Below are 57,671 nucleotides of genomic sequence, written 5' to 3'. Positions count from 1 at the left end.
ACTCCAACCCCCAGCCCTGGGGGCACCCGACGAGCGCTCACACGGCGGAGTACCAGGCGCAACCCCAGCAGAAGCAGGACGAACTCGGCGCCCGATGGGACAAGGTCTTCGGCGAAGCCGACGCCAACGGCGAGATCGTCTACGGGTGCGCGCTCGGCGATCCGGCAGCTTCCGCGATCTTCGCGTATGACGGCAAGCCCGTCGTCGCCGACGGCCCCTACTCCGAGAGCAAGGAACACCTTGCCGGGTTCTTCCTCATCGACGTCGCTTCGGAGGCGCGGGCCCGGCAGATCGCCGAGGTGTTCTCCTGCCCCGGTGACACGGTCGAGCTGCGACCGACGATGCAGCCCGGTTGCGAGGCCTGAGCGCCGCTGACCATGGAAGGCAGTGTCGAGGGCGTATGGCGCCGCGAGGCGCCACACGTCCTTGCCGCCCTGCAGCGCCGCGGCGCCACGCTGGAGGACTGTGAGGACGCCGCGCAGGAAGCGCTAACGGCTGCCGCCATACAGTGGCCCGCCGATGGCCCGCCGGCAAATCCGCGCGGCTGGCTGATCCGGGTCGCGTCCCGGCGTCTCATCGACGCGCAGCGTTCGGCCGCGGCGCGCCCGCAGCGCGAGCTGCGGGCTGAGGAAGAACGCGCGACCTGGAGCCAGCACGTGAGCGATCACGACGACTCGCTCCAGATGCTGGTGCTGTGCTGCCACCCCACTCTGAGCACAACGTCGGCCGTTGCGCTCACGTTGCGCGCCGTTGCCGGCCTGACGACCGGACAGATCGCAGCCGGTCTGCTGGTCCCGGAAACGACTGCGGCACAACGGATCAGCCGTGCGAAGTCGAGCCTGCGGACGGCGAAGGCTCGGTTCGGGCCGGTTCCTGCCGCCGAGCTGCCAGCGCGGTTGCACGCGGTCCGGACCGTGCTGCACCTGATCTTCACCACCGGTTCGTCCCTTCCCGCTGGCCCGCGTGTCCTGGACACGGCGCTGACCCAGGACGCGATCCGGCTGACCGAGCGATTGCACCGCGCGCTGCCACGCGACCCCGAGACCACCGGACTCCTCGCGCTGATGCTGCTGGGCGACGCTCGCGCGACCACCCGAGTGATCGAGCACCGACTCGTCCCGCTCGCGGAGCAAGATCGCACACGGTGGGACCACGCCCAGATCGAGCGCGCAGTCGGCCTGGTCGAAGAAGCGCTCCCCCGCGGGCCGGTCGGGCCGTTCCAACTCCAGGCCGCCATCGCCGCCGTCCACGCCACGGCGCCCGACTTCGCCGACACCGACTGGCCGCAGATCCTCGAGCTCTACCGGATGCTGCTTGCGCTGGGCCCGAACCCGGCCGCCGAGCTCGGCGCCGCGATCGCGTTGAGCGAGGTGGACGGTGCCGAGGCAGGGCTGGCCGCGCTCGAGCCGCTCGCCGACGCTCGTCCGCGCGATCACCGGGTGATCGCCGCCCAAGCCCATCTGCTGGAACGCTTGCGCCGGCCGGGTGCCGCGGACGCGTTCCGCCGAGCGGCGGCGCTGACCGACTCCATCCCCGAGCAGAACTATCTCAACGCCAAAGCCGCCGGGTTGTCCTGAGCCGGACGGGTGGTCGCAGCCGCGGACGAGCTGTGCTGCCAGCCTGCTTCGTCGGCGATCGAGACGACCAACCCGCCGAGCATGAAGGCGATGAGCACGGAGACCAACGCACCCGTGGGAAGACTCGGCAGCCACCGCCGCCAGCCGGACTCCGCGGCCGCCATACCGTGGAATTCGTGCGTGAGCGCGTGTCCCTTGCCGCGGCTGAGTAGCCACCGATTCACCGGCACCGCAACGAGGAACGCGGCGGTCAGGGAGATCATCATGCCGACCCAGAAGACGACGTTGACCAGCCCGGCGTTCATCGCACCGGGCACCAGCACCATGACGAGGTTGTCGGTCACTTCCATCGCCGCGATCGACAACGTGTCCGCCGCGAGTACGACACTCAGCGCCGCCAGGGGTGCGACCCCGACCTTGACCAACGGGAGAGTGGACAGCGAGTAACCGAAGAGGAAGGACAGTCCGATCGAGATGACGACCGACCAGCCGTTGCCGAGCCCGGCTGCGGTGGCGATCATCAACCCGGCGATCTCACCGATCGCACACCCGGTGAGGCAGTGCAGCGTCGCGGCGACAGCCATCGACAGGCTTGAGCCCATCTGGTGTTCGTGGGTCGCGGGCATCTCGTGCTGATGTTCGTGCTCGTCGCTCATCGGCGTCTCCGTCATCCGTCGGTTGCCTGTCGGGTATGGCGAACGCATACCCCCCATGGGTATATTCCCGGGCCTTGCAGCGATCTCTGCAAGGCTGCATCCATGCCACGTTCCGTGATTGTCCTGACGGGCCATCGATACGGGAGACACTCTGCACTGCGACGGGGCATCGGCTCCGCTGACCAACATCTACCCGACCGAGAACCCGCCCGCTGCCTGGGAGGGCTGGGAGGGTGATGGCCCACTGGCTGATCCCGCGTCGATGTCGGCCGTCCTGATCGAGTCTCGATCAGCGCGATGGATCGCGGAAATCGGCGTCCTCATGGCGGCCGCCGCGGCGGCACCGGTCTGGATCGCCGACTCCGCCGATATCGTCTGGCGGGCCGCGCAGATCGATCCGGAGCAGATCGTGCTCGCCTGATCCACGCAACCACGCGGGTATGACGAAAGCGCCTCGGACTCCGAAGAATCCGAGGCGCTTTGCTGCTACTTCACAAGTAGCGGGGGCAGGATTTGAACCTGCGACCTCCGGGTTATGAGCCCGGCGAGCTACCGAGCTGCTCCACCCCGCGTCGGTGAATGCAACACTACGCGACAGTGGCCGGAGCGCCAAATCGGCCGCAGCGGATCACTTGGTCGACTTCGGCGCGGGCGACGAGGAGCTCGACGGGGCCGTGCCACCCTGCGCCTCGATGGCCCGCGTGATGGCCGCCTTGAGCTTCTTCTGGTCCTCGCCGTATGCCGCGAAGTCGCCCTTCTTCAGGTCCGTCTCGCCCTGCGAATACCACTTGTTCGCATCCGCGAGTGCGCTCTTCAGAGCGGCGTTGTCGGTCTTGGACGACTTGGACGGCGTCGAAGACGACGACCCCGACGGGGACGGCGCCGGCTTCGTCGGCGGAGCAGACTGCCCCGAATCACCAGCACTGGCACCGGAATTGCCACCGAACAGCTCGTTCAGCGCGCCGTCCAGAGTCGTATCCCACGCAAGCTTGTCGCCGAAACCGACCACGACGGCCTTCAACAGAGGGAACGACGTGTTGCCTGCTGCGCGCACGTAGATCGGCTCGACATACAGCAGCCCGCCTCCGACCGGCAGGGTGAGCAGGTTGCCCTCCTGCACCTCGGAACCGACCTGCTTGTTGTAGGTCAGGAACTGCGCCAGCGTCTGCTTGGTGGTCGGCGACACCGCCTGCGAGGAGTTGATGTCGTTCTGGAACTGTCCTGGTCCCTTGACCGTGACGTTGCGCGGCATCTCCAGGATGCGGAACGTGCCGTAGCCGGCGCTCTTCTTGCCCGGCGTCGACCCGGCGTCCGCGTCGACCGTCATGAACGCCGCGAGATTCTGCCGGTCGCCGGTCGGGATGAACGTCGAGGTCAGCGAGAAGGTCGGCTCCTTCTGGTCGGGCATCGCCACCGAGAGGTAATAGGGCGGCTGCTGCTCCCGGTTGCCACGTGCCGGGTCGGTCGGGATCTGCCATTGGTCATTGCCCTGGAAGAACTGCCCGGCGTCAGTCACGTGGTATTTGGTGAGCAACTCGCGCTGCACCTTGAAGAGATCCTCCGGGTAGCGCAGGTGCGACATCAGGCCGGACGGGATCTTAGACATCGGCTTCACCGTGCCGGGGAACGCGCTCATCCACGCCTTCAGCACCGGGTCCTTGTCGTCCCAGGAATACATCGTCACCTTGCCGGTGTAGGCGTCGACCGTCGCCTTGACCGAGTTGCGGATGTAGTTGACCTGGCCTCCTGCCAGCTGGCGCAGGTTGTTCGACGAGGAGGTCAGTGCATCCGACGTCGCAGTGCCGAGCGAGGTCAGCTCAGAGTTCGGGTAGTTCGCGGTGGTGGTGTAACCATCGACGACCCACTGCACGTGGCCGCCTTCGACCACCGGGTAGGGGTCGCCGTCGACTGTCAACCACGGGGCGACCTTCTTGACCCGGTCCACCGGGTTGCGGGTGTCCAACACGCGTGACTCGGCGTTGATCCCACCGGAGAAGAGGAAGTTCAGGTCGTGGAACTTCACGGCATACGCCAGCTTGCGGTTCCAGGAGCCAACGCCGACGCCGCCGCCCCCCGTGTATGTCGTGCGCTGCTCACCACCGGAGGAGGTGCGCGGGTAGTCCAGCTCGCGCTTCGGGCCGTTCGCCGGACCGCCGACGATCGAGAAGCGCGGCGAGGACTCGCCGAAATAGATGCGCGGCTCGAAACTTCCCAGCTTGCCAACGGGTGGGATGTCGGACTCCATGAAGACCGGCTGGCCGTCGTCGGTGCGCTCATTGCCGTATGCCGCAACGACACCGAAGCCGTGTGTAGACCGTGTGGTCGTTGACCCAGTTGCGCTGCGACCCGGGCACGCCGCCGAGGTCGAGCTCACGCACGCCGACGACGGTGTCGTCGACCTTCCCGTCGACCTTGTAGCGGTCGACGTCCAGCGTGTTGCCGAACTGGTAGTAGTTGCGCTGCCCCTGCAGTTGCCGGAACGTCGGCGACACGATCGAGGGGTCCACCAGGCGGATGCCCGGCACCGTCTCGGCGTCCTGTGCAAGCTGCCCCGCGCTGGTCGACTTGGTCGGGGTGTAGGACGTGACCTTCACCTTGTCGAGGCCGTATGCCGTCTTCGTCGCCTTGAGGTTCTGGGCGATGTATGGCGACTGCAGCGACTGCTCCGTCGGGCGCACCTTGAAGCGCTCCACCAGGGCCGGGTAGATGGCGCCCAACACGACGGCGCACACGACCAGCAGCACCAGTCCGACGACCGGCAGTCGCCAGGTCCGGGTCCAGATGGTCGCGACGAACAACGCCGCACAGATCACCGCTGCGCCGGCGAGCATCGCCTTGGCCGGGAGCGTGGCGTTCTGTGCGGTGTAGTCGATACCGGTGAACAAGGAGTTGTCCGACGCAGTCAGGCTGTAGCGGCCCAACCAGTAAGCCACGGCACGCACCAGCACCAGGACCGCCAGCAGCAGCGACAGATGAACCCGCGCTGCTCCAGTGGTGCGAACTCCTTGTCACGCAACGCGATCCCGCCATACAGGTAATGCATGACGACGGCCGAGATCAACGACAGAATCAGTGCCATCGTCAGGAAGCCGACGACGACCTGCAACCAGGGCAGCGTGAAGACGTAGAAGCCGATGTCCTTGTGGAACTCCGGATCCGTGGTGCCGAAGCTCTGCCGGTTCAGCCAGAGCAGCGCTGTCTTCCACTGGCCGATGGCAGCAGAACCGGCGAACAACGCGAAGACCAGCGGCACCACCCAGAACGCCGCGCGCCGGAAGGGCTCGATGGCCTCGCGGTAGCGGTCCATGCTGTCCAGCTCGGCAGTCACCGGTGCGTAGACCGGGCGGTGCCGGTAGGCAAGCCACATGCTGACCCAGATCAGCCCGCCGGTCAGCACTGCGCCGACGACGAACATCGTTCCCTTGGTGAGGTATTCGGTCCGGAAGACCGACGAGTAGCCGATGCTCTTGAACCACAACTGGGTGGTCCACACGTTGGCCCACACCTGCGCGAGCACCAGAACCGCGATGATCGCCACCACGAGAATGATCACCCGCCGGGCTCCGACGGGTCCGAAGCGGCGCACCATGGTGGCCGCGTGCTGGTCGTGCTCGCCGCTGTCGGCCGGCTCGTCCGAAGAAGTCAACGTGGGCCTCGTGTCCAAGGGTTCAGGGTTGAAGGACAACTTAACCCGCGGACTTATGAACGGAACTGTCCGCCGGGCAAATACGGCCCATCGTCACCGTGATGACACCATTAGCGATATGCCGTCCGAAGACTCCACACCCAAGCTCAAACAGGTCCTCAGCCCGCTGGGCGAATGCGCCATCGACACCGAACGGCACGTAGCGGCGGCGGGGTGGGACCAGCCCCCAGGCTCTTCGCCATCGCACGCAACGGTGACCTGCTGGCTCGCGAGCCCGGCCTGGCCGGTCAGCTGGGCGGCGCCGATCTGTCGGCATACAGCACGATCGAGCAGGAGGGCCTGCCGCAGACGTCGAACGTCGAGAGCCTGCTGCGGCAGCTCGCCTGGCCTGCGGAAGTGGACGGCGTCGCGCTGGCACTCGAGCGGATCGTCGTGCCGCCGGAGGCTGAGCAGGATCTGCCGGCCGGCGCCGAGGCGGCCGCCGAAGCCCTGGCCGCACACCCCGACCGTGCCGACGTGCGGCTACTGGTCGCGGTGCTGCGCGACGGAGAGTCGATCTGCCTGCTGCGGCAGCGTTCTCACGACGCCGACGACCAGGTCGCGGTCGGCAAGGACATTGCGCCCGGCCTCGTCCACGCGCTGCAGGTCACCCTCGACGACTGAGGACCCAGCACGTCCTATGCCGAAAGGACAGGCAATGACCGAGGGGACAGGGAAAACAGGCCGAATCGGGCCTGTTTTCCCTGTCCTGTCGGCAAACGGGTGTCCTCTCGGCGAGAAGCGTGGCTGGCTCAGCCGCAGCCGGTGAAGCCGGTGGTCTGGCCCGCGGCGACCTTCTTGAGGGCTGCGAGCGCATCCTTCAGGCTGTTGATCTTGATGACGGTCAGACCGCTCGGGACGTGGCCCTTGGCTTCGCTGCAGTCGCTGTTGGGGGCAAGGAAGAACTTCGCGCCGGCCCGCTTGGCGCCCAGCATCTTCTGCCGGATGCCGCCGATCGGACCGACCGTGCCGTCCTCGCTCATCGTCCCGGTGCCGGCGACCTGGTGGCCCCCGGTCAGTGCACCCGGCGTGAGCAGGTCGTAGATCGCCAGCGTGAACATCGTGCCGGCCGACGGCCCGCCGACATCGCCGGCGTTGACCTTCACCTCATAGGGAAACTTGTATGACGGTGAGATCGCGATGCCGAAGACCGCGTGACCGCCATCCCCCGCGCTCGTCGGGACCTGCAGGTGCAGGGTCTGCGAACCACGCTTGATGGTGACCGGCACGGTCGTGCCCGCCTTGACCTTCGCCATCACGGCCGAGACCGACTGGAGGCTGGTGACCTTCTGGCCGTTGAGCTCGGTCAGCACGTCATTGGCCTTCAGCTTGCCCTCGGCCGCGGCGCCGGGCTGCAACTGCACCACCTTGACCGACTCCGGCACGGTGACGCCCGCGGCACGCATGGCGACGACCTCCGCGGTCTGCTGCGAGTTGGTCATCTCCGCGGTGCTCTGTTGCTGCACCTGCTGGGAGGTCACGCCCTTGGGAAACCACACGTCCTCGGGATAGATCTCGGCATCGTTCTCGAGGTACTTGGCCCGCAACCACTCCATGACACTGACCGGGTACTGCGGCCCACCGGCCATCGACACGGTGGTGAAGTCGAGCGTGCCGGAGGTCGGGTAGGTCTTCGCGCCCTTGACCTCGATCACCGGCTTGTCGCCGGTCTTGCCGAGGGTATTGGTGACCGGACCGGGTCGCATGATGACCTTGGGCACGTGGATCAGGTTGAGCGCGGCGATCGCGATCACCAGCACCACTCCTGCGATCAGCAACCCGATGTTGCGGCCGCTCATGGAGTTCTTGGACTTGATCCGGTTACCGGTCTTCAGGTCGACGGCGGGGTTCGGCGCCTGCACGCCGCCCGTCGTGCCCTGCTCATTCGCATCTGTCATCGATCTACAGCCCGACCCATTCGTCGCTTCCGTCGCGGAACACCTGGTGCTTCCAGATCGGCACCCGCGCTTTGAGGGTGTCGATCATCTCCTTGCAAACTGTGAGAGCCGCACCGCGGTGCGGCGCACTCACCGCGACCACGACCGCGGTGTCGCCGATCGCCAGCCGACCGACGCGGTGGACCGCCGCCAGCGCGGTGATCTCGTCGGTCAGCACGGACTCGGCAACTTCGCGCAGCGTGTCGATCGCACTCGGGTGGGCCGAATAGTCCAGCAATTCAACGGCTTTGGCGTGGTCCTGCTGACGGACTGTGCCTACGAACAACGCGACCCCGCCGGCCGCCGGGTCACTGACCGCGGCGAGCGCCTCCTCCACCGTGAGCGCGGTGTCCCGCAGGTCGACAAGGCGAACCCGTGGGTCTGGCACCGTCATACGTCGTACTCCTGATTCTGCTGGCAGCGAACACGCGCCGGGCGCCGGAACCACACCGGCCGCTTCGTGGTTGGGTAGTGCAGAGCCTATTCACCGCTTCTGGCGCGCATACGCCGCGTGCCGCATCCGGGCATCAGCAATGACGCTTTGCTGGTTCAGAATGGACTTCAAGGACGGAGAAGAGATGTCGAACAACCCACCTGAACTCCCCGACGACCATTCCGGAGACGACGAGCCGCAGCAGCCGGACCTGTCCGCGCTGTTGCGGTCGATCCTCGGCGGTGACTCCGAGAACGACCAGCTCGCGGGCGCCCTGGAACAAATGGGCGTGCAGGGCATGGACCCACAGATGATGGAAGCCCTGCAGAACCAACTGCAGGCGATGATGTCCGCGCCCGTCGACGGCCCCGTCAACCTGGAGCTGGCGACCGACGTCGCCCGCAAGACCGTGTCCGCTGCAGGCGACTCCAGCGTCGGCGCGGCGACCGTGCGCGACGTGGAGCAGGTCGTCCAGGTCGCCAACCTGTGGCTGGACGAGGTCACCGAGTTCGCGGCGGTCGGCCCCGCCAAGGCGCTAAGCCGCGCCGAGTGGGTCGAGCAGACCATGCCGATGTGGCGCCAGCTGGTCGAGCCGGTCGCCGGTGGCGTCAACAGCGCGATCGAGCGGGCCATGGGCGAGCAGTTGCGCCGGCTCGACCCGCACGACGCCGAGGAGTTGGGCCTGCCGCCGGGCATCGACCCGGCAGCGATGATGGGCCAGATGCAGCCGATGATGGCGCGGATGAGCGCCGGCATGTTCGGCGCGCAGATTGGCCAGGCCGTCGGTGCGCTCGCCGGCGAGCTTGTCAGCGGCACCGAGGTCGGGCTCCCCCTCACCAGCGGCGTCGCGATGCTGCCGGCCAACGTCAAGGACTTCGCCGAAGGCCTCGAGGTCGACGGCGGAGAGGTGCACCTCTACCTCGCGGTGCGCGAGGCAGCACGTGCCCGGCTCTTCGCTTCCGTGCCGTGGCTCGGCCCGGCACTGATCGCCGCCGTGCAGTCGTATGCCGGGGACATCTCGATCGACAGCGAGGGCATCGAGCGCGCGGTGGCCGACGCCGACACCTCCGATCCGGCGGCGATGCAGGAGGCTCTGCAGGGGTCGCTCTTCAGCCCCGAACCGTCCGAGGCGCAACAACGTGCCCTGGCCCACTTGGAGACCCTCCTCGCCCTCGTCGAGGGCTGGGTCGAAGTGGTCACCAACGAAGCCGCGGGCAAGCACCTGCCGCACACCGTGCAGTTGTCGGAGGCCGTGCGCCGCCGCCGCGCGTCCGGTGGTCCGGCCGAGCGTGTCTTCGCTTCGCTCGTGGGACTGGAGTTGCGACCGCGCCGGTTGCGCGATGCGGCCACCGTCTTCACCGAGCTCGAGAAGGCGATGGGCGCGACAGAGCGGGACGCCGCATGGAAGCACCCCGACTTCGCACCGGCCACCGCGGACCTGGACGACCCCAGCGGCTATGTCCGACGCCGGCAGTCGCCGGACGACGCGGCACCGCAGCCCGACGACGTCGACACCGCGCTCGAGGCACTGCTGGCCCAGGGCACGGCGGAGCTGGACGCGGAACGCGGCGACACCAGAGACGACCGCAACGACAACGGCGACTCGAATGAAAACGATTCGGACGAGGGTAAGGAGTGACCCGAACCTCCCTGCGAGACAACGCCTTTGAGGTCTTGCGCGGCGCTACGCCGGGTCCGGTGCGTGACGCGTTCGAGGCGCACCTTGCGTCATACGACGACGGGATGTGGCGCGATGGCCCGCCCGAGCATTTCACCGCCAGCGCAGTGGTCTTCTCCGCCGACGGGAGCCACGTGCTGCTGGTGCTGCACAAGAAGGCGAAGCTGTGGCTGCAGCCCGGTGGGCACTTCGAGGCCGGCGACCGGACGGTGGCCGGTGCGGCGCTGCGCGAGGCGGCCGAGGAGTCCGGCATCAACGGGCTGACCCCGGTGCCCGGCGCACTCTTCCTGCATCGGCACGACCTGGCGGCGACGTTCGGTCGCTGCACGGCGCACTGGGACCTGCGCATCGCCGCCGTTGCCCCCGAGGGCGCGACGATCACGGTCTCGGACGAGTCCGACGACGTGCGCTGGTGGCCGGTGGCCGCGCTCCCTGAGCCGACCGACCCGGATCTGGCCGACTGCATCGACGAGCTGCGCGCGCACCTCGTGTCGGCCTGACTCGTCAACCGACGGCACGCGGCGGGATCACCGCTCGCGACCGAGACCCGCCTCCCTGGCGCGCACGATCGCCGCCGAGCGATCCGACACCTGCAGCTTGGCCAGGATCGCCGACAGGTGGTTGCGCACTGTCTTGTCGCTCAGCCCGAGTGCTGCCGCGATCGCGGAGTTGCGGTGTCCCGTGGCGAGTAGATCGAGTACCTCGCGCTCACGGGTGGTCAGCTCGGGGAAAGCTCCCTGCACGAAACGACTCGTGGACTCCAGGTAGAACCCGACGATCCGGCGAGCCACTGACGGCCCGAATGCCGTGCCACCGCCTGCCACGGTCAGGATCGTGGCGACCAGCTCGTCGGCGTCGGCCCCCTTGAGCAGATAACCGCGGGCCCCCGCGCGCATCGCGCCGAAGACGCTCTCGTCGTCGTCATGCATGGTCAGCACCAGCACCGGCAGGTCCGGCGAGGTCTGCTGCAGTGCGCGGGTGACGGCCACACCGTCCAGGTCCGGCATCCGCAGGTCGGTGACCACGACCTGCGGACCGGTGCGCTCGACGAGCGCGAGCAACTCGCGGCCGCTCGTCGCCTCCCCCACCAGCTCGACCCGTGGCTCGGACGCGAGCACCGCTGCGACGCCGTAGCGGTACATCGGATGGTCGTCCGCCAACACGACCCGGACCGGCTCGCCGCCGGTCATCCCGGCTCCGGGGGCTGGGAGTATGCCGATCGTGCGGAATAGCGCACTTTCGGCATACTGCCGGTCTGCACGGGGATCGCTGCGCGCACCCGGGTGCCGTGCGGACGCTCGTCCGTCGTGGTGAGCACGCCACCGACCGACTCGGCGCGCTCGTGCATGGACACTCTGCCGACCCCTGGCGTCGAGCACCCCATCCCGACACCGTCGTCACAGATCTCCAGCACGAGGGTCGACCCGTCGCAACGCAGCGCGAGAGTGGCCGAGGTGGCCGACGCGTGCCGCACCACGTTGGTGATCGCCTCGGTGGCGATCCGGTGCACCGCCACCTCTATCGGAAGGTCCACTTGCGGCAGCGGGTCGATGGCAACGGCCACCCTGACCGCCCCCAGGGCGTTGACCGCTTCGACGTGCGCGGCCAGTGCATCCGGCAAGTGCCCATGCTCCAGTCCGGCAGGACCGAGATCGTCTATCAGACAACGGATTTCGCGAACGAGTTGCTTGATCTCGCCATGGACGACGCCGAGAATCTCACGGGTGTGCTCGGGTCGGTCGCTGCGCAACGCGGCCTCGATGCCGAGCGCCGCTCCCGACAGCGACGGTCCCACTCCGTCATGCAGGTCCGCGCGCAACCGGCTGCGTTCGGCGGCCCGCACGTCGATCACGCGCGCTCGCGACTCCTCCACGTCACGGGCCAGGCGAGTGGCGTGCACCGCGACGGCGACCGGCACCGCGAGTACCTCGATCAGCGCACGGTCCGCCCCGGAAGGAGGATCGCTCGGCGTCCGCCAGCACACCCGCAGCGTGCCGACCCTCCCGGCGTCGCGGCTGAGCGCCACTTCTTGTGCGGCGTGGCCCTGTGGCCGGCCGGCGCTCGCCAGCACCCGCCCGTCGTCGCCGAGCACCTCGACGTATGGCGAACGAAGCGACTCCGCCACCGCCGCGACCACCGCGTCCAGATCAGGCCCGAGCGCACCCTCCAGCCCCGGGCCGAGCCGACCGAGCGCGCGTGCCGGGTCGGCGCGGTCGCCGTAGACGAAACGGCCTATCCAGCGGGAGAGCCCGAGGTAGGCCGGCCGCGCGAGGAGCGCGACTACGGCAGCGGCGAAGAACGTTGGGACAGCTGTGGATCGGGATACGACTCCTGCCGCGGCGACCGCTGCGAAGTAGGCGCCGGCAGCGAGCCCGATCAGGGCGCCGTAGAGCAGCCCACTGCGCAGGATCAGCTTGACGTCGAAGAGCTGATGGCGCACCACGCCAACCAGCAGGGTGACGGTCGTCAGCAGCGTCACCACGAAGAGGACGACCGGAGGCCCGACGATGACCGCGACGATCACCGGCAGCACGGACACCACCAGCCAGGCCAGTTGCTCACGCTCCGGGGACGACGCTCGTGCGAGGCGGCGGATCGTCCACCCGATGGTCACTGCGGACAACGCCACCGCGGTAACGACTGCGAGCACGGCGGCACCGAGGAACACGGGTTGGAAATGCCCATGTGTCAACGGATTCGGGCCCAACTGGTGCCCGGGTCCGACGCCGTCGTAAGCGTCGTCCAGACCGGACAGCGCGAGCCCGAACAGGACGCTTGCCGTCCAGCCCACGCGGACGATCCACCGACTCATCCGGGTCGTCGCCCGGCCGGTCGGGTAGATCGCCGGGAGGACCGTCGCACCGAGGAATAGCGCGGGCGCCCAGATCCAGGAGCCGAGCCACGCCATCGGTGTCCGGCCCGGCAACGACACGTTGTATGACGCGAGCACCCAACCCTCACCGAGGATGGCCACGGCGTTGACGGCTCCGACATACATCAGCAGCCACCCGACCCGGTTGGCCGGACGCAACCACATCAGCAGCGTCGCGACGACCCCGAACACCAGCCCGTTGACCACGTTGTTGAGCACGTTGTCGTGCATCATGCCGACCAGGCTGCGACCGCCCGGACCGTGCGCGAGCACGCCTCCCGCGACCGAGGCGATGACGACCGGGAGCCCGCACGCGATGCCGACCCAGCGTGCGCCGATGCGTGGCTCACGGAGCATCGCCGGCGCGGTCGGGGTGATGGCTGTTGTCATGCTTCCTCCAGGAACTAATCATCGTCCCGGAGCGGCCACCGTGTCTGCACCTTCGCCCGGGAGACCGTCCCGGGGTGGGCAGGACACCTGCCCCTGTGCGGCATGCGTCGCCGCGGCCACGCTCGGTATCGAGGCCGCCCACGAGGGGCACGCCCGACAACGATGGAGGCGACACGATGAATCAACTACGGGAACACCCGGGCAAGACGCTCGGCGGACTGCTGGCAGTAGCGTTCGTGCTTTTCATGTGCAGCGGCATCCCCGCTCTGAAGGACGCAACGCGCGGTGTCAACCTGGTGCTCGGCGACATATGCTGGTTCGGATTCCTTGTGACCGCACTGGCTTTCGTGATTGCCAGTGTCTACACCCTCGCCCGCAGGACTCGTCGAGCGCGGAGCGCGCTGTAAGGTCGCGCGCAGGCTGGCATCGGGCAGGATCTCTGGTTGTCGCCGTCCTGCACGAGACGCTGCACCTGACGACCGACGGACAGGGCCGGACCCGGGCGGAGTTCGACCACCTGGCCTGCAGCTGAGTGCTCGGGGTCAGGAACCGTCGCCGGCGGGCTCGTCGAGATCGGTGTCGCCCGGCTCCTCGAGGCCCGCCGCGAACGCCACCCCGTCCAGATAACCGCGTGCCCGCTCCAGTCGGGGGTATGCCTCCAGCAACGACCAGAAGCTCTTGCCGTGGTCCGGCTGCAGCAGATGGGCCAGCTCGTGCAGCAGGACGTAGTCACTGACGAACTCGGGCATCCCCTGCAACCGGTCCGAAAGCCGGATGGTGCCGTTGGCCGGGGTGCACGAGCCCCAGCGCGCCTGCTGATTGGTCACCCACCGCACCGAGACCGGATGCGCCAGGCCGCCCAGGTAACGGGTCGACAACTGCACCGCCCGCGTCATCAACTCGGAGTCAGTGCTCCGACCACGATCTGCGGCGGCCTGCACCTTGCGGACCATGTCTGCGACCAGACGCTGCTCGTCCTTCTTGGACAGCCGCGCAGGCACCAGCACAACGATGCGGTTGCCTTCGCGGTATGCCGACACAGTGCGTCGACGCCGCGCGGATCGCCGCACTTCCACTTCGGGTGTCGCCGACGTCATACGTCGAACCTAAGCGATGCCGGTGACATTCGCGACGACGTTGCCCGCGATCCCCCTGTTGGCATCACGTCCGGTGACGGAGTATTTTTTACAAGCTAGTGTTGTAATAATTACTCGACGCACCACCCACCCCGAGGACTGTGATGACTGAACTGCCGATCACCGAAGCCCACAGCTGCGGCTGTGGTTGCTCCGACAACTCCGGCCTGCCCGAGTTGGACACCCGCACCATCCCGCACGCGTTGCGTCACGGAGCCGTCTTCGGCGCCCTGGCCACCCTGCGCCCCGGGCAGGGGTTGGTGCTGATCGCCTCGCACGACCCGAAGCCGCTGCTTGCCCAGATCTCCGAGGGCACGGACGACGCCATCGAGGTCAGCTACCTGGTCGAAGGGCCGGAGGCCTGGCACCTGCGCATGACCCGCCGCTGAGGCACCCCACCTGAGGCACCCCACGGAGTTCTCCTCCGCTTCGCTCCCCCGATACTCCGCGGGGACCCCGCTGAGTGACCCCACCGATATTTTGCGGGAGGCCCATATGAGCAGCCTGGGCGCCGCCCGGACCCCTGGCCCGCACATGCCGTCTCGGGCGTGGCTCATGGTTCCTGCGGCGCTCAGTCTGCTGGCCGGGCTCGACGCGGCGCTGTTGCTCGCCGGCGTCGCCGCGCCCGTCCACAGCGGCACGCTCCCGGCCCGGCACGGGGTGCTGATGACGCTGGGCTTCCTCGGCACCCTGATCGCCCTGGAGCGAGCCGTCGCGTTGCGTGTCCCGTGGGGTTATGCGGCGCCGGGGCTGCTGGGCGCCGGCGGACTCGCGCTCACCCTGGGCCTTCCGGCACACGTCGGTGCCGTGCTGCTCGCCGACGGCAGCGCGGTGCTGCTTGCCGTCTACGCGATGCTCTACCGCCGGCAGCGGGACGAGTCGACCGCAGTGGAGGCGCTCGCCGCAGTCGCCGCCACCGGCGCCGCGATCCTCTGGCTGCGGCTCCCGGTGGCCGAATTGCTGCTCTGGCTGGTCGCTTTCGTCGTGCTGACCATCGCCGCAGAGAGAGTCGAGCTGGCCCGGCTGCATTTGCCGGCGGTCGCCGGACACCTGCTCCTTCTCACGGGCGTGCTCTTCCTGGCGGCAGCGGTGGCCTCGCTGGCCTGGCCCGATCTCGGCGACCGGGCCGCCGGTCTGGTGCTGCTGATCCTGACCGTCGCACTGGTCAGGTACGACGTCGCCCGCCATACGATCCGGTTGCCGGGGTTGCCCCGCTTGTCCGCAGCGGCACTGCTCTGCGGCTACTGCTGGCTGGCCGTCTCGGCGGTCGTCTGGCTGTATGCCGGAACCCCCACGACACCAGCGCAATACGACACCGCGGTGCATGGGGTCTTCCTCGGCTTCGGGATGTCGATGGTGATCGCACACGCGCCGGTCATCCTGCCTGCCGTCATACGCCGTCCGATGCCGTACCGGCGCATGCAGTGGGCGCCGCTCGTCGTTCTCCAGCTCAGTCTGGTGCTGCGGGTGGGAGGCGGCAATGCCCTTGGCCTTCAATGGTTTTGGACGACAGGCGCCGTGCTCGGTGTGATCGCACTCCTACTGCTACCCGTGGTCGTGCTCGCCAGCATGCTCACCGCGCGAAGGTCCACGACATGATCGGTTCACCGTCCACTCCGGGCACCTCTCGCCCCAGCACGACGCGCGGCAAGTGGGCGCTGCGCGACCAGCCTGCCATCGGCTGGATCACCGCGGGCGTCCTGGTGGCGTTGCTGCACCCCGTCGTGAACGACTCGCACTGGCTGATGGTGCACATGATCCTGCTGGGCGCGATGACCCACGCGGTGATCGTGTGGAGCACCTACTTCGCCCAAGCGCTGCTGAAGACGTCGGAAAATCTGGACCCGCGACGCCTGCAGTCCGCGCGAATCCTGTTGGTAATCCTCGGAGTCCTGTGTGTGCTGGTCGGCGTCCCGACCGCCCACTGGCGCCTGGTGATCGCCGGCGCCGCAGTGGTGTCGGGCGCAGTGGTCTGGCACGCGATCGCACTGACGATCCGGCTGCGCAAGAGCGTGGCCAGGCGGTTCCGCACGACCGTCTTCTATTACCTCGCGGCCGCAGTCTGTATGCCGGTCGGCGCCGGCTTCGGCGTCGCGCTCGCCAAGGGACCGGCGGCCGACTGGCATGGGCGGCTGATGCTGGCGCACTCGATGACGATGTTGCTCGGCTGGCTCGGTCTGACCGTGCTCGGGACACTACTGACGCTGTGGCCGACGATCTTGCGTACCAGGATGGACCCGCGCGCCGAAACCCTTGCCCGCCAGGCACTTCCGATCGTCATCGTCGGGTTGATCGGTGTCGACTCCGCCGCGCTCATGGGGCTGCGCTGGGCCGCGGTCGCCGGGATGGTCATCTACCTCGTCGGCGTCTGCTGGTGGGGCCGTGCCCTGATCCGCCCGGTCCGAACCAGTCCCCCGAAGCACGCGTCGGCATACTTCGTCAGTGGCGCTGTCGGCTGGGCAGCGGTGCTGCTGGTGCTCGTGCCGATCAAGATCGCCACCGCGGGTTCGTGGGCCAAGGTCACCGACGGCTATGACACCGTCGCCACCATCGCTGCGGTCGGCTTCGCGTTCCAGTTGCTGACCGGGGCGATGTCACACCTCGTGCCGGTCGTCATCGGCGGCGGTGCCCAAGTGATCCGCGCAGCGCAGCGGCACTTCGACCGGCTCGTGATCGCCCGGATCACGATCATCAACCTCGGTCTCCTGCTGTGGGTGACGCCGACACCCCCGGCGATTCGAGACACGGCCACAGTTCTCGTGCTGCTCGCGCTCGCGATGGTGGTGCCGCTGATGCTGCTCGCTGTGCTCGCCGCTGCCCGGATGCGGAGCCAACTCGCTGACGACCACGAGCTGCGCGGCCGGAGGCTGGGCGCCGACCCCGGCGTGTGGTCCCCGGGCCAGTTGGTCACCGGTGTCGCCGTGCTCGCGTTGGCGATGAGTGTCGCCGTCGCGTGGAACCCGACCGGGGTCACGCCGACCGCCACCTCCGCTGCACCGGCCGCCGTTGCTCAGTCGACCGGCAAGACGACAACCGTGCGAGTCACCGCGAAAGACATGCGTTTTCACCCGTCGTCAGTCAGTGTGCCGCGGGGCAACAAGCTGGTCGTCGTGCTGACCAACACCGATGGGACGTCATCGCACGACATCGCCTTTCCGAACGGTGCGAAGGCACCTCTGTTGTCGAAGGGCCAGACTGCCCGTGTCGACGTCGGCGTGATTGAAAAGGACGTGCAGGGGTGGTGCACGGTCGTCGGACACCGAGCAATGGGAATGGTTTTCGATGTCAAAGTCACCGGAGCGTCGGCGACCGACAGCATGCCGTCCATGGCGATGCCGCCGGGTGGCGGCAGCTCCGCCATACATCCTGATGACAGTGTTCCGGCGTCCTTCCGGGCTGCCGATGCGACCCTGCCGCCACTCATCGCCGGCACGGTGCACCACGTCACCCTCACTGTGCGCGACGTCAAGCTGCAGGTCGCTCCGGGCATCTGGCAGACCCGCTGGACCTACAACGGTCAGGTGCCCGGGCCGACGCTGCACGGACGCGTCGGGGACACGTTCATCGTGAAGCTGATCAACAAGGGGTCGATGGGCCACTCGCTGGACTTCCACGCCGGTGACGTCGCTCCCGACATACCGATGCGGACGATCGCGCCGGGGCAGTCGCTGACCTACACCTTCACCGCCCATCGCGCCGGCGCGTGGCTCTACCACTGCTCGACGATGCCGATGAGTGCACACATCGCCGCCGGTATGGCGGGCGCGGTCATCATCGAGCCGCCGAACCTGCCGGCCGTCGATCGCAGCTTCGTGCTGGTGCAGTCCGAGGCGTACGTCGACGGCGACGGCCACTCCCCCGTCAAGGAGGTCGACGTCGCCAAGGTCGCCGCACGCAAGCCGTCCTTCGTCACGTTCAACGGTATGGCGAATCAGTACGACTACCGGCCATTGACGGCTCGAGCCGGCAAGCGCATCCGCATCTGGCTGGTCGACGCGGGCCCGAACGACGCAACAAGTTTCCATGTGGTCGGGACACAGTTCGACACCGTCTACACGGAGGGCGCCTACCAGCTCAAGCGCGGCAGGGACGCCTTCGGCGACCGCGACGGTGGAGCGCAAGCGCTGGCCCTGCAGCCCGGGCAGGGTGGCTTCGTCGAGCTGGATCCGGTTGCTGCCGGCCGCTATTCGTTCGTCAGCCACATCATGAGCGACGCCGAGATCGGCGCGCACGGCTACCTGCAGGTGGCCCCGTGAAGTGACGTGCGCTGGGACCTGTGGACAACTTCTGCGCGGGACAGCCGTCCAGTGACACGGTGTCTGCTTCGCCGACCCCGGCGATCGGAGAAGGGACGTGTTATGGGCGAGCGCAGCGAGCCACAAACGGGCTCAGAGCGAATGCCGACACCCGAGGAACGAGGGGATCGGCATATGGGCGAGCGCAGCGAGCCACAAACGGGCTCAGAGCAAATGCCGACACCCGAGGAACGAGGGGATCGGCATATGGGCGAGCGCAGCGAGCCACAAACGGGCTCAGAGCAAATGCCGACACCCGAGGAACGAGGGGATCGGCATATGGGCGCTCAACCGGAGGCGATGCCTCGACCGGAGTTGCCGTCCGACCTCGCGCTGCGCCGTCGGAGCACGGGAGCGGTGCTGGTGACGGGATCGGGTCCCGGCGCTCTCGTCCTGGACGGCCTCACGGATGCCGAGACCCTCGCGGTCGTCGGGCTCACCGCCGCGCTGCGAACGCCCGGTGGAAGCGCGTACCGGGCGGCACCGTCCGCGCGCTGGCCCCAGGTGCTGCATCTCATCCACGAAGCCGCCGCTCTTCTGACGCCGGTCGGATCAGCCACCGGCCAGGTCGTGGTCCTGGGCGAAGGGCCGCTGCCGGGCGAGATCTGCCGTGCTCTCGACCCGATCGTCGGTCGAGTCATCACCGAGCCGGAGGCCCTGCTCGCCCCGGAGTTCGATCCCGCCATACACACTCCGGACCTGGTGATCCTGCCTGCGGTCGACGCGGTGACCGCGCTCTCCGGACGTCCCTGGCACGGCCGCGGCATACCCCAGCTGCCGGTCGTTGTCTCAGGCGGTCGCCTCAGTGTCGGTCCGCTCATCCGCCCGGGCACAGGCCCGTGTCTCACCTGCCTGGACCTGCACCGTGGCGCACGCGACCCGGGTTGGGCGCCGTGGCTGGCCTCCCGCGCTCTTCGATCCGATGTCGACGACGAACTGGATGCGTTGCCCGAATTACGTGTCACTGCCGCCGCGCTCGCAGCGCTGGTCACCCGCGGGCTCCTGGAGAACCAGCCGCTACCGACCGGTGTCGGCCTCAGCCTCGAGCGCCCGCAGCCACGTGTTGGTCACCACTTGTGGACTCGGCACCCATCCTGCTGCGGTGTCTCGGACGCACGGGTGACAATGGAGGCATGAAGTTGATTCTGTACGGGTTCAGGGGGACTTGCGATGCGTTGGCGTTGCAGGGAGCTCGCGACTCGCAACGCCTTCGCATCGTGAGCCTCGCATGAGCCAACTGCCCCGTAAGTCCGTAACGCGCGCTGCGCGGCTGGCGACGCTGCCCATCGGCATCGGCGCACGTGCCGCGGTCGGGCTGGGCAAGCGTGTCGGTGGCCGCCCGGCCGAGGCGGTCACGGCCGAGTTGCAGGCGCAGACCGCCGACCAACTCTTCCGCGTGCTGGGTGGGCTCAAGGGCGGCGCGATGAAGTTCGGTCAGTCGCTGTCGATGTTCGAGGCCGCTTTGCCGGAGGAACTGGCGGCGCCATACCGGGCGACGCTGACGAAGCTGCAGGACACGGCGCCGGCGATGTCGACGAAGTCGCTGCACTCCGTGCTGGCCGACCAGATGGGCGTGCGGTGGCGGTCGAAGTTCCGCGAGTTCGAGGACAAGCCACGAGCAGCCGCGTCGATCGGCCAGGTCCACCACGCCGTATGGCGCGACGGGCGCGAGGTTGCCGTGAAGGTGCAGTACCCCGGTGCCGCCGAGGCGCTGATGTCCGACCTCAACCAACTGTCGCGGGTGGCACGGATGAGCACCAGCTGGGTGCCCGGGCTGGACGTCGCACCGATCCTGCGGGAGCTCAAGGGCCGGATGGCGGAGGAGACCGACTACAGCCTCGAGGCGGCGATGCACGAGCAGTTCGCCGAGGCGTATGCCGACGACCCCGACTTCCTACTCCCGGGGATGGTCTTCGCGACCGAGCAGGTCATCGTCAGCGACTGGATCGACGGAATGCCCCTGTCCCGGATCATCGAGTCCGGCACCCAGGAGCAGCGGGACCTCGCCGCGGCGCGCTACTTCGAATTCCTGGTGAGCGGTCCCGAGCGAGCCGGCCTGCTGCACGCCGACCCGCACCCGGGCAACTTCCGGCTGATGCCCGACGGACGGTTGGGGGTGCTCGACTTCGGGGCGGTCAACCGGCTCCCCGACGGCCTGCCGCCCGCCATGGGCGCGCTGATCACCGACGCACTGCGCGGCGACGAGCTGGCGCTGCTGGACGGCCTGCGCGAGGAGGGCTTCGTCAAGCGCTCGATCGACGTCGACGCGCAGGACGTGCTCGACTACCTCGGAGTTTTCCTGAAACCGTTGCGCAGCAACGAGTTTCGTTTCGACCGCGATTGGTTGCGCGGCATCTTCAACTTCCTCAACGACCCACGCAACGCAACGTTCACCGTCGGCCTGCGACTCAACCTGCCGCCGAGCTACGTGATGATCCACCGCGCCTGGCTGGGCGGCATCGCGGTGCTGTGCCAGATCGGCGGGAACGTCCCCGCCCGCGAGATCTTTGACCGCTGGGTCCCCGGCGCCGAGCTGCCCCCGCTGAACTGACACCGGACATGGCAAAGCCGGCCGCGGTAAGCCGCGACCGGCTTTGCGATCGGACCGCCATCAAGAGGCGGCATCTGGGCGTTCATCGACGTGGTGTGGTTGGCGGGGGAAGCACACGCGTGACGTGTTTGCTTCGCCTGGTCGCCATCTGCCCCGTCGGTGGGCGCGGTCGGGTCGGTTCGACCCGCAGCAACTGAAACATGGGAGTTCCTTCGGGATGGGCATCCCGACATGACCGGTGTTGTCCGGAAGGGACACACCGGCCATGCGGCATACCGGTGTCATGAAGTCGAAAACCGTTGGCGCGCATGGAGATCACGCGGCCACGGTCTGCTTGCGCGGACGGCCACGCGGCCGCTTCCGCGGAATGACGACGCCCTGGGCGAACAGCTCGCCGCCCCAGACACCCCACGGCTCGGAGCGGTCCTTCGCTCCGGCTAGGCACTCGGCCTGCAGCGGGCAGCTGGTGCACAGCGCCTTGGCGAACTCGACGTCCTCCGGGCGCTCGGCGAACCACAGCTCGGGGTCGTTCTGATGGCAGGGCAACTGCTCGCCGCAATCTACGGCCAGGCCAGTCGCATCTATCAGATCGGTCAACATCATCGGTGACACCTCCTTGTCGCGGTGACCCCAGGTGCGGGGCCCCTCCTGTTCGGTCTGCGCGTGGTTCGCGCGGGCCGTTCGTTCCCTGGTGTTGGTTGGCATGGAGTTCGGTCTTCCTGGTGGTTGGAAGCCCGCGACACAAAAAGGCCGCGGACCCTGGTGTCGGGTTCCGCGGCCTTGAAAGGACCGTTACGTCTGAGTCAGACGGGTGGCCTTGCAAGGAGGGAACACCGGACACCGCCGGCAAACTTGGAGTTGTAGGTCGGAACATCGCGCTTGACGCCGAAATCCGCAGCGCCGACTGCGGAGATGGAGATGCCGTCCACAGAGCGATCGCGCATGACCAGACCATTGACACTGCCGGCGGCGAACGCACTGATCCCCTGGACCCGACCGCGGGCGGCAGCGAGGTGAACACTCGTCATCATCGGAAGGGCAGACGTCATCACGGCGTGCTCATCGCACTGCTGCGTCATCGTGGTGATTTCCACGTCAAACCCCTCCTCTCGCTCTCGCGGACCTCGTCGCGCCACCTGGGCGCGCGAGCTGAACATCCAACAGGTTACGGCGTGCATATGTACGCAGGCAACTCAATTAACGAGAATTCTTTGCACGAATTTGCTGCGCGCCGAAAAACATTGCACGCCAACGGGATTCACCCGCAGAAAAACTTGTCTGGCGCCCCGAACCCGACAGCTGGACAGGTTCAGGCGCTGCCCTGGGCCGCGACGCACTCAGCAGCAGCTGCGATCGGATCTGCGCCGTCCAGGACCGCGAGGACGGCAGCACCGTAGGTGTCGCGCTTGTGCTTGCCCACCCCGGAAACCCCCGCCAGGCCGGAGATGTCACCGGGCCGGCTCTCGGCGATGGCGATGAGAGTGGCATCGGTGAAGACGACGAACGCAGGCACCTTGGCCCGGGTGGCGACCTCGAGCCGCCAGGCCCGCAACGCCTCGAACTGCGCCTCGTCGTAGGTCGCCGGACAGTCCGTGCAGCGCCCGATCTTCCGCTCCGCAGCGGAATCCAACGTGCTGCCGCAGGTGCGGCAGGTCTTGGGCTTGGCCGGCTTCTTCGGGGCGGCACCGGATCTGGTCTTCGGCGCACTGCGCGCGCCGGGACCGAGCAGAGCTGCCGCGGCATCGAGAAAACGCGACGGGCGCCGGGACGCGCGGCCACCCGGGTTGCGCGCGGAGGCCCAGCTGAGCAGGAGGTGCTTGCGAGCGCGGGTCAGCCCGACATACAGCAGCCGACGTTCCTCCTCGATCTCCTGCGGTCCCTCGGCCATGGAGATCGGCAGCAAGCCGTCCGAACAGCCGATGAGCAGCACGGCGTCCCACTCCAGGCCCTTGGCCGCGTGCAACGAGGCGAGAGTGACGCCCTCGACCGTCGGGGCGTGCTGCTCCGCCGCACGGCGGTCGAGTTCGGCGACCAGCTCCCTCAACCGGAAGCTCTCGTCGGCGCCGCCGAGGTCATCGGCCAGCTCGACGAGCGCGTTGAGCGACTGCCAGCGCTCGAGCACCGCTCCGCCGGTGGGCCGCTGCGGGGACCAGCCGGCACCGGTCACGATGTCGCTCACCAGCTTGCCCAGCTCGACGCTGGCATCATCGCCGCGCACCGCGCCACGTAGCAATACCAATGCCTTTCGGACTTCGTCGCGCTGGAAGAAGCGCTCGCCACCGCGCACCAGGTAGGGAATGCCGGCGGCCGAGAGCGCCTGCTCGACGGCCTCGCTCTGCGCGTTGATGCGATAGAGGACGGCGATCTCGCTGGCCGGCACGCCCTGCTTCAGCAGCTTGCCGACCTCCTGGGCGACGTATGCCGCCTCGGCGTCGTCATCGGTCAACTGGCTCAGCACCGGCACCGGGCCGCCTTCGCGCTGCGCCTGCAGCCGCACGGTCTCGGCGTGCCGTGGACCGGACTGCAGGACGAGGTTGGCCAGGTCGACGACCTGCGGTGTCGAACGGTAGTTGCGCACCAGCCGAACGGTCTGGGTGCCGGGCCGGCGACCCGCGAAGTCCAGCAGGTGGCGCGGCGAGGCACCGGTGAACGAGTAGATGGTCTGCGCCGGGTCGCCCACAACGCACAGATCGGGCCGGTCACCCACCCACAGGTCGAGCAGTGCTTGCTGAGCGGCATTGACGTCCTGGTATTCGTCGACCACGAAATGGCGGTATTGCCCGCGCACGGTCGCCGCGATGTCGTCGCGCTCGGCAAGCACCCCGGCCATCAACAGCAGAACATCCTCGAAGTCGATGACGTCGCGAGCAGACTTGACCTCCTCATAGGTCTCCCAGAGACGAGCCATCGCGGTCAGGTCCAGCTCCGCCGGGGAGCGGCCGGCCTTGGCTGCCGCGGCGCGGTAGGTCTCCGGCGTCAGCATCGACACCTTGGCCCACTCGATCTCGGCCGCAAGGTCGCGGATCACCACGCGGTCCAGTTGGAGACGCAATCGCGCGCCGGCCTCGCCGACGACGGGCGCCTTGTGCTTGAGGATCTGCGGGAGTGGACCACCGATCGCCTGCGGCCAGAAGTAGCGCAACTGCCGCAGTGCCGCCGCGTGAAAGGTGCGCGCCTGGACCGTGGGTAGGCCGAGCCCGCGCAGCCGAGTGCGCATCTCCCCGCGGCCCGCGCGGTGAATGTCACGGCAAGCACCCGGTCCGACCGGTAGGCACCCGAGTGCACGCCGTAGGCGATCCGGTGGGTGATCGCCCGCGTCTTGCCCGTGCCGGCACCGGCGAGCACGCACATCGGGCCGAGCGGGTTGCTCGCGACCTGCTGCTGCTCGGGGTCCAGCCCGGTGAGGACGTCCTGGGGTTGCCCGTCATCGGTGTGCTCACCGTGCCCGCCGCAGCGAGGCGCCGTCGTCGGGCTGGTCGATCGGCCCGCCATACCAGTGCTCGATCAGGTGGCGCGCGATCGACAACCGCGCCGACAACCGCACCTCGCCGTTCGCCACGGCAGCTGCCAGCTCGGGACGGGTGAACCAGCGGGCGGCAGCGATCTCGATCGGGTCGAGAGTCAGCTCGGTGCTCGTGGCGCGGCAGGTGTAGCCGACCATCAGCGACGCCGGGAACGGCCACGGCTGATCGCCGAGGAACTGCGCGTCCACAACGGGCACTCCGACCTCCTCCATGACTTCACGGGCGACGGCGGTCTCGAGCGACTCGCCGGGCTCCACGAAACCAGCCAGCACCGACATGCCGTTGCCGGCGAAGTTCTGGCCGCGGCCGAGCAGCAGCCGGTCATCGTCATCGAGCACCGCCATGATCACCGCCGGGTCGGTGCGCGGGTAGTGGTCCCGTCCACAGCTCGGACAGTGCCGCACCCAGCCGGCTTCGGCGACCTCGGTCGGCTGGCCGCACCGCGGGCAGAAGCCGTTGGCCGCGTGCCAGCGGCTGATCGCCGTGGCTGTCACCGCGATCGCCACGTCATCAGCGGTCAGCCGCATGCCGAGGTGTCGCAGCCCGTCCGCGGGCATTTCGGCCTCGTGCGGTCGCAGCACCGCCAGCACCTCGCGCCCACTCGTGGCGCCGAGGTAGATCAGCAACTCGTCGCGATCGCCGTCCCGCGGCTCGCGGAACTGTAGGCGACTGCCGCCATCGAGGTTGGGAAGCCTGTCGCCATACACATCCAGGACCCGGGTCGAGGGCTGCGCCAGGAGCGTGGCGAAGAGTTCGGGGTCACGCCGCCGCAACGAGCGGCGATCGAGGGAAGGGCTGTCGGGGAGGAGATCGAAACCAGTTTGCGAAGCTGCGGGCACGCCATCCAGGTTATGCGGTCGCTTCGGCTTACCGTGGGGCCGTGCTCCGCAGCCCGTTGACCCTCGCCGCCCTCGCGACCGCCGCCGTCCCACATTTCCGGCCGGTGACGGTCCAAGGGACCTCGACCGCGCAGGACGATCGCTTCCAGGTCGCCTACCTGACCACCGCGGATGGCGCGGAGTGGGTCGTGCGCGCCGGGCGCAGCACTGCGGCCGGCGCCCAGATGGAGCAGTCCGACGGCCTGCTGCGGCTGCTGGCCACCCGGGTGCCTTTCGCGGTCCCCAGGATCGAAGGCGTCGCCACCTCGGACGACGGCACGGTTGTGTCGGTCCAGACCCGGCTGCCCGGCAACCCTCTTGTATGGCGAGAGCTGCAACCCGGATCCGCGATGGCACGAAGCGTCGGCCAAGCGCTGGCCGCGGTGCACGACACCGATCCGCGGGCCGTCGAGGAGGCGGGGTTGCCGACATACGACGCCGACGCCTACCGCGCCCGGCGGCTGGCGACCCTCGACCGCGCCGCGGCGACCGGCCACGTGCCTTCCGGGCTGCTGTCCCGTTGGGAGCGTGCCCTCGAAGAAATCGCGCTGTGGAAGTTCGCGACCTGCACGGTGCACGGGCCGCTCGAGGGCTCGCACGTGCTGGTCGACGGCGGCAAGGTCGTGGCGATGACCGGCTGGGAGCAGGCGGGCGTGTCCGACCCGGCCGCGGACTTCGCGGTGCTGTCGGTGCTGGCCGAGCCCGCGGCGTTCGACACCGTGCTCGAGGCGTATGCCGGCGCCCGCCACGACTCCATCGACCCGCACCTCGAGCGACGAGTGCACTTGGCGGCGGAGCTGCAGCGCGTCAACGCACTGATGGATGCCGTCACCAGCAACGACAGCGACCTCATCGCCCGCCGTACCGCCGCGCTGAGCCGGCTGGACGAAGCGATGCGCGATGACGACTCGCTGCTGCCGCCGGCGCCCGGCCGCCGCAAGCTGCCGGATCTCGCCGCGCAGGAGCCGATCCCCGAGGTCGACCCGGCCGACATCGAGGTCCTCGAATTCCAGGACGCCGGGTCCGAAGACGAGACGGTGGAGATCCCGGTCAGCCCGCGTGAGCGAGCCGCCGCGGAGGATGCACCCGCGGACCAGACGGCCACCGAAAAGACCGCCACCGATGCGGCACCGGCCGACGATGTGGTCGAGGAGCCGGAGCCGTCCAGCTACCCGATCGATGAGGATCAGGAAGCCACCGAGAAGGCCACCACGGACGACGCGGACCGGGGCTGACCCGTACCGAACTCGACCCTGGGGAGACTTCGGTACACCGGGGTCGGTTCGGGCTCAGCCCGGAATCTGTTGCAGCAGAGCGGAAATGGCATCGTCGTCCGGCAGCGATGGCCACACGGTGTCACCCGTGGCGGCGTAGTAGAACGCAGCGTCGACCTGGTCGGTCGACACGCCGCGCAGCCGCGCGAACGCCAGCCGGTACGCCGCCAGCTGCAGCATCCGCACCTGCATCGCGGCGCCGGACGGACGAGCACCGGTCTTCCAGTCGACGATGACGAACCCGCCGTCGTCCCGCCGGAACACGGCATCGATACGGCCACGCACCGAGATGCCGTCGATCCAGGTCTCGACCGAGACCTCGATCTCCTCCGGCGCACGTGAGGCCCACTCCGATGCGAGAAAACGTTCCTTCAGCACTTCCAGGTCGGCTCCGTCGTCGGCGCCTTCGTCGGCCGCACCGGGCAACTCCATGACGTCGACCAGCGCCGCTTGTGCGTAGTGCTGCTCGATCCACGCGTGGAACGCGGTGCCGCGCCGGGCCGCGAGCGCGGGTGGCGCCGGCATCGGCCGTCGGAGCCGGCGGGTGAAGTCCTCCGGGTCGTCGGCCAGCGACACGATCGCCGAAGCCGACAGGTGTCGCGGCAGCAGAACCGCTCCGATGCCTCGACTGCGGGCCCTATCCCGTTCTCGCAGCAGGAGTTCGATCTCCTGCTCACGGTCGTCCAGCGGCAGCAACTCCTGTGTCACCCCTGCGGTCAACGCGGCCGACACCCGCGCCACGCCATCGGCGAGGTCGGCCCGCCGGCCGGCCATCGGATCGGTCGGCCAGGTGACAGTCGAATCTCCATCGTCACGAGGGTCGGCCACCCTGGTCTCACCCGGCTTGGGCTCGGGCATCGGCTCCCAGACCTCTTGCCGCACGAGGCCCGCGTCGACCAACTCGCTCAGGTAACGCGACGTGATGCGGGGCGTGCTCGCAGCGGCCCACACCGACGCGGTCAGCAGCAGCTCCGAGCGTGCTCTCGTGAAGGCGACATAGGCGAGGCGGCGCTCTTCGTCGAGGCCGTGTTCGCCTGCGGCTGCTTTGAATTCGTTGATCGCGTCGCGTAGCTCACGCGCGTCAGTGGCCTCGGCCCAGCGCAGTTGCGGCAGGCCGTCGGCATCGCCGCGCAAGTCGAAGGGCAGCCCGTCGAGACCCCCGATCCATTCGGATGCGTTGATCGCCCAGGTCGACGGGTCGCTGGGGACGCCCTTCGGGCTGATCTTCCAGCCGCCGTATTCGGCGCTCCACCCCGGTTGCCCGGAATGGGCCGGGAAGGTGCACTCGACGAGACCTGGCACGGCGACGATGTCCCACTCGAGACCTTTGGCGGCGTGGACCGTCAACACCTGCACAGCACGGGGCTCCGCCTCGAGGTAGGGCCGGTCGAGACCGCGCTCCTCACGCTCCGCGGCGGCGAGCCAGGCCAGGAACCCGCCGAGGGTCGGTCGATCCGAAGATGCGCCGAATCCCGCTGCCACCTCTGCGAATCCGTCGAGGTGCACCCGGGCCGTCTCGGGCGTCTGACCCGGCCTCGCAAGCACTTCGATGTCGAGCGCGAGCGCCCGCTCAGCTTCCACGACCAGCTCGCTCAGCGGCAACCCGGTCATCGACCGCAGCCGGCGGATCTCGTCGCGCAGTCCGCCGAGCCGCTCCAGTGCAAGCTCGCTGAGCCGTTGGCCGGCGGAGCCGCGCCAGTCGGGGTCGGGCAGCTCATCCAGCGCCTCGATGATCGAGGGCCGGTCGCGAGTCTCGGAGGAGATGTCCTGCCGGCTTCGGTCATCGCCCCCATCGGTCGCAGGCTTGGGGCGGTCGCGACGCTCCAGCGTGCGTGCCCACTCCCCCAGCCCGTCGAGGTCGGCCGCGCCCAGGCGCATCAGCGGACCGGTCAGGAGTCGCATCAGCTGGTCGCCGCGCGTCGGATCCTGCACTGCCCACAGCAAACTCACGATGTCGGCCACCTCTGGGGTGGTCAGCAAGCCACCGACACCGACGACTTCAACCGGCAGATTGCGGTCGCGCAGGGCTTCGACCACTGCGGTGAATTGCGAACGCTTGCGACAGAGCACCGCTGCGGTGCGTTTCGTCCACTCCCCATCGGGCAGGGTGTGCCGTTGGTCGATCCATTCCGCGAGGTATGCCGCCTCCGCCTCCTGGTCGATCAACCGGGCCGCGGTGACCACACCGTCGCCCGCACCGGGCCGAGGTTGCAGGGTCGCCACGGGCACCGCGCTGGCCTCGCGCAGCGGAGCCGCGGCGCGGTTCGCGGCGGCCAGAATGCTGCTGTCGTTGCGCCAACTACGAGACAGCTGAAGGACTTTCGCGGGTCCGCTCGTGTCGGCGAAGAGCTGCGGGAACGTGCCGAGCGTTGTCGCGCTCGCACCACGCCATCCGTAGATCGACTGGTGCGGGTCACCGACCGCGGTCACCCGCACGTCCTTGCCGGGGGTGTCGTCGGTGCCGGCATACAGCGAGCGCAGCAGCACCATCTGTGCCTCGCTGGTGTCCTGGAACTCGTCCAGCAGCACGGCCCGGAACCGGCCGCGCTCCAAGTCGCTGAGCGCTGGGAAGGAACGGGCCAACTCCGCGGCGAGCGCCATCTGATCGGCAAAGTCGAGCGCGGACCGCTGCCGCTTCAGCTGCAGATAGCGCTGCACGATCGGCACCACCTGCCGACGAGCGGTCAGTGCGGCGGAGACCTTCTTCATCTCGCCACCGGTCACCTTGGTCGTGCCGACCGCGGGCAATTGCGCTGTGTCCGTGAGGTATTGGTCAAGGTAGGTGATGAGGTCATCGACACCGACGAGATGCTCGGCGAGTTCGCCGGCGAGGCTGACCACTGCAGTGGTGACGTTGCCCTCGGTGAAGGTCACCTCGTCCATCGGGCCGTCATACCCGAGGACGGCTTCGGAGGCCAGCTGCCAGGCAGCGGCTTCGGACAGCAGTCGCGACTCCGGCTCGATGCCGAGTCGGAGGCCGTGCTCACCAACCAGTCGCCCGGCGTAGGAGTGGTAGGTCTGCACGGTTGGCAGCTCGGCCATGGCCTGCGTGCCGTCGTCCGTGGTCGGCAGCCAGAGTCCCTCCCGACGCAGCCGCCGCAGCCGCAGGCCGATGCGCTCGGCGAGCTGTCCGGCAGCCTTGCGGGTGAAGGTCAGGCCCAGCACCTGGTCCGGCTCGACATGGCCGTTGGCGACCAGCCACACCACGCGCGCAGCCATCGTCTCGGTCTTCCCCGAACCTGCTCCTGCCACGACGAGCAACGGCGCGTCCGGCGACGCCTCGGTCACGGCGACCTGCTCCTGGGTGGGCTGCGGAAGACCCAATGACTGTGCGAGATCGATTGCGGAATAACGCTGTTCGGCGATCACAACCGGCCCCCTTCAGGGTGCAGCGGGCAGCTGTTGAGCACCGGGCAGGTGCGACACCGCTTGTTGATCTGAGCGGTGAAGGTGGCAGCCGACATACCGTCGGCGGTCTCGGCGAGCAGGTCGTATGCCCAGCGCGGGTCCTCCTGATCGGCCAACGGTGCCTGGACCTGCGTGTCGGCACTCTTGCCGCCGGCCTTGCCCACCTGAACCAATGCCGCGCCGCCGGAGACATTGCCCTCCTTGAACCCGCCCTCGGCGACGGCCACCTGGTAGGTGCCCAGCTGCGGGTTGGCCGGCAGGTCGGCGGCGGACGGCTTGGACGCACCGGTCTTGAGGTCGATGATCCGCAGCTCCTCCGCACGCCGCTCGAGCCGGTCGACCCGACCGGTGAGACGTGCTCGGCCGACGAGCACCGAGAAGTCGATCTCGACTCCCACCGGTTGCCAGCCCTGCGCCTTCGCCTCGTCGAGGTAGCCGACCAGGCGCTGCAGCATCTGGTGCGCCGTCACGCGCTTCTGCGCCGAGACCCAGGTGTCGCCGAGTCCGAGTCGCGCCCAGCGCTCATCGAGAGCTGCGGCCATGGCGTCGGGGTCGGAGTCGGCGAACTCCTGGGCGACCTCGTGCACCAACGTGCCGAGTGCCGCGGCACCCACATCCGGGCCGTCGCCGCCTGCCGTCGTCAGCAGCCAGTTGAGCGAGCAGTTGCCGAAGCTCTCGACCCGTGAGGGCGACACCTGAACCAGTTGGTCGGGCGCGCGCAGCGGGCGGTCGTCGGTGATCTCGCGCAACGCCCACCACTGGCGGGGGTCGGCGCCGCGAACCCCCGCACCGGCCAGCCTGGCCAGTTGCCCGGCAGCCTGGGAACGCGTGTCATCGTCACCGACGGCAAGCTCGCGACGCAGCTCGGCCACCACCGCCGACAACGTCGTCGGCCGGGCGACCTCGGTGAAGTCGCGCAACGCATCCGGGTCGTCGGCGACGTCCAGCGGGTCCACGACATCGAGGTATGGCGAGGGTTGTTCGTCCTCGTTGCGCACCGCCGTGACCAGCAGCCGCTCGCTCGCGCGGCTGACTGCAACGAGGAACTGGCGGGTTTCGTCATACCGAACGGCGGTCTGGGCCGCGCGCCACGAGTCGCCGCGCGCGGCCAGCACGTCGACCAGCCGTTCGGAGCCGAGCAGCGAGCCGCGCAGTCGCAGGTCGGGCCAGACGCCCTCCTGCACTCCCGCAACCACGACGAACTGCCACTCGCGGCCGGCCGCGGCCTGCGGTGTCAGCAGCGCCACGGTCTCGTCGGCCGGAGCCGACGCGACCAGCCGGTCGCCCGGCACGTCCTGACCGCGCACGTGCTCCAGGAAGTCCAGCGGCGCCGCGCCGGGAAGCCGGTCGACATACGCGGCAGCATCCGAGAACAGCGCGACGATCGCGTCGAGGCGACTGTCGGCGCGCGTGCCCTCGCGACCGCCGGCGAGCGCCTTGGCCTGCCAGTCGGCGGCCAACCCGGCGGCCTCCCACATCGCCCACAGCACCGTCTCGGCGGTCGCGCCCGGTGCGAGCGCCGCCTCACGCCCCGCGCGTATGACGCCCGCGACCCGCACCGCGGGAGTGGCGACCGGCCCGAGCAGCTCCAGCCACGGCAACCCGACGACGGACGCCGCAAGCAATTCGTCGGACGACCGCGAACCGTCCGAGCCCAACTCCTCGGCGCGCAACGCGCGACGCAGACGTCGCAGCGCGACCGCGTCGGCACCACCGAGCGGCGAGGACAGCACGTCAGCGGCGGCCTCCGGGCTGATCGGGTCGGAGTCGTCGGCGAGCAGTTTGCCGACGGTCTCGAGCAATGCCAGGAACGGCCGAACTGCCGGCTCCTCGCGCAACGGCACGACCGTTGGCGGCGAATTGACCGGCACACCAGCGGTGTTCAGCGCTCGTCGCAGCGAACCGGCGCGGCCCTGTCCGCGCACGATGACCGCCATCTGCGACCAGGCCAGCCCGTCGAGCAGGTGCGCCCGCCGCAACTGCGCCGCGATGTGCGCGGCCTCCTGCGGCGCCGACCGCAGCAGCGCGACATCGAGCCGCCCGCCAGGTCTCGACGCCACCCGGCGGTGCTCGGCACCGGCGATCGCGCCGATGCGCTCGGCGACGCGCTCGGCAGCCGCACGCACCACGGCCGGTTGGCGGTGCCCGACAGGAAGCGTCGCGTGATCGACGGCACCGAAGTGGTCGCCCAGCGCACCGAACATCAGTGGATCAGCACCGCGGAAGCCCTGCACGGCGGCATCCGGGTCGCCGATCAGCACGACCTGGGTGTCCGGCGCGACGACCAAGCGCAGCAGGCGCGCGGCGGCTCGAGTGATCTCCTGCGCGTCATCGATGACCACGAGTCGGATGGCGCGCTGGACACGGTCACGCGCGTCGAGGTCGGCCTCCAGCAGGTCGGCGGCGGCGCTGAGGATCCACGCGGGGTCAAACGCGCCGGGCCGCGACAGTGCGGTCACCTGGTCGTATTCGTCGAGCACCCGCGCAGCGGCTTCCCACTCAGGATGCTCGTGCCGGCGACCCAACTCGGTCAGCTCCTGGGCGGTCAGTCCCCACTCGACCGCACGCATCAACAGATCACGCAACTCATTGCGAAAACCCCTGGTGGGCAACGCATTGTGCACGAACTCCGGCCACTGCGGCGGTATGCCGTCACCGGCTTCGTGACCGGCCAGCAACTCGCGCAGCACGACGTCCTGCTCGGGTCCGCTGAGCAGCCGAGGGGCAGGCTCGCCCTGCAACGCAGCGGCCTGGCGCAGGATGCCGAAGCCGAGCGCCTGGTGGGTCCTGGCCAGCGGCTCGGTGGAGGTGCGCTGCAGGCGTGCGGTCACCCGGTCCCGCAGGTCGGCCGCGGCGAGCCGGGTCGGCGCGAGCAGCAGACAAGCATCCGGGCGTATGCCGCGCTCCACCGCCGCCACGACGCACTCGACCGCGAGGGTCGTCTTGCCGCTGCCTGGCGCACCGATCACGACCTGGGCACGCTGGGTGCTGTCGCGCACCACCTGTTGCACCTCGTCGAGCACCGGCGGTCGCACCGCCAGGTCGGGCGATCGTCGTAGCTCCAGCACGCGACTCATCCCATCACGCGCGACCGACATACGCCCGCACGTCCACGACCGAGAGGAGCACCACGTGACCGAGAGGAGTACGAAATCCGGGCCGATCCATACTCCTCTCGGTCAGTCAGTACTCCTCTCGGTCAAGGGGTCGTCAGGTCGAAGCGCGCGCGGCGCAGGTCGACGCGGTCCAGGAAGACGCCCTTCAGCGGCGTGCCCTCCTCGCGATAGTGCGCGAGCGCCTCGTCCTCGTGTCCCTGCGGAGGCCGTCCGTCGGCGCGCAGCACCCGCCACCAGGTGACCATGGCGCCGTACTCCGACATCACCGCACCGACCTGTCGCGGTCCGGCACCGACGACCTTGCCGATGTCGCCATACGTGACGACCTTGCCCTCGGGGACGCTGTCGACGACCTCGAGCACCGCATCGGCCAGCTCGGGCAGTTCGTGGACCGTCATGTCAGTAGCGAGGGAGGGACGGGTCGATCTGATCGATCCAGGCGAGCACGCCCCCGTCGAGCGAACGCGCTCGCACGCCGGTCGCCGCTGCGACCAGCCGCACCGCCTCCGCCGACCGAGCGCCACTGCGGCAGTAGAAGACCGCGTCCTCGTCCAGGTCGGCAACCGCATCAAGCGAAGTGCCGTCGCGCAGGCCCTCAACCTCCACATGTATGCCGCCGCCGGGCAGCGACACGATGTCGCGTTCGGCCGGAGTGCGCACGTCGACCAACACCGGCACCCGTCCCGCGGCGATCAGGTCTGCCAGCTCGCGCACGCCAATCGTCGTCACCGGCTCCTGCGAGATCCCGCACGACACGTCTTCGTCCCGCAGCACAGTGATGCTCGGGTGGTCGCCGCACACCGCACACTCCGGGTCACGCGCGACCGGCACGGTCGCCCAGGTTCCGGCGAGCGCGTCGTGCACCTGGATCCGACCGGCCAACGGCTCGCCGATGCCCAGCACGAGCTTCACCGTCTCGGTGGCCTGGATCGAACCCATCACACCTGGCAGCGACCCCACCACGCCCGCCTCGGCGCACGACGGAACTGTCCCTGGCGGCGGCGCAGTCGGGAAAATGCAGCGATAGCAAGGGGCTTCGCCATACCCCCAGACTGTGACCTGTCCGTCGAACCGGTTGATCGACGACCACACCAGTGGGAGTCCGAGCAGCACACACGCGTCATTGACCAGGTAACGAGTGGCGAAGTTGTCGGTGGCGTCCACGATCACGTCGTGGTCTGCGAAGAGCGTCAATGCGTTGTCCGCGGTCAGTCGCTGCTCGACACCGACGACCTCGATGTCCGGGTTGAGCTCGGTGGCCGCGCGCACCGCCGAGTCGACCTTGGCGACGCCGACGTCCGCCGTGCGGTGGATGACCTGCCGGTGCAGGTTGCTCAACTCGACGATGTCGTCGTCGATGACGGTCAGCCGCCCGATGCCCGCGCCGGCGAGATACGAGACGACCGGGGCGGCGAGGCCACCTGCGCCGACCACCAGCACGCGGGCGGCGGCGAGCTTGCGCTGGCCTGCCACACCGACCTCCGGCAGCAACGTGTGCCGCGAGTATCGCTCGGCCTGGTTGCTGTCACTGGGCGTACTGCCGCGTAACCTTTGTGGGCAAGTCACATTGCCGAAGCCTAGTCTCGCTCTAGTATGCCGAGCGGAGGCGCCTTGTCGGGCGCTGATCAGAAAGGAACCTGGAGTGAGTGTTGCGGACGCGGGAGCCCGCGGAGGACGACTGCCACGCTCGGCTCGACGAGCCCAGCTTTTGGAGGCTGCGCAGTCGGTCTTCGCCGAGTCCGGCTACCACGCGGCGGCGATGGACGAGATCGCCGAACGGGCGCACGTCAGCAAACCTGTTCTCTACCAACACTTTCCAGGCAAGCTCGACCTCTACCTCGCATTGATCGAGCAGCACACTGCGGAGCTGCCCGAGCTGGTGCGCGCCGCGATGGCCTCGACCCAGGACAACCAGGAGCGCGTCGCCGCCGCGGTGCGGACCTTCTTCTCGTTCGTCGAGCGCGAGGACGCCGCCTTCCGGCTGGTGTTCGAATCCGACCTGCTCGGCGAGCCCGAGGTCGCCGGCCGCGTCGACAAAATGAGCGCCGAGTGCGCGGATGCCGTCGCGAAGGTCATCCAGGAGGACACCGACCTGCCGCCGGAGAAGTCCCTGCTGCTCGGTGTCGCAACGGTCGGTATGTCCCAGACCGTCGCCCGCTCGTGGATGCACCAGCGGACCGTGCCCCGCGAGGAGGCCGAGAATCTGGTCGCAAGCCTTGTATGGCGCGGCCTGGCCGGCTTCCCGCTGCACCCCGAGCAGCCCGACGCCTGACCGACCCACACTTCACCGAGTGACGCACTTGACGCCGAGTGACGCAGTTGCAAGTGCGTCACTCAGCGTCAACTACGTCAGTCGCGGCGGTGGCCTCGGGCGCGCCTGCACTCCCCACGTAGAGTGACGCCAATTGGTGAACCGCCCTACTCGATGCCTACTACAAGGGAGCTTGAACGTGGAGATCCGGATCGGTGTGCAGCACGTCGCACGCGAGGTCGTCCTGGAGTCCGAGCAGTCGCCGGACGAGGTCCAGAAGCTGGTCGAGACCGCTCTCGAGAAGGGCACCCCTCTGGTGCTGACCGACGAGCGCGGCCACAACGTCGTCATACCCGGGAACGTGCTGGGTTACATCGACATCGGCAGTGAGCAGCGCGGCCGCGTTGGTTTCGGAGGCTGAGTCTTTGGTCGCACTCCTCACGGACAACAACGACACGGGCCGGTCACCTCAACTGAGGTGACCGGCCCGTTGCCGTTGCGGTAACCGCGGATCACAGATCCGCGATGGCCTCCAGCGGCTTGGTGCGAGCGGCCCGGATCGCCGGCCACAGGGCGGCCAACACACCACACACACCGGCAGCCACCAGCGTGAAGAGCACGGTGCCCCAAGGCACGACCGGTTGTATGCCGGTCAGCCACTCCCGGAAGGTACGGACCAGACACCAGCCGATGACCACGCCCAGCACCATGCCGAGCAGCGCCCCGAAGATCGAGATCAGCACCGACTCCAGGTAGATCGTGCGCCGGACCTGCTTGCGCAACATCCCGACGGCCCGGAGCATCCCGATCTCGCGCTTGCGTTCGACGACCGACAGCGCCAGCGTGTTGATGATGCCGAGGACCGCGATCACCAGCGCCAGGCCGAGCATGCCGTAGAGCACCACCAGCATCTGGTTGATCTGCTGCGCTGAGGAGTTGGCGAACTGCTCCTTCGTCTGCACCTTCACCGTCAGGTAGGAGCCCGTCGCATCCTCGACGCGCTGTTGCACGGCGGCAGTGTCCGCCCCGTTCTTGACCAGGACGAGGTCGACGAAGTCGGCGCGCAGGCTTGGCGGCGTGAGCGTCTCGAACGCACCGTTGCCAAGTTGCCACGGATCCATCAACGCCGAACTCTTATAGATACCAACGACGTTCACCTGGGCGCTCTGACCGAACTTGCTCTTGAAAGTGAGCGTCTGGCCGACGGTCCAGTGGTGCGTCTTGGCGTATTTGTCGGAGACCAGCAGACCGTTGGGCGGCAATTTCGCGACGCCCTCGACCATCGTGATGCTCGCTGCTCTCGTCAGATCGCCGCTCGGCGCATTTCCGCTGATGTCCTTGCCGTTCACGGTTGCCGACACGGCATGGATCGAGACGACCTGGTCCACACCGTCGACCTTCTTGATCGCCGCACTGACGGCGGGCGGGAGTGCGCCCCTGCCGCTGGTGCCGGACACGATGATCGGAGCCCGGACCTGGCTGTTGACGGCGTCGTTGATCGTCGCCTTGAACGACGCACCGAGCGTGCCGATGATCGCCACGAGCATCAGGCCGAGCGTCAGCGCGAAGGCCGTCGCGGCCGTCCGCCGCGGATTGCGTATGGCGTTGGTGCGTGCCAGCTGTCCGAGCTTTCCGAACGGCTTGGCGAGCACCAGGCCGAGCGCGCCGACCACCGGTCGCGCCAGGGCCGGCGCCCCACACACCACCGCGATGATCGTCAGGATGGCACCGAGGCCGACCATGCCGGCCGCGCCACCACCCTTGCCACTGCCACCGATCGCCAACGCGACGACGGCGAGCACAGCGAGCACAGCCGCGATGAGAGTGCGAACTCGCAGCGAGGACGCACCGTCGGTCTGGCTCTCGCGCATGGCCTCCACCGGTGCGACACGCGACGCACGACGGGCCGGAGCCAGGGCACTGACCGTCGTGACGACGACACCGACCAGGATGCACGCGATGATCGGCCCGGCACCGACGACCAGCGAGCCACTGGGCAGCCCGGTGCCGGTGCTGGACAAGAGGGCTTGCAGCCCTGCGGCGAGTCCGGTGCCGACCGCAAGCCCGATGATCGAGCCGATCAAACCGACCACGATCGCTTCGAGCATCACCGAACGCATCACCTGGCCACGCCCCGCGCCGATGGCACGCAGCAACGCCAGCTCGCGGACCCGCTGAGCGACGATCATCGAAAAGGTGTTGTAGATGATGAACGTGCCGACGATCAGGCCGATCGCCGCGAAGGCCAGCAGGATGTAGTTGAAGATCTGCAGGAACGAGTTGATGGCGTCCTTGTTCTCCTTGCGCACCTCGGCGCCGGTCTGCACCTTGTAACCGGGGAACTCCTTGTTGATCCGCTGCTTCAGCGTGTCGGCGGAGACCCCTTTGACCGCACCGAGTTGCACCATCGAGGCGTGCGATCCGTCGGTGAACAGTCTCTTGGCGGTCGCCGTGTCGAAGTCCATCTCGGTGTAACCGGACGTGTCTCCGGCCATGTCCACCAAGCCGACGATCGTGACGTCGAAGGGCTTGGCATCACCCGTCGAGACGACCACCTTCGTCTGCGATCCAACCTTGAGGTCCGCGCGCTTCGCAGCGCTCTTGTTGAGCACCGCCTCGTGCGGCCCGTGCGGCGCCCTGCCACCGGGCAGGATCGTCGCGCTACCGGGGTCGAGCGCCTGGTCCTTGGGGACCCAGTTGGCGCCCATCGAAGGGGCACCCCGGTCTGCAGCGCCTTGCCCTTGGAATTGGCGATCGTCATCATCGACTGGTAACCCGGAACGACTCGGGCGACGCCGAGCGTGGACTTGTCCCGCTGGATCTGTTGTATGACGGAGTCCGGCACACCGAGACTCTCGAGCCCGCCATACGCGTTGGTGGCGGACGTCTTCGGGCTGATCTGGGTGTCGACGCCGATGGCGACCTTGTCGAAGATGCCGTTGAAGGCGTTGCTCATCGTCGAGGTGAAGATGAGGGCGCCGGCGATGAACGACGTGCCGAGCACGACGGACAAGACGGTGAGGATCAGGCGCAATTTGTGCGCCGCGAGATTTCGCAAGGAGACCTTGCGCATCGTGGATGCCATGTCGATCAGTCCCGGCCCGCGGCCGGCGACTGCGTCTCGGACGACTGCTCCGGCACCTGAGTCGGCGGGTGCTCGTCGAGGTGCTTCATGTATTCGTAGATGTCGTCGGTCGACAGGCCACGCTGGTCGTTCACGATCTGCCCATCGGCCAGGAAGATCACCCGGTCGGCGTATGACGCGGCCCGTGGGTCGTGCGTCACGACGACAACGGTCTGGCCGAAGTCGTCGACCGTTGCGCGCAGGATCGACAGCACCTCGGCCGAGGACCTGGAGTCCAGGTTGCCGGTCGGCTCGTCACCGAAGATGATCTGCGGGCGCGCGACCAGGGCACGCGCACACGCGACACGCTGCACCTGGCCACCGGACAACTCACTGGGACGGTGTCCGAGGCGGTCGGCGAGACCGAGGCGGTCGACAACCGCCTGCATCCAGTCCTTGTCGACCTTCTTGCCCGCGATGTCCAGCGGCAGCGTGATGTTCTCGCGCGCGGTCAACGTCGGCACGAGGTTGAACGACTGGAAGACGAAGCCGACCAGGTCACGACGCAGCTTGGTCATCTGCTTGTCGTTCAGGCCGTTCAGCGGGATCGGGCCGATCTGCACATTGCCAGAGCTCGCGGTGTCGAGCCCGGCGAGGCAGTGCATCAGCGTCGACTTGCCCGAGCCGGACGGCCCCATGATCGCGGTGAACTCCCCCGCCGCGAACTCGACCGAAACCTCGCGCAACGCGTGCACGACGGTCTCGCCCTTGCCGTAGGTTTTCGCCAGCTTGTATGCCGCGGCGGCCGGCGGCGCTTGCGCTTCGAGCGCCACCTCTGGGGCGGCTGCTGGGTTGGTCATGTGGTTCCTCCCGAGAATCATGAAGTGTGCTGCAGTGTCGACAACGACTATTCCCCCGACCCTGATCCGACCGCTATGCGGTTCAACCCTGATCGTTCCCGGGTAAACCCTGACTCATCGCCGTGATCCGCGGCAAACAGTTTTCAGGGTCAAGCCGACCGTCATACCAGCGTTGCACTCGCCGGTGACAGCCACGACGACGCCAGACATTTACCGAACAGATACACGGCGCGCCCACATCAACCATTGCAGGTTCTCCCAGGGTGTAGGAAGGTCAGCCTTCAGGGTCCGTCTCCCGACAGGACCGCGACCAGAAAGAGAGAAGCACATGATCGGCGCAATCATCGGGGCCATCATCCTCGGGGCCATCATCGGCGTGCTCGCCCGGTTGGTACTGCCGGGCAAGCAGAACCTGTCGATGATGATGACCATCGGCATCGGCATCGTGTCCTCGTTCATCGCAACCCTGATCGTCGGCATGATCGGCTACCGAGGCAACGGTGGGATCAAGTGGATCCCGCTCATCGTCGGCGTCATCGTGGCCTGCATCGCGATCACGATCTACGGCAACATGACGGCCAAGAAGCAAGTCGCCCGCTGACCCAACCGCACGAAGAAATGCCCCGCAACCACACAGGTTGCGGGGCATTTTCGGGTATGGCGAAACCCCTACGCGGACAGGCCGAGCGCCTCCATCCGCGCGGTATGTGCGTCGGTGAGCCGGGTGAACATGTGCATCCAGTCGCGCAGGTCGAGGCCGTAACCGGACCCGGTGTCGACCAGCAGCCCCATCAAGTCGTCGTTCTCTGCGGCCACGCGCTGCGCCTGCGACAGAGCCTCGCCGATCAGCCGGCGGCCGAACAGGGCGAGCCGCCCCGCGACCTTGTCGTCGGCGGCGATCGCCCGGCGCAACTCCCCTGCGGCGAACTCAACCTGACCGGCGTCCTCCAGCGCCTCACGCGTCAGCCGGCGCGTCTCGGGGTCGACGAGTTCGGAGACCTCGCGATAGAAGTCGTTCGCGATCGAGTTGCCGGCGTAGACCTTCATCAGCGCCTCGACCCAGTCGGCGGGTGTTGCCCGCCGGTGCCAGTCGTCGACCGCTCGGGTGAACGGTGCCATCGTCTGGTGCGGGTCGGCTCCGAGCTCCTCGATCCGCGTTGCGAGTCGCTCGTAGTGTGCGAACTCCTGGGTCGCGACCTTCGCCAATGTCACCTTGTCCTGCGACGACGACGCGAACCCGGCCTCCTGCGCGATGGTGAGGAAGCCGACCAGCTCGCCATACGCCAGCACACCGAGGAGTGCGATGACACCGCGCCGATAGCCCGGCTCCGCAAGATCCTGCTCGACACGTACGGGCCGGTCGCGGGCGTCATCGGTCATGCCCAGATCGTAGCTGGCGAGGTATGACGCCCCAGCAAGGTACAATTTGCCACGACGGGTGGTGCTTAGCACGCCCGTCACGTACGAGCACAACCGGTTCACCCAGGTGCCCGGTCGGTCACGAAGACACAGCTGCGGGGTTGCCCGCTACCCGAAAAATTCCGATCGGCTCCGCTACACCGCGCGAAGCGATGCTCGCGCCGGCGCGACCCTTGCAAGGTCACCGCCCGGCGCTGGAGGCGACGCAAGCCGATCACAGGAAGATTTCATCACCCGTCATGACCGACGAAACCACCATCACCCAGCCCGACGAGACCGCGCCGGCACAGCCCGACGAGGCCACGCCCACCCAGACGTTCGCTGACTTCGGGGTGCACCCCGACATCGTCGCCGCGCTCTCCGAGGCGGGCATCACCACACCGTTCCCGATCCAGGCGATGACGCTGCCCGTGGCCATGTCCGGCCACGACATCATCGGCCAGGCCAAGACAGGCACCGGCAAGACGCTCGGCTTCGCCGTCCCGATGCTGCAGCAGACCATCGGCCCGAACGACGACGGGTTCGAGCAGTCGATCGCCCCCGGCAAGCCGCAGGCACTGGCCGTCGCGCCGACCCGCGAGCTCGCGGTGCAGGTCGCCGGCGACTTGCAGACCGCGGCCAAGCGCCGCGGCATCCGCGTCGCCACGATCTATGGCGGTCGAGCCTTCGAGCCGCAGATCGACCAGCTGAAGAAGGGCGTCGAGATCGTCGTCGGCACCCCGGGCCGGCTGATCGACCTCGCCGGCCAGGGTCACCTCGACCTGAGTCACGTGCGCAGTGTCGTGCTCGACGAGGCCGATGAGATGCTCGACCTCGGCTTCCTGCCCGACGTCGAGAAGCTGCTGGCGATGACGCCGGCTTCGCGCCAGACGATGCTCTTCTCGGCAACCATGCCCGGCGCCGTCGTGTCGCTGGCACGCCGTTACATGACCCAGCCCACCCACATCCGGGCGATGAGTGAGGACGGCGACGACCGCCAGACGGTCGCCGCGACGGAGCAGTTCGTCTACCGCGCACACGCCATGGACAAAGTCGAGATGGTCGCGCGCCTCTTGCAGGCAGAGGGTCGCGGCCTGACGGTCGTGTTCACCCGCACCAAGCGCACCGCCGCGAAGGTCAGCGACGAGCTGACCTCCCGTGGTTTCGCAGCCGCGGCCCTGCACGGCGACCTCGGCCAGGGCGCTCGTGAGCAGGCGCTGCGCGCCTTCCGCACCGGCAAGGTCGACACCCTGGTCGCCACCGATGTCGCAGCCCGCGGCATCGACGTCGAGAACGTCACCCACGTCGTCAACTACCAGTGCCCCGAAGACGAGAAGACCTACGTCCACCGCATCGGCCGCACCGGCCGCGCCGGCAACACCGGCATCGCCGTCACCTTCGTCGACTGGGACGACCTGGGCCGCTGGGGCCTGATCAACAAGGCGCTCGACCTGGGCATCCCGCAGCCTCCGGAGACCTACTCCTCCTCCGACCACCTCTTCACCGACCTCAACATCCCGACCTCGGCAACCGGCGAGTTGCCCCGCGCCCAACGCACCCGCGCGGGCCTTCGGGCCGAGCGGGTCGAGGACCTCGGCGAGACCGGTAAGCAGCACGGCGGCCGTGACAGCAGTCGCGACGGTGGCCGTGTTGGCACCCGACCGCGCAAGCCGTCCGGTCGCAACGCCGACGCCGAGGGCAGCCGCGACAACAGCACACCGCGTCGACGCCGTCGTACCCAACGCGGTGGGTCCGCGGGCCGGGCATCCGCCGAGCAGGGCTGATCCGGGCCCGTGGCCGGAGCGCGGTTCAGTCCGCCATACGTCGACCGGCTTCGGGCGGCCGACCGATGGCTGCGCACCTCTGATCGGGATGCTCACGCGGTGCGCTACGCCGTGTGCCGGACCACGATCTCGGCGTTGACCCGGGTCGACAGCTTCTATATCGGGTTCTTCCGGGAAGAGGACACCGTCTTCATCCCCTACATCTACGACCACGATCAGTTCCTGCGACCGAACATCGGGCGCTACAGCAAGCACGGCGTTTCGCATTGGATCCGTAGCAGCAAGCAGCCCTACGCCTACCGGGATGACGGCGGACGCCGGCTGACGAACGCCATGCCGTTCGGCGACATCAGCGAGGTGTCACTGGACGCGATGGCCGTACCGCTGATCGACCCAGTGACCGGTGAGGTCGCCGGCTTGATGAGTGCTCAGAGCCTGGAACCCCACGTGTATGACGACGAGGCGATCCGTGCCCTGGAGTGGCTCGGCCGCGCGCTGATGCACTCCTTCGCCCGGGACACCGCTGCGCAGGACGAGCTCGACCTCCACACGATCTACCCCGAGCTGGACACCAGCAACATGCGCGACGAAACGGACCTGATCGATGCGGTAAGTTCACGGGTCAACCGGCTGCACCGGCAGATCAGGGAACTTGCCGAGCTCGCGTCTCCGTCCGGTGGCCCGGTGGCCGAGGCCGCCCACGCACTGCAGCAGCTGTCAGAGACGACATTGGTCGAAATAGGTGATCTCTTCGGGGCTTTCACGGGAGCCGGCCAGGACCCGGACGCTCCCGACCCGGCGGCCGAGCTGACCGCTCGGGAGCGCGAGATCGCCCAACTGATCGCCCGCGACGGCGTCAGCAACGCCGACCTCGCGCGGCAGTTGCACATCTCGGAGAAGACCGTCAAAACGCATGTCGGCAATGTGCTGCGCAAGCTCGGAGTCGCCCAGCGCGCAGGCATCGAGCTGGTCCTCAGCACACCCCCGAGGGGTGGCTCCTACTCCTAGGGCCTAGGCCCGGGCTGTGCAAAGTTCATACCGAGTCGCATAGCTTGGCTCGGCCCGATCGGACACGATGGACAAAGCTCGTTCGCAAGACTGGGGGAGCGGACGACGGTCCAGGGAGAGATCGCCGGCACATTCGGGGATGTGCCGGCGATCTTTTTATCCCCACTGCGGTGTGTCGCGAGGCCCTCACCCTCGAGGGCAGCACTTTCAGGGCCGGATCGGCCCGCTACCGGAAGTCGCCTGCTCGACCAGCTGCTCCAACACCTCCGGCGAGGTCAGGTTCTCGCCGAGTTGGTTCCGCTTACCCGTGCCGTGATAGTCACTGGACCCGGTCACGAGCAGGCCGAGCCGCTCGGCCAGCTGCAGGCCCTGCCCGATCGCCTCGTCGGTGTGATCGCGGTGGTAGATCTCCAGACCGGCGAGCCCGGCGTCCGCCATACCCTCGATCACGTCGGGTCCCACGGTGCGCCCGCGCGCGGCCGCGAACGGGTGCGCCATCACCGGCACTCCCCCGGCGCCGCGCACCAGCCGGGTCGCGACCGACGGATGCGGCGCGTAGTGCGACACGTGGTACTTCGAGCCCGAGGCGAGGTATGCCGTAAAGGCTTCGTCCCGTGACGCGACGACCCCGGCGGCCACCAGCGCGTCTGCGATGTGCGGGCGGCCGATCGTGGTGTCCGCGCCGAACTGGTCCTGCACCTGCTGCCAGGTCAGGCCCGTGTCCGGAGCGAGTCTCTCGACCATCCGCTCGGCACGGCTGCGGCGGGATGCGCGCGCGCGTTCCAGCTCACGCAGCAACGGAGCGTCGAGCGGGTCGATGAAGTAGCCGAGCAGGTGAATGCTGATGCCGTCATACGCGCAGGAGATCTCGATACCCGGCACGAGCGTGACGCCCGTCTCGGCGACGGCCCGTGCCGCCTGCCCCCAACCGCGGGTCGTGTCGTGGTCGGTCAGCGCGACGACGTCAAGCCCGGCCTTCGCTGCCGACCGCATGACCTCCGCGGGGGTCTCGGTGCCGTCGCTCTGAGTGGAATGGCTATGCAGGTCAATGCGCACGGAGGCTCACTCCGCGTTCGCGTTGCGAGTCGCAAGCTCCCTGCAACGCGGCCCCATCCCGAGCCTCCGATGCCTGTACCCAATGAACTTCATGCGCTGACTGTAACTGTCCGAGCAGCATCGCCGCGCGTCCGTATCCGCGTCTACGCCACACCAGCGTGTCCCGGCTGACAAGCTGGACCCCATGCCCGATGCCCGGTCCGCACCCGCCCCGCCTCGCCTGGCCGCGCTGCGTCCGAAGTCGGTCGTGAGCGCCATACGGCTGATGTATGCCGGAGTGCTGCTCGCCCTCATCGGGGTCCTGGTCAACGCCCTGTCGCGCGGCGCCATCACCAGCGCCCTGCAGCACACGAACGAGTCGCGGTCGGCCGGCGACCGGCTGACGGCCGGCGAGCTGAAGCACGCGGCCGATCTGACCTACGACGGGTTCCTGACCATGTCGGTCGTGGCGACCGTCGTCTGGCTGGTGATGGCCATCGCCAACAGTCGAGGACTGGGCTGGGCACGGATCGTCGCGACGGTCCTGGTTGTGATGAACCTCCTGCTCACCATCGGTATGGCGACTCGAGGCACCACCGCCGCCACGATCGCCGAGGTGCCGACGCTGCTGGTCGGCGCCGCTGCAGCGTGGTTGCTGTGGCAACCGCCCAGCACGACCTTCTTCGAACGCTGTGCCGCGCTGCGCGCGCACGGCAGCTAGCACGCACCCCCGGGCGCCGGCTGACGATTCGCCGGGAACTGCCTGGGTCGTGTTATCTTGGTGGTCGATTTACTGCTCGGGACGCGCTGTCGATCGTTTGGATAAACTGCATTGAAAACCGTCACCCTGGCGCCATATTCTGATGAGAATGGCAACCGTATCGAATTCACCGGTACCCCAACGGAATCAATACACATTACCTTTCGCGGTAAAAACAATCTCGCCCGCATTCACTCCGAAGCCAAAGCCTCGAAGTTACGCATAGATTTCAACGGGAACAACGGGACATTCCTACTCGGTTCCAACCGGCACAAGCGCACCTTCTCCGGCAACGTGCGCGTCGGACAGGACGCCGAGGTACGGATCGGGGACGAGGTCTCCGCAACATCGTCGGTCCTCATCTCCGCGGTCGAAGGCGTTTCGGTCGATATCGGCGACGACGTGATGTTTGCCAGCCGGAACGAAGTCCGGGCCGATGACGGCCACCCGATTTTCGACGTCCGCACCGGCAAGCGGGTCAATGATGCACAGTCGATCAAGATCGGACAGCACACCTGGATCGGGGCCGGCGCCATCATTCTCGCTGGCACCAAGATCGGTCAGGGATCGGTCATCGGAATAGGCAGCATCGTCACGCGAGACATCCCGAACAATTCAATTGCAGTCGGCTCCCCGGCACAGGTCGTCCGCACGGACATCGCCTGGGAGCGCCCACATCTCGGCTTGGTCCGACCGTTCTACAAGCCTGATGCGTCGACTGTGGAAAAGTCTCCTTACTGGCATCTCACGGCGGACGACGACACCGTGCCGAAGGTCGCTCCGGCTGCTGCGTCGGGCAGCCAGAAGTTATCTGTACCCCGTGCCGCCGCGACCCGTCGGCTCCGGCAGGCAGCGCGCCGGGGCCGTACCGCGTGGCGCAGGCGGCCGTTCCGTTAGTCCGGAACTACGTCGCTAGCCGGTGGCCCGCACACCGGCTGCTTGCTGCTTCGCAGCCTCTTCGGCCTGCCGCCGCTGATCCTCACGCCGCCGCGCGGCCTTCTGCGGGTCGTGTTTCTCCTCGTAGGCGTCGAGCACCTCGTCGGTGGCGCCGTCCATGACCAGCTGACCCTTCTCGAGCCAGATCGCGCGGTTGCAGGTCTCCCGCACGACGCCGAGACTGTGGCTGACCAGGAACACCGTGCCGGCCTGGTCGCGCAGTTCCTTGATCCGGCGCTCGCTGCGCCGGCGGAACTCCGCGTCGCCGGTGGCGAGCGCCTCGTCGATCATCAGGATGTCATGGGCCTTGCTCGCCGCTATCGCAAAACGCAAACGAGCACCCATCCCGCTCGAATACGCGTTCATCGGCAACGCGATGAACTCACCGATGCCGGCGAACTCGCAAATGTCATCGAAGCTCGCCGCCACCTCTTCCGGCGTCATACCCATCGCCAGACCGCCCAGGGTGATGTTGCGCTCGCCGCTCATCGTCGAGATCAGCGCCGCGTTGACACCGAGCAGGGCTGGGTCTCCCCGGGTGTATACGGCGCCGGCGGAGGGGGTCAACAGCCCCGCGATACCCCGCAGCAGCGTCGACTTGCCCGACCCGTTCGGACCGATGAGGCCAATGGCGTCACCTTCCCAGGCAGTGAAGGAGACCCCGCGCACCGCGTGCACCTCACGCAGCCCCGGCGTCGACTGGCGCATGATCGTGCGCGCCAGCGCGGCGGCACCGCCGCGCTTGGCGTATCGACCGGAGATCTTGTAGGTCAGATGGACATCGTCCGCGATCACCGTCGGCGTTCGGCCCTCGGCTGAATCAGTCACGACCGTATTGCTCCTCTGCCTTCCAGAAGAATACGTAACCGCCCCCGGCCACGACGACCGTCCAACCGAGCGCAATGAGCCACTCGTTCACCGACGCAGCTGGCGCAGATTTCAGGAGTGCACCGCGGTAGAGATACATGAACTCCGCTGCCGGGTTCGCGTTCAACAGGTTGCCGACCAGCGGATTCATGTGTGCCGTCATCTGGTTGATGCTGAACATGACGCCGGAGGTATAGAGCCACACGCGCAGGATGAACGGCAGCATCTGCGACACGTCCGGCACCTTCGCACCGATTCGCGCGAAGATGAACGCCAGCCCGACACAGAAACATGACTGCATCGCCAGTGCCGGAATCACCAAGAGCCAATGCAGACGGATCGGCTCACCGGTGATCAGCACGATCGGCACCAGCACGACCAACGACATGAGCATCTGTTCGAGCGCGACCACAGTCGCCGAGACCGGAAACACCGCGCGCGGAAAATGCAGCGTGCGAACCAGGGAGATGTTCGACTGCAGTGACCTCGCGCCGGAGTTCAGGCTGGACTGGATGAACTGGAAGACGAAGATACCGACCACCAGGAAGCCGATGTAGTTCGAGACTCCCCGTCGGGTGTTGAGCAACAGTCCGAAGATGAAGAAGTAGACACCCGCATTGAGCAACGGGGTCAACACCTGCCAGGCCTGGCCGAGCACGCTCTTGGAATACCCGGAGGCGTTGGTCGCCCGGGAGAACTCGACGATGAAGTAACGCCTGGCCCACAGCTCACGCGTGTATTCGGCCAGCGGTGCGCGAGCGCCCGCGCGCTTGAGGCCGAACCGATCGACCAGCGCCCGCACCTCCTGGCCGGACGGCTGGACGCCCTCCGGGGTCTTGGATGTCTGCGCCGACTGTGTCACGACGTGCAGGATACGGCATCCACCACGCCTTTCCATCCTCGTGGCGGCCCGCCCGACCACCACTCTGGGCGCGCTTTCGCCGACCTGCGCCAGCTGACGGCCAGGAGCCAGTTTCCTGAGAACAACCTCCGAATTCCCTGAAGGGCACACTCGATTTCGGCGCCTACGATGTGCCCGATCTGAGGGCGCACGCAGAAGGGGCAGCGCTCTCGCAGTTGGTAGATCGGGCCCACCTGGCGTTGCACAGGTGCCCGCCAAGGAGGCTTTCATGCAAGAACCAGGCCGCAGTCTCACCCTGTTCCGCCGGGGTAGGCAGAGGTGAGTGTCTTGCGTATGCCGTCCGCGCAACTTGCCGAGCCCCAGCGGCGCGCGAGCCTGATCGGTCTCCTGCGCCGCTGGATGATCCGGTTGGCGATCGTGGTCGTGGCGCTGGCGGTCGTCTACGTCCTCTTCCAGGTGGTGGTGCGCATCGCCACCACCTACCTGTGGTTCGACTCCATCAACGCCGGGTCGGTGTACTCCAAGGAGATCTGGGCCAAGGTCGGGCTGTTCACGGTCTTCGGGCTGATCGCCGGCGTCATCGGCGGCGCGACCATCATGGCCGTGCGCCGGGCGGGACCTCGGCTGGCGATCAACCCCGAGGACGACATCTTCCGTTCGGGCTTCCGACACATCGAGCCGCACATCAAGTGGCTGATCGTGCTCGTGGCGGTAGTGGTCCCCGCTGTGCGGATCGGCGAACGCGCCGCTGCACAGTGGCAGACCTACCTGCTGTGGAGTCACGCCACCTCATGGCACAAGAGCGACCCGTTGTTCCACAAGGACATCTCGTTCTATATCGAGGTTCTTCCGTTCCACATCGCCATCGACTCGCTGTTGTCGAGTGCGGTTCAGTACGGGCTGATCATCGCTGTCGTCTCCGGTTATTGGTATGGCGGATGGCGCCTGCGCGGTGGCCGGCAGAAGGTCACCCGGCCGTTCGTCATACTCCTGTCGTTGCTGTGCGCCGCCTACGTGTTGCTGAAGGCCGTCGGTTACTGGCTGGCTCGATACGCTGCGACCACCTCCGGCCAGGGCCCGGTGACCGGCGCCGGGTACACCGCCGTCCACGCACTCGTTCCGAGCAAGTACGTCATGGTCGTCATCGCTGTCCTGTGCGCCGCATCCCTGCTCGTCAACGGGTTCGTCCTGGGACGTGCCCGAATGCTCGTCGCCACGCTGGTCACGCTGCTCGTCGCCGCGTTGGTGGTCGGTGCAGGTTGGCCGAAGCTGGTCTACCGGCTCCGTGAAGCGCCCAGCCAGGCGCAGGTCGACCTGCCGGAGATCGCCCAGAACCAGAAGGCCACGCTCGCGGCGTTCGGTCTCGACGGAGACGTCACGACCGTGCCTTACAACTCGTCGTCGAACACGACGAACCCCAAAACTCTGGTCGGCCTCGCGAACAAGACTGCGCAGATCCCTGTCCTCGACCCGAACAAGCTGTCCCCGACCTTCACGGTCAAACAGCAACTTCAGCCGTACTACCAGTTCAAGTCGACTCTCGACGTCGGTCACTACAACCTGCCCGGCGCGACCGGGCAGGACGTCGCGATCGCGACTCGTGAGCTGAACCTCTCCGGGATTCCCAGCAGCAGTTGGGTCAACAGCCACCTCGTCTACACCCACGGTTACGGAGTCGTGGCAGCCCCTCGGACCGGATGGACGCAGCGACGGAGAGCCCGGCGTTCCTGGACGGCGGCATGCCACCTTCCCAGGAGATCCCGGTCTCTCGGCCGCAGGTCTACTTCGGGCAGGGGTTCCCGTCCGGTTCGTACGCGATCGTGGGCCAACCTGCCGGAAGTCACCAGAACCTCGAATTCGACCACCCCGGTTCCAAGGGATCGGCCAGCTCCGCGCACACGACTTACGCCGGCAATGGCGGCATACCGATCGGGTCGACCCTGCGTCGGTTCCTGTTCGCGACGCAGTTGAAGAGCCCGAGCATCCTGTTCAGTTCCGAGCTGAACAGTGCGTCCCAGCTACTCGAGATTCGCAATCCACGAACTCGCGTCGCCAAGGTGGCGCCCTGGTTGACCCTCGACGGCGATGTCTATCCGGCAGTCGTCAACGGCAAGATCGACTGGGTCGTGGACGGTTACACCACTTCCAACAACTACCCGGACTCACAGCAGGTCAACCTCCATTCGGCGACGAACACCACGCTGACACAGGACGGTTCGTCGGTGTCGCAGTCGAGCACGGGTGTCAACTACTTGCACAACTCGGTGAAGGCCGTCGTCGACGCCTACACCGGAAAGGTCACGCTCTACGCGTGGAACCAGAAGCAGCAGCCCGATCCGTTGCTGAAGGCATGGGAGTCGGTCTTCCCCGGCCTGGTGAAGCCGCAGTCGAGCATCTCCTCGTCGTTGCTGGCGCAGTTGCGCTACCCGACCGACCTGTTCAACGTGCAGCGCACGCTGCTGGCGAAGTATCACGTCACTGGGCCGGAGGACTTCTACAGCGGAAACGACTTCTGGACCGTCCCGACCGACCCGACCGTCGCAGCCGCCAAGACGATCAACGGGGCGTCCTCGGCCGCGGCCACGCCGAACCAGCCGTCGCAGTACATCTCGATGTCCGCGAACGGCTTCGGCGCCGAGCGCTACGCATTGTCCAGTCCGATGGTCACCTACAACGGCCGCGACCTGGCCGCGTTCGTGTCGGTTGACGCGAAACCGGGACCCGACTACGGGAAGTTCACCGTGCTGTCGTTCCCCTCGGAAGGCGGCGGTGAATCACCGTCCCAGGTGCAGAACGACATCGAGTCGGACACCACGATCACCGAAGCACTGACGTTGCAACGTGGTGGCCAGTCCAACGTCGTGCTGGGCTCCCTCGAGGCGATACCGGTGGCCGGGAGGCTGCTGTATGTCGAGCCGGTCTACACGCAATCGACCGGCAGCCAGTCGTTCCCGATACTGCGTCACGTCATCGCGTTGTACGGCAACGGGGCGCCGTCCTTCGACAACAACCTGCAGGGAGCCCTGAAGACCGCGGTCACCTCGGCCGCGACGAGGGGCTGAATCCTCCGAACCGCAGACAGCTGTGCCCCGGCCGCTTCGGCCGGGGCACAGCTGTCTGTGTGGCACCGGGCTCCAGCCCGGTGCGGCGGGTCAGGACACGCCGACCCCGAGGTGCTGGAGGTTCGCCTCCAGGTAGGGGGTCAACGAGCGGGCATAGGTCGCGGTCATGTGGGATCCGTCGAAGTAGACCGTGACACCGCCGATGACCGCCGGGCAGGTCTTCGTGGTGCAGAAGTACTTGGTCATGTCGATGGTGTGCACACCTGGTACTCCTGCCGCGGCAGCGGTGAACGGGTAGTACCACTTCCAGGACGTGGGCGTGCCCGAGCACTTGTCGTTCGCGCCGGGGTGCTCGGCCAGGCAGTCCGGAATGGTCTGGACCGTCTTGCCCGGGTAGGGAAGGTCATGGATCAGGACGATCGGGGTACCGCCGGCCGACCACTTCTTCAGATAGGTGTGGAACCCGGCTTGCGCGACCTTCTCGCTCGAGGGCCAGTCGTTCTTGCCCAGTGATTGGACCGACTCCCGGTTGGAGCTGATGATCAGGTCGTACTGACCGTGCGCCGTCTGGTCCAGCACCCACTTGCCGTAGTTGTTGCAATTGGTGGTCATCGCCGTGGTCGGGAACTTCTGCAGCTCGTCGCTCGGCGCGCACTGTGAGATCAGGTAGGTCGTGATCGACCAGTTGTTCTGCTTGGCCATCTCCTGCAGGGCCGGGAGCCAATGACCCGCGTGCGAGTTGCCGACGAGAGCAACCTTGATCTTGCCGGAGCCGTAGTGGCAGATCTCCCGACCCGTGTATGGCGAGTCCGACCAGCAGTTGTCCTTGTATGCCGAAGGCTTGTCGTTCTTGGCGGCCGCTCCGGAAGGCACCGGTTTCACCGCCGGGTCCTGCGGGCACGCGGTGAACCCCTTCGCCATGGAGGCCGCACCGAAGCACGGGCCGGCGTTGGCCGCGGCCTTCGCCGCCGCCTGCTGCTCCGCGCGCAGCTGCGCGTTTCCCGACCACCACCAGCCGCCCGCGGCGAGCGCGAGCGCCACCATCGCCGCCACGCCGTAGCGGTAGGTGTTGCCCAGCACCTTCCGGGTGCGTTTCTGGCGGAACACGTCCTCGATGTACTTCTTGGACAGCGTCGCCAGCACGATCGACACGATCAGGATCCCGAACCTGTCGATCCGGCCGAGGTGTCCGCTCTTGTACGGCAAGAGGGCGATGAGCGGCCAGTGCACCAGATACAGGGAGTACGAAATGTCTCCGACGAACTGCGCCGGACGCAGCGCGAGAGCCTTCCCGGCCAGCGTCGATTCGGTCGGATGGAAGCAGAGCACGAGTGCGGTCCCGACGGTCGGCAGCAGGGCCGAGTAGCCGGGGAACGGCATACTGCCGACGTAGGTGAATCCGGTGACCAGAATCGCGGCGAGGCCCAGCCAGCACAGGCTCGTCCGCGCCCACAGCGGAAGCTTCTCGACGGCGACCGCCGGCAGGACCGCGACCAGCCCACCGAGGGCCAACTCCCAAATCCGCGTGGGGGTGACGAAATAGGCGCCGGCCGGGTTGACCGACGTGTACCAGACGGAGTAGGCCAAGGACCCAGCGAACACGACCCCGAGCACGGTCATCAACCGCGCGGTCACCCGGCCGGAGTCCTCGGCTGCCGCCGTCACCCGCCGATACGCCCACCAGATCGCCAGCGCCATGACGAACGGCCAGAAGATGTAGAACTGCTCCTCCACCGACAGGGACCAGTAGTGCTGCAGCGGGCTGGGCGCATTGTCCTCAGCGAGATAGTTGACGCTGTTGCCCGCGAGCACCCAGTTCTCGACATAGAAGATGCTCGCGATCGTCTCGCGGGCAGTGCCCGTCCACATCGTCGACGGTGCCACCGCGCGGGTAGCGACCGCGGTTGCCAGCAGCACCACCAACGCCGTAGGAACGAGACGTCGGATCCGCCGCGCCCAGAACTCCGCGAAACCCCGACCCGAGCTGGGTCGGGTCTTCAGCAACACCGCCGTCATCAGGAATCCGGAGATGACGAAGAACACGTCGACGCCGGCGAAGCCGCCGGTCAGCCGACCGGGCCAGATGTGGTAGATGACCACGAGCAGGACCGCGATCGCGCGCAGGCCCTGGATGTCGGAACGGAAGGCAATGGCGCTTCCGACGGTGCGCGTGTGCGGTGCAGGCGGCTTGGCGGTAGTCGTCACGGCGACCAACCATAAGTGCCGAAACTGAATACTTGTTAAGCGTGCGTTCTCCCGCTGAGGGTTGCGGACCCCCGTCAGGCGGTGCTCGCGATGGCAGGTCAGCACGTCTCGACCAGTTATCCTGACGCCTTGCCGTCATACTCACAGCCAGCCGAAAGTGATGAAAGTTGACACCGACTCCGAAGTTCAGCGTAGTGGTGCCGTTGTTCCGCACCGAGAAGTACCTGGGCGACCTGCTGGACTGCTTCGATTCACAGGTCCCTGACGACTACGCGTTGGAGTTCATCTTCGTCGACGACGGGTCGGACGACGCATCGGGTGCGATGGCCAAATCATGGCTGGACCGCTCGGCACACGCGGGGCAGGTGATCCGGCAGGACAACGGCGGTGTCTCTCGCGCCCGCAACACCGGCATCACCGCAGCAACCGGCGACTGGATCACCTTCCCGGACTCCGACGACCTGCTCAGCGACAACTACTTCGCCCAGGCCGCCAAAACCGTGCGCGGCGCCGCCGGTTCGGAAGCGGTGCTGCTCAGCGCCAACGTCTGGTACTACGACGAGGCGACCGGCAACCGGCGCGACCAGCACCACCTGCGGCACAAGTTCCGCGACAACTCGGCCACGGTGGACCTGGGTCTGCGGCCGACCTTCATCCAGACGCAGGCCGCCTCGGCCTTCTTCCGGCTGGACATCATCCGCGAGCACGAGGTCTCCTTCGTCGACGGGCTGCGGGTGGCCGAGGACGCGGTCTTCTCCGCCACTTACCTGCTGCATGCACCCAACAGCGTCGTGGCGCCGCTGAAGAAGTCGATCTACTACTACCGGCAGCGCAGTGACGCCACGTCCGCCGCCAACACCTACAAGACCAACCCCGACTTCTACTTCGGCCGTTTCGACCGCGGCTATCTCCCGCTGTTGGAGCTCGCGCAGTCCCAGGGCGGGGTGCCCAGGTGGCTGGAGTACCTCGTCCTCTACGACTTGGGCTGGTATCTCCCGCGCGAGATGGAGCGCGAGCGCAAGGCCATTCACCTCACCGACGACGAGAAGACTCGTGCCGTCCGGCTGCTTCAGGACGTGTTGCACCGGATCAGCGAGCCGGCCGTCGTCAACTACCGGCTGACTCGCATCTCGGGCGAAGTGCGTGCCCTCATGCTCACCCTCGGTGGTCGCCCGCTGCCGGACAACGGCATGGTCCGGGTGTCCAGGAACCTTCCCGGCGCGTTCGAGATCTGTTACCTCTACCAGGGTGACCTCCCGACCGAGTCCGTCGAGAGCACCGGCCGGGCCGTGACCCCCGTGGCCACGAAGACGCGCAAACTCGACTACCTCGGCCAGGACTTGTTGCACGAGCGCATCCTGCGGCTGCCCGCTCTGCCCGACATCAGCATCGTCCTGGACGGGAAGCCGCGACCACTGCAATACGGGCCCTATTACTTGGGGGTGTTCGAGGCCTCCTCCGCGCATTCGCAGATGACGGCTCCCACGAAGCCGAATCTCGTGCCCATGTGGCGACAGGTCGCGATCCGGGGCGCCGCCGAGGTGGTGTGCTACACCAAGGCTCCGATCAGGTCAGCACCCACCGTCGTGAAGAAGGGTGCGGCGCTGCGGAACAAGCGCTACAACGCGGCGATCCAGAACCTCGCCAGGACCCCACGGGTCGGCGGCAAGTACACCGACGCGTGGCTGATCATGGACCGCGTCGCCTCCGGGCACGACAACGGTGAATACCTCTACAACTACTTGCGCGCCGAGCGACCGAAGATCAACGCCTGGTTCGTGATCAAGAAGGACACTCCCGAGTGGGAGCGGCTGACCAACCTCGGGTTCCGGCTGATCGCCTACCGCAGCCTCGAGCACAAAATCGCCCTGCAGAAGGCGTCAGTCGTCGCATCGTCCCAGCTGGACGTGGAGATCGTCACACCCATCCCGAACACCTTGTACCCGCGCAAGCGGCGCCCTTGGCGGTTCGTCTACCTGCAGCACGGAGTGTTGCAGCACGAGTTGTCGCACTGGTTCAACAGCAAGGACATCGACCTGCTGACCACTGCCAGCGTCGACGAGCAGGAGTCGATCGTCGCGGACGACACGTCATACAAGCTGACGTCCGACAGCGTGGTGCTGACCGGTTTCCCCCGGCACGACGACATCGTCAAGAAGGCCGAAGGACACCCCTACGACGAGCGGTCGGTGGTGCTGATCGCCCCGACCTGGCGTCACTCGCTCTTCCTGCCCAAGTCGTCGTTCGCCGCTCGGCGCAAGCTGCGCGCACCGTTCCTGCAGACCGACTACGGCCGCAACTGGATGGGCCTACTGCGCCACCCGGAGTTGAAGCGACTCGTCGACGAAGAACACGCGCAGATCATCTACCTCCCACACCCGAACTTCCGCGGGAACACAGCCGACGTCAGCTACCCCGACTACGTCACCGTGATCGACGGGGCACCTGACATCCACGAACTGATGGCCAGTGCCCGGGTGACCGTGACCGACTACTCGTCGATCTTCTTCGACGCGGCCCTGGCCAAGTCGCGAGTCGTCTATTTCCAGTTCGACCAGGACGCGTTCCTCAATGGTTCGCACACGTACTTGCCGGGCTACTGGGACTACGACGAGCACGGCTTCGGTCCGGTCGCCACCGAGCTGTCCGACGCTGCACGCCTGACCACCGAGGCGTATGACGACAAGGCGTCGCAGTGGCCGGCCATCTACCAGGACCGGATCACCCGCACCCTCCCGCTGGCGGACGGCAAGTCGGCCGAGCGGATCACCCAGCTCATCGAGAACAAATTCCGGCGCTGAACCTCCATGGACCGCCGACGGTCCGAGAAAGTGAGACCCAGTTGAGCGGGGGCCGCCTGCAGTTCAGTGTCGTGGTGCCACTGTTCCGCACCGAGAAGTACCTCGCCGAATTGCTGGACTGCTTCGACGCGCAGCGACCCGGTGATTACGACCTGGAGTTCGTCTTCGTTGACGACGGGTCGGACGACGCCTCGGGCGACATCGCTCGAGCCTGGCTCGCCCGGGCGCCATACAGCGGACAGGTGATCCGGCAGGACAACGGTGGCGTCTCGCGCGCCCGCAACACCGGCATCACCGCAGCAACCGGTAACTGGATCACCTTCCCGGACTCCGACGACCTGCTCAGCGACAACTACTTCGACGAGGCCGCCAAGGCGGTAGGCGGTGCCGGGTCGGACGCGGTGCTACTCAGCGCCAACGTCTGGTCGTATGACGAAGGGTCCGGCGCCCGGCGAGACAACCACCACCTGAGGCACAAGTTCCGCGGCAACACCGCCACGGTCGACCTGCAGCAGCAGCCGACCTTCATCCAGACGCAGGCCGCCTCGGCCTTCTTCCGGCTGGACATCATCCGCGAGCACGACATCGCATTCGTCGACGGGCTGCGGGTGGCTGAGGACGCGGTGTTCACCGCCACCTACCTGCTGCACGCGCCCAACACCGTGGTGGCGCCGCTGCGGAAGTCGATCTACTACTACCGTCGCCGGCGGGACGCGACCTCGGCCAACGACCTGACCACGACGAACCCCGATTTCTACTTCGGCCGGTTCGACCGCGGGTACGTCCCGTTGTTGGAGCTCGCGCAGGCCCAGGGCGACGTGCCGACATGGCTGGAGTACCTCGTCCTCTACGACCTGAGCTGGTATCTCCCCCGCGAGATGGAGCGCGACCGCAAGGCCACCCACCTGACGCGCGACGAGAAGGCTCATGCGGTCCGGCTGTTGCAGGAGGTGTTGCACCGGATCAGCGAGCCGGCCGTCATCGGCTACCGGCTGACTCGCATCTCGGCCGAGGTACGTGCGCTCCTACTCACCCTGGGTGGCTACGCCCTGCCCGACGCGGGCCTGATCCGCGTGTCCGAACGCGGCGAGAACGTGTCCGAGGTCTGCTACTTCTACCAAGGCGACCTCCCGACCGAGTCGGTCGAGAGCGGCGGTGCCCCTGTCACCCCGATCGCCGTGAAGAGCCGCACGCTCGACTACCTCGGCCAGCAGCTGCTGCACGAGCGGATCCTCCGCCTGCCGAAGCTCTCCGACGCCCGACTGATCCTCGACGGCCAGGCTCACCCGCTGACGGTCGCCGACGACGATCCCGCGGCACCGGACACCAGTGATGTGCCGACCTGGAAACGGATCGCCAACCGCTTCG

Annotated in this window: 44 protein-coding genes, 1 tRNA gene and 3 pseudogenes (2 of these 48 only partly in view); 24 read left to right on the top strand and 24 right to left on the bottom strand. The window is 67.6% G+C overall.

Annotated features, from left to right (window positions below; genetic code table 11):
• A protein-coding gene (locus ACFQDH_RS10055; protein ID WP_382400878.1) for a YciI family protein crosses the window boundary here: on the top strand, window positions 1-365 show its 3' portion. It extends 22 nt beyond the left edge of the window; 365 of the gene's 387 nt are visible here — the last part of the coding sequence; its start codon lies off the left edge, out of view; its stop codon occupies window positions 363-365.
• 12 nt (window positions 366-377) lie between these two features.
• The gene (locus ACFQDH_RS10050) at window positions 378-1,577 is read left to right on the top strand and encodes an RNA polymerase sigma factor (RefSeq protein ID WP_382400876.1); all 1,200 of its coding nucleotides are present in this window, start codon (window positions 378-380) and stop codon (window positions 1,575-1,577) included.
• Here the strand turns inward: ACFQDH_RS10050 and ACFQDH_RS10045 are convergent.
• Window positions 1,544-2,233, bottom strand: a complete 690-nt coding sequence (locus ACFQDH_RS10045) for a DUF4396 domain-containing protein (protein WP_382400874.1) — start codon at window positions 2,231-2,233, stop codon at window positions 1,544-1,546. The two genes, ACFQDH_RS10050 and ACFQDH_RS10045, sit on opposite strands and share 34 nt — an antisense overlap.
• A 262-nt stretch (window positions 2,234-2,495) precedes the next feature.
• On the opposite strand from ACFQDH_RS10045, the gene ACFQDH_RS10040 reads away from it, so the two are divergent.
• A complete protein-coding gene (locus tag ACFQDH_RS10040) occupies window positions 2,496-2,654 on the top strand; it encodes a hypothetical protein (protein ID WP_382400872.1) in 159 nt (52 codons plus the stop codon).
• 77 nt (window positions 2,655-2,731) lie between these two features.
• Here the strand turns inward: ACFQDH_RS10040 and ACFQDH_RS10035 are convergent.
• From ACFQDH_RS10035 to ACFQDH_RS10025, 3 genes and pseudogenes are all read right to left on the bottom strand, one after another.
• A tRNA-Met gene (locus ACFQDH_RS10035) sits at window positions 2,732-2,805 on the bottom strand.
• Between the two features lie 56 nt (window positions 2,806-2,861).
• Window positions 2,862-5,175: pseudogene (locus ACFQDH_RS10030) on the bottom strand (UPF0182 family membrane protein).
• Entirely contained in the window at window positions 5,136-5,879 is a 744-nt protein-coding gene (locus ACFQDH_RS10025; protein ID WP_382400870.1) for a UPF0182 family protein, read from the bottom strand. Before ACFQDH_RS10025 ends, ACFQDH_RS10030 begins: the two are co-directional and overlap by 40 nt.
• Before the next feature lie 213 nt (window positions 5,880-6,092).
• Between ACFQDH_RS10025 and ACFQDH_RS10020 the strand changes: the two genes are divergently transcribed.
• Window positions 6,093-6,542: a PPA1309 family protein gene (locus tag ACFQDH_RS10020; RefSeq protein ID WP_382400868.1), complete on the top strand. Its 450-nt coding sequence runs from the start codon at window positions 6,093-6,095 to the stop codon at window positions 6,540-6,542.
• 128 nt (window positions 6,543-6,670) lie between these two features.
• On the opposite strand, the gene ACFQDH_RS10015 is transcribed toward ACFQDH_RS10020, so the two are convergent.
• Window positions 6,671-7,816, bottom strand: a complete 1,146-nt coding sequence (locus ACFQDH_RS10015) for a YlbL family protein (protein WP_382400866.1) — start codon at window positions 7,814-7,816, stop codon at window positions 6,671-6,673.
• 4 nt (window positions 7,817-7,820) lie between these two features.
• A complete protein-coding gene (locus ACFQDH_RS10010) occupies window positions 7,821-8,249 on the bottom strand; it encodes a molybdenum cofactor biosynthesis protein MoaE (RefSeq protein WP_382400864.1) in 429 nt (142 codons plus the stop codon).
• Between the two features lie 184 nt (window positions 8,250-8,433).
• On the opposite strand from ACFQDH_RS10010, the gene ACFQDH_RS10005 reads away from it, so the two are divergent.
• Window positions 8,434-9,927: a zinc-dependent metalloprotease gene (locus ACFQDH_RS10005; RefSeq protein WP_382400862.1), complete on the top strand. Its 1,494-nt coding sequence runs from the start codon at window positions 8,434-8,436 to the stop codon at window positions 9,925-9,927.
• On the top strand, window positions 9,924-10,466 hold the full coding sequence (locus ACFQDH_RS10000; RefSeq protein WP_382400860.1) for an NUDIX hydrolase: 543 nt from the start codon (window positions 9,924-9,926) through the stop codon (window positions 10,464-10,466). The genes ACFQDH_RS10005 and ACFQDH_RS10000 overlap by 4 nt, the downstream gene beginning before the upstream one ends.
• Before the next feature lie 27 nt (window positions 10,467-10,493).
• Here ACFQDH_RS10000 and ACFQDH_RS09995 read toward each other — a convergent pair whose 3' ends face one another.
• Together ACFQDH_RS09995 and ACFQDH_RS09990 are read right to left on the bottom strand one after the other, a co-directional pair.
• Window positions 10,494-11,156, bottom strand: a complete 663-nt coding sequence (locus ACFQDH_RS09995) for a response regulator transcription factor (RefSeq protein WP_382400858.1) — start codon at window positions 11,154-11,156, stop codon at window positions 10,494-10,496.
• Window positions 11,153-13,228, bottom strand: coding sequence for a sensor histidine kinase (locus ACFQDH_RS09990; RefSeq protein WP_382400856.1), 2,076 nt, complete (start codon window positions 13,226-13,228; stop codon window positions 11,153-11,155). The genes ACFQDH_RS09995 and ACFQDH_RS09990 overlap by 4 nt, the downstream gene beginning before the upstream one ends.
• A gap of 176 nt (window positions 13,229-13,404) precedes the next feature.
• Here ACFQDH_RS09990 and ACFQDH_RS09985 point away from each other — a divergent pair, with 176 nt between their 5' ends.
• Window positions 13,405-13,635 (top strand): hypothetical protein, encoded by a 231-nt coding sequence (locus tag ACFQDH_RS09985; protein WP_382400854.1) that lies wholly within the window; start codon window positions 13,405-13,407, stop codon window positions 13,633-13,635.
• Between the two features lie 135 nt (window positions 13,636-13,770).
• On the opposite strand, the gene ACFQDH_RS09980 is transcribed toward ACFQDH_RS09985, so the two are convergent.
• Window positions 13,771-14,325, bottom strand: a complete 555-nt coding sequence (locus tag ACFQDH_RS09980; protein WP_382400852.1) for a M48 metallopeptidase family protein — start codon at window positions 14,323-14,325, stop codon at window positions 13,771-13,773.
• Between the two features lie 143 nt (window positions 14,326-14,468).
• Between ACFQDH_RS09980 and ACFQDH_RS09975 the strand changes: the two genes are divergently transcribed.
• From ACFQDH_RS09975 to ACFQDH_RS09955, 5 genes are all read left to right on the top strand, one after another.
• Complete coding sequence (locus ACFQDH_RS09975; protein WP_382400850.1) at window positions 14,469-14,753, top strand: DUF2249 domain-containing protein; 285 nt, start codon at window positions 14,469-14,471, stop codon at window positions 14,751-14,753.
• A gap of 106 nt (window positions 14,754-14,859) precedes the next feature.
• Window positions 14,860-15,963 (top strand): hypothetical protein, encoded by a 1,104-nt coding sequence (locus tag ACFQDH_RS09970; protein WP_382400848.1) that lies wholly within the window; start codon window positions 14,860-14,862, stop codon window positions 15,961-15,963.
• Window positions 15,960-18,620 (top strand): multicopper oxidase domain-containing protein, encoded by a 2,661-nt coding sequence (locus tag ACFQDH_RS09965; RefSeq protein WP_382400846.1) that lies wholly within the window; start codon window positions 15,960-15,962, stop codon window positions 18,618-18,620. The genes ACFQDH_RS09970 and ACFQDH_RS09965 overlap by 4 nt, the downstream gene beginning before the upstream one ends.
• A gap of 318 nt (window positions 18,621-18,938) precedes the next feature.
• Window positions 18,939-19,796 carry a TOMM precursor leader peptide-binding protein gene (locus ACFQDH_RS09960; protein ID WP_382400844.1) on the top strand — a complete coding sequence of 286 codons (858 nt, stop codon included), beginning with the start codon at window positions 18,939-18,941 and terminating at the stop codon, window positions 19,794-19,796.
• A gap of 91 nt (window positions 19,797-19,887) precedes the next feature.
• Window positions 19,888-21,210 (top strand): ABC1 kinase family protein, encoded by a 1,323-nt coding sequence (locus tag ACFQDH_RS09955; protein WP_382400842.1) that lies wholly within the window; start codon window positions 19,888-19,890, stop codon window positions 21,208-21,210.
• 315 nt (window positions 21,211-21,525) lie between these two features.
• Here ACFQDH_RS09955 and ACFQDH_RS09950 read toward each other — a convergent pair whose 3' ends face one another.
• From ACFQDH_RS09950 to nudC, 4 genes and pseudogenes are all read right to left on the bottom strand, one after another.
• Entirely contained in the window at window positions 21,526-21,813 is a 288-nt protein-coding gene (locus ACFQDH_RS09950) for a WhiB family transcriptional regulator (protein WP_382404839.1), read from the bottom strand.
• A gap of 200 nt (window positions 21,814-22,013) precedes the next feature.
• A complete protein-coding gene (locus tag ACFQDH_RS09945; RefSeq protein ID WP_382400840.1) occupies window positions 22,014-22,304 on the bottom strand; it encodes a hypothetical protein in 291 nt (96 codons plus the stop codon).
• A 215-nt stretch (window positions 22,305-22,519) separates the two neighbouring features.
• Window positions 22,520-24,561: pseudogene (locus ACFQDH_RS09940) on the bottom strand (ATP-dependent DNA helicase UvrD2).
• Between the two features lie 85 nt (window positions 24,562-24,646).
• Window positions 24,647-25,573 carry an NAD(+) diphosphatase gene (nudC, locus tag ACFQDH_RS09935; protein ID WP_382400838.1) on the bottom strand — a complete coding sequence of 309 codons (927 nt, stop codon included), beginning with the start codon at window positions 25,571-25,573 and terminating at the stop codon, window positions 24,647-24,649.
• 41 nt (window positions 25,574-25,614) lie between these two features.
• Here nudC and ACFQDH_RS09930 point away from each other — a divergent pair, with 41 nt between their 5' ends.
• The gene (locus tag ACFQDH_RS09930; protein ID WP_382400836.1) at window positions 25,615-26,847 is read left to right on the top strand and encodes a phosphotransferase; all 1,233 of its coding nucleotides are present in this window, start codon (window positions 25,615-25,617) and stop codon (window positions 26,845-26,847) included.
• A gap of 54 nt (window positions 26,848-26,901) precedes the next feature.
• Here ACFQDH_RS09930 and ACFQDH_RS09925 read toward each other — a convergent pair whose 3' ends face one another.
• The 4 genes from ACFQDH_RS09925 to moeB all read right to left on the bottom strand — a co-directional run bounded on the left by ACFQDH_RS09925 (window position 26,902) and on the right by moeB (window position 34,976).
• Window positions 26,902-30,255, bottom strand: coding sequence for an ATP-dependent helicase (locus tag ACFQDH_RS09925; protein WP_382400834.1), 3,354 nt, complete (start codon window positions 30,253-30,255; stop codon window positions 26,902-26,904).
• Window positions 30,252-33,392, bottom strand: coding sequence for an ATP-dependent helicase (locus ACFQDH_RS09920; RefSeq protein ID WP_382400832.1), 3,141 nt, complete (start codon window positions 33,390-33,392; stop codon window positions 30,252-30,254). The genes ACFQDH_RS09925 and ACFQDH_RS09920 overlap by 4 nt, the downstream gene beginning before the upstream one ends.
• A gap of 101 nt (window positions 33,393-33,493) precedes the next feature.
• Window positions 33,494-33,808, bottom strand: coding sequence for an MGMT family protein (locus ACFQDH_RS09915; protein ID WP_382400830.1), 315 nt, complete (start codon window positions 33,806-33,808; stop codon window positions 33,494-33,496).
• A gap of 1 nt (window position 33,809) precedes the next feature.
• Complete coding sequence (gene moeB, locus ACFQDH_RS09910) at window positions 33,810-34,976, bottom strand: molybdopterin-synthase adenylyltransferase MoeB (protein WP_382400828.1); 1,167 nt, start codon at window positions 34,974-34,976, stop codon at window positions 33,810-33,812.
• A 76-nt stretch (window positions 34,977-35,052) separates the two neighbouring features.
• Here moeB and ACFQDH_RS09905 point away from each other — a divergent pair, with 76 nt between their 5' ends.
• On the top strand, window positions 35,053-35,682 hold the full coding sequence (locus tag ACFQDH_RS09905; RefSeq protein WP_382400826.1) for a TetR/AcrR family transcriptional regulator: 630 nt from the start codon (window positions 35,053-35,055) through the stop codon (window positions 35,680-35,682).
• A gap of 178 nt (window positions 35,683-35,860) precedes the next feature.
• Window positions 35,861-36,082, top strand: coding sequence for a DUF3107 domain-containing protein (locus ACFQDH_RS09900; RefSeq protein ID WP_382400824.1), 222 nt, complete (start codon window positions 35,861-35,863; stop codon window positions 36,080-36,082).
• 91 nt (window positions 36,083-36,173) lie between these two features.
• Here ACFQDH_RS09900 and ACFQDH_RS09895 read toward each other — a convergent pair whose 3' ends face one another.
• Window positions 36,174-38,369, bottom strand: a complete 2,196-nt coding sequence (locus ACFQDH_RS09895) for an ABC transporter permease (protein ID WP_382400822.1) — start codon at window positions 38,367-38,369, stop codon at window positions 36,174-36,176.
• Window positions 38,370-38,751: 382 nt separating this feature from the next.
• Window positions 38,752-39,585: an ABC transporter ATP-binding protein gene (locus ACFQDH_RS09890; RefSeq protein WP_382400820.1), complete on the bottom strand. Its 834-nt coding sequence runs from the start codon at window positions 39,583-39,585 to the stop codon at window positions 38,752-38,754.
• Between the two features lie 328 nt (window positions 39,586-39,913).
• On the opposite strand from ACFQDH_RS09890, the gene ACFQDH_RS09885 reads away from it, so the two are divergent.
• The gene (locus tag ACFQDH_RS09885; protein ID WP_382400818.1) at window positions 39,914-40,186 is read left to right on the top strand and encodes a GlsB/YeaQ/YmgE family stress response membrane protein; all 273 of its coding nucleotides are present in this window, start codon (window positions 39,914-39,916) and stop codon (window positions 40,184-40,186) included.
• Between the two features lie 68 nt (window positions 40,187-40,254).
• Here the strand turns inward: ACFQDH_RS09885 and ACFQDH_RS09880 are convergent, their stop codons facing one another.
• Window positions 40,255-40,965, bottom strand: a complete 711-nt coding sequence (locus ACFQDH_RS09880; protein ID WP_382400816.1) for a ferritin-like fold-containing protein — start codon at window positions 40,963-40,965, stop codon at window positions 40,255-40,257.
• 278 nt (window positions 40,966-41,243) lie between these two features.
• Here ACFQDH_RS09880 and ACFQDH_RS09875 point away from each other — a divergent pair, with 278 nt between their 5' ends.
• Window positions 41,244-42,767, top strand: a complete 1,524-nt coding sequence (locus ACFQDH_RS09875) for a DEAD/DEAH box helicase (RefSeq protein ID WP_382400815.1) — start codon at window positions 41,244-41,246, stop codon at window positions 42,765-42,767.
• A 9-nt stretch (window positions 42,768-42,776) separates the two neighbouring features.
• Window positions 42,777-43,775 carry a LuxR C-terminal-related transcriptional regulator gene (locus tag ACFQDH_RS09870; RefSeq protein WP_382400813.1) on the top strand — a complete coding sequence of 333 codons (999 nt, stop codon included), beginning with the start codon at window positions 42,777-42,779 and terminating at the stop codon, window positions 43,773-43,775.
• A 207-nt stretch (window positions 43,776-43,982) separates the two neighbouring features.
• Here ACFQDH_RS09870 and ACFQDH_RS09865 read toward each other — a convergent pair whose 3' ends face one another.
• On the bottom strand, window positions 43,983-44,831 hold the full coding sequence (locus ACFQDH_RS09865; RefSeq protein WP_382400811.1) for a PHP domain-containing protein: 849 nt from the start codon (window positions 44,829-44,831) through the stop codon (window positions 43,983-43,985).
• A 184-nt stretch (window positions 44,832-45,015) separates the two neighbouring features.
• On the opposite strand from ACFQDH_RS09865, the gene ACFQDH_RS09860 reads away from it, so the two are divergent.
• A complete protein-coding gene (locus ACFQDH_RS09860; protein WP_382400809.1) occupies window positions 45,016-45,531 on the top strand; it encodes a hypothetical protein in 516 nt (171 codons plus the stop codon).
• Between the two features lie 111 nt (window positions 45,532-45,642).
• Window positions 45,643-46,467, top strand: a complete 825-nt coding sequence (locus tag ACFQDH_RS09855) for an acyltransferase (protein WP_382400807.1) — start codon at window positions 45,643-45,645, stop codon at window positions 46,465-46,467.
• A 15-nt stretch (window positions 46,468-46,482) separates the two neighbouring features.
• On the opposite strand, the gene ACFQDH_RS09850 is transcribed toward ACFQDH_RS09855, so the two are convergent.
• Together ACFQDH_RS09850 and ACFQDH_RS09845 are read right to left on the bottom strand one after the other, a co-directional pair.
• Window positions 46,483-47,334, bottom strand: coding sequence for an ABC transporter ATP-binding protein (locus ACFQDH_RS09850; RefSeq protein ID WP_382400805.1), 852 nt, complete (start codon window positions 47,332-47,334; stop codon window positions 46,483-46,485).
• Window positions 47,327-48,235 (bottom strand): ABC transporter permease, encoded by a 909-nt coding sequence (locus ACFQDH_RS09845; protein ID WP_382400803.1) that lies wholly within the window; start codon window positions 48,233-48,235, stop codon window positions 47,327-47,329. Before ACFQDH_RS09845 ends, ACFQDH_RS09850 begins: the two co-directional genes overlap by 8 nt.
• Before the next feature lie 333 nt (window positions 48,236-48,568).
• Between ACFQDH_RS09845 and ACFQDH_RS09840 the strand changes: the two are divergent.
• Together ACFQDH_RS09840 and ACFQDH_RS09835 are read left to right on the top strand one after the other, a co-directional pair.
• Window positions 48,569-49,927, top strand: a pseudogene (locus ACFQDH_RS09840) (UPF0182 family protein); the annotation flags it as partial.
• A 5-nt stretch (window positions 49,928-49,932) separates the two neighbouring features.
• Window positions 49,933-51,297 carry a UPF0182 family protein gene (locus ACFQDH_RS09835; protein ID WP_382400801.1) on the top strand — a complete coding sequence of 455 codons (1,365 nt, stop codon included), beginning with the start codon at window positions 49,933-49,935 and terminating at the stop codon, window positions 51,295-51,297.
• Between the two features lie 90 nt (window positions 51,298-51,387).
• On the opposite strand, the gene ACFQDH_RS09830 is transcribed toward ACFQDH_RS09835, so the two are convergent.
• Complete coding sequence (locus ACFQDH_RS09830; protein ID WP_382400799.1) at window positions 51,388-53,502, bottom strand: acyltransferase family protein; 2,115 nt, start codon at window positions 53,500-53,502, stop codon at window positions 51,388-51,390.
• A gap of 167 nt (window positions 53,503-53,669) precedes the next feature.
• On the opposite strand from ACFQDH_RS09830, the gene ACFQDH_RS09825 reads away from it, so the two are divergent.
• Together ACFQDH_RS09825 and ACFQDH_RS09820 are read left to right on the top strand one after the other, a co-directional pair.
• Window positions 53,670-56,303, top strand: coding sequence for a CDP-glycerol glycerophosphotransferase family protein (locus ACFQDH_RS09825; RefSeq protein WP_382400797.1), 2,634 nt, complete (start codon window positions 53,670-53,672; stop codon window positions 56,301-56,303).
• 41 nt (window positions 56,304-56,344) lie between these two features.
• Window positions 56,345-57,671, top strand: the 5' portion of a protein-coding gene (locus tag ACFQDH_RS09820; protein WP_382400795.1) for a CDP-glycerol glycerophosphotransferase family protein. 1,259 nt of this gene lie beyond the right edge of the window; 1,327 of the gene's 2,586 nt are visible here — the first part of the coding sequence; the start codon lies at window positions 56,345-56,347; the stop codon falls past the right edge of the window.

Source organism: Flexivirga alba (assembly GCF_042661025.1).
Lineage (GTDB): Bacteria > Actinomycetota > Actinomycetes > Actinomycetales > Dermatophilaceae > Flexivirga > Flexivirga alba.
The sequence above is the reverse complement of the archived record's forward strand: the minus strand, read 5'-3'. Positions and strand labels throughout refer to the sequence as shown.

Bases quoted from the DNA above. Each gene is read 5' to 3' on its own strand.
- ACFQDH_RS10050 (WP_382400876.1), top strand. From the start codon at position 378: ATGGAAGGCAGTGTCGAGGGCGTATGGCGCCGCGAGGCGCCACACGTC.
- ACFQDH_RS10045 (WP_382400874.1), bottom strand. From the start codon at position 2,233: ATGAGCGACGAGCACGAACATCAGCACGAGATGCCCGCGACCCACGAA.
- ACFQDH_RS10040 (WP_382400872.1), top strand. From the start codon at position 2,496: ATGTCGGCCGTCCTGATCGAGTCTCGATCAGCGCGATGGATCGCGGAA.
- ACFQDH_RS10015 (WP_382400866.1), bottom strand. From the start codon at position 7,816: ATGACAGATGCGAATGAGCAGGGCACGACGGGCGGCGTGCAGGCGCCG.
- ACFQDH_RS10010 (WP_382400864.1), bottom strand. From the start codon at position 8,249: ATGACGGTGCCAGACCCACGGGTTCGCCTTGTCGACCTGCGGGACACC.
- ACFQDH_RS10005 (WP_382400862.1), top strand. From the start codon at position 8,434: ATGTCGAACAACCCACCTGAACTCCCCGACGACCATTCCGGAGACGAC.
- ACFQDH_RS09995 (WP_382400858.1), bottom strand. From the start codon at position 11,156: ATGACCGGCGGCGAGCCGGTCCGGGTCGTGTTGGCGGACGACCATCCG.
- ACFQDH_RS09990 (WP_382400856.1), bottom strand. From the start codon at position 13,228: ATGACAACAGCCATCACCCCGACCGCGCCGGCGATGCTCCGTGAGCCA.
- ACFQDH_RS09985 (WP_382400854.1), top strand. From the start codon at position 13,405: ATGAATCAACTACGGGAACACCCGGGCAAGACGCTCGGCGGACTGCTG.
- ACFQDH_RS09980 (WP_382400852.1), bottom strand. From the start codon at position 14,325: ATGACGTCGGCGACACCCGAAGTGGAAGTGCGGCGATCCGCGCGGCGT.
- ACFQDH_RS09975 (WP_382400850.1), top strand. From the start codon at position 14,469: ATGACTGAACTGCCGATCACCGAAGCCCACAGCTGCGGCTGTGGTTGC.
- ACFQDH_RS09970 (WP_382400848.1), top strand. From the start codon at position 14,860: ATGAGCAGCCTGGGCGCCGCCCGGACCCCTGGCCCGCACATGCCGTCT.
- ACFQDH_RS09965 (WP_382400846.1), top strand. From the start codon at position 15,960: ATGATCGGTTCACCGTCCACTCCGGGCACCTCTCGCCCCAGCACGACG.
- ACFQDH_RS09960 (WP_382400844.1), top strand. From the start codon at position 18,939: ATGGGCGCTCAACCGGAGGCGATGCCTCGACCGGAGTTGCCGTCCGAC.
- ACFQDH_RS09955 (WP_382400842.1), top strand. From the start codon at position 19,888: ATGAGCCAACTGCCCCGTAAGTCCGTAACGCGCGCTGCGCGGCTGGCG.
- ACFQDH_RS09950 (WP_382404839.1), bottom strand. From the start codon at position 21,813: ATGATGTTGACCGATCTGATAGATGCGACTGGCCTGGCCGTAGATTGC.
- ACFQDH_RS09920 (WP_382400832.1), bottom strand. From the start codon at position 33,392: ATGTCGGTCGCGCGTGATGGGATGAGTCGCGTGCTGGAGCTACGACGA.
- ACFQDH_RS09915 (WP_382400830.1), bottom strand. From the start codon at position 33,808: ATGACGGTCCACGAACTGCCCGAGCTGGCCGATGCGGTGCTCGAGGTC.
- ACFQDH_RS09895 (WP_382400822.1), bottom strand. From the start codon at position 38,369: ATGGGCGCCAACTGGGTCCCCAAGGACCAGGCGCTCGACCCCGGTAGC.
- ACFQDH_RS09890 (WP_382400820.1), bottom strand. From the start codon at position 39,585: ATGACCAACCCAGCAGCCGCCCCAGAGGTGGCGCTCGAAGCGCAAGCG.
- ACFQDH_RS09885 (WP_382400818.1), top strand. From the start codon at position 39,914: ATGATCGGCGCAATCATCGGGGCCATCATCCTCGGGGCCATCATCGGC.
- ACFQDH_RS09880 (WP_382400816.1), bottom strand. From the start codon at position 40,965: ATGACCGATGACGCCCGCGACCGGCCCGTACGTGTCGAGCAGGATCTT.
- ACFQDH_RS09875 (WP_382400815.1), top strand. From the start codon at position 41,244: ATGACCGACGAAACCACCATCACCCAGCCCGACGAGACCGCGCCGGCA.
- ACFQDH_RS09860 (WP_382400809.1), top strand. From the start codon at position 45,016: ATGCCCGATGCCCGGTCCGCACCCGCCCCGCCTCGCCTGGCCGCGCTG.
- ACFQDH_RS09835 (WP_382400801.1), top strand. From the start codon at position 49,933: ATGGACGCAGCGACGGAGAGCCCGGCGTTCCTGGACGGCGGCATGCCA.